This window comes from Actinosynnema sp. NPDC059797, from assembly GCF_042732085.1.
Lineage (GTDB): Bacteria > Actinomycetota > Actinomycetes > Mycobacteriales > Pseudonocardiaceae > Actinosynnema.
The window spans coordinates 1-55,419 of sequence record NZ_JBHWIE010000024.1 but is presented as its reverse complement, the minus strand read 5'-3'; the positions used below and the strand labels follow the sequence as shown (position 1 = coordinate 55,419).

Genomic DNA, 55,419 nt, shown 5'->3' with positions numbered 1-55,419 from the left:
GGCCTGCAGCTGGTAGGGGCCCAGGACGGAACCTGCCAGGGACGCCTTGGCCAGGTCGGTGCCCTCCTCGACCAGCGCGCGGTCCCACCGGGAGCGGTCCTGCTCGACCAGCGGCACGAGGTCGCCGGTCGCGGTCGTGCGCGCCGCCCGCCGGGCGTGGGTCAGCAGCATCAGCGCGAGCAGCCCCGTGACCTCGCTGTCCCCGGGCAGCTGTGCGTGCACCGACCTGGTCAAGCGGATGGCCTCGCGCGCGAGGTCGACGCGGTGCAGCTCGGTGCCCGAGGAGGCGGTGTAACCCTCGTTGAAGATCAGGTACAGCACGTGCAGGACGACCCGCAGCCGTTCCTCGCGCTCGGATCCCCCCGGCAGGTCGAACGTGCTGCCGGCGGCTTTGACGCGCTGCTTGGCCCGGCTGATCCGGGCCGCCATCGTGGCCTCCGGCACCAGGAACGCGCGGGCGATCTCGGCGGTGGTCAGGCCGCCCACGGCGCGCAGCGTCAGCGCGGTCTGGGAGGCCGCGGTCAGCGCGGGGTGGCAGCACAGGAACAGCAGCAGGAGCGTGTCGTCGGTGTCCGGCACGTGCTCGGGGACCGGCTCGGCGGCCAACGCGGCTGCTGTCGCGGACTCCCGCTCGCGACGCGCGTGGTCGCTGCGCAGCCGGTCGACCAACCGCCGCGATGCGACGGTCACCAGCCAGCCACGCGGGTTGTCCGGCACCCCCTCGACCGGCCACTGCACGGTGGCGGCGAGGACGGCCTCCTGCACCGCGTCCTCGCAGCCCTCGAACCGGCCGTGCCGGCGCACGAGCGTGCCGAGGACCTGCGGCGCGAGCCGGCGCAGCAAGTCCTCGGCGGTCGGCGCGCTCACGCCTCCGGCAGCCCGTCGGCGAACATCACCTGCCGCACCTCGACCCCCAGGCCCTCGAAGCGGGTGTCGGGGATCCGCGCCGCCAGCTCGACCGCCCGCGCCTTGTCCTCGCAGTCGACCAGGTAGAAGCCGCCCAGGTACTCCTTGGCCTCCAGGAACGGCCCGTCGGTCACCACCGGCTGACCGTCGCGCACCGACACCACGGCGGCCTGCGACGGGTCGACCAGCGCCTGCGTGGTGATCAGCTCACCGGAGGACTTCAGGGACTCGATGAACCGGGCGTGGCCCTCGCCGATCGCCGCCTTCTCCTCGTCGGTCAACGCGTCCAGCACGGCCGGGTTGATGTGCAGGCTGATCAGGAACTGCATCCCGTTCTCCTCGTGGTAGGCGGGCCCTCCACCGGGCCTCTCGACCTGTTGGTCGGAGCCGCCGCCGCCGTCTTGACATCGCCCCGCCCGAAATCTTCCCACCGGCCGCCGCCGCGACCGCGAGCCGGCCGTGTCAAGGATCACCCGGCCGCTCCGACCACCCGGCGGGACGTCAAGAGGACGTCGGGAGGACGAGGAGTGCGGACCATGCGGTTCAACCGGGTGTGGCTGGGGCTGGGGCTGCTGATGCTGCCCACGCTGCTCGTGGCGATGGACGCGACGGCGTTGCTCCTCGCGCTGCCGGACCTGAGCGCCGACCTGGGCGCCACCGGCGTCGAGCAGCTGTGGATCAGCGACAGCTACGGTTTCGCGGTCGCCGGCCTGGTGATCACGATGGGCACGCTCGGCGACCGGATCGGCCGCCGACGGCTGCTCCTGGTGGGCGCCGCCGCGTTCGCGGCGCTCTCGGTCGTGGCAGCCTTCGCGACCGACCCGCTGACGCTGATCGTCGCGCGGGCGCTGCTGGGCGTCGCCGGTGCCACCCTGGCGCCCTCCACGCTGGCACTCATCACGACCATGTTCCGCGACGGGCGGGAACGCGGACTGGCCATCGCGACCTGGGCGGCCTGCCAGTTCACCGGCGGCGCCCTCGGGCCCGTGCTCGCCGGGCTGCTGCTCCAGCACTTCTGGTGGGGGTCGGTGTTCCTGGTCGCGGTGCCGGCGATGGCGTTGTTGCTGCTCGCCGGACCGGTCCTGCTGCCGGAGTTCCGCAGCGACCGAGCCGGGCGGGTGGACCCGGTCGGTGTCGGGCTCTCGCTCGCGGCGGTGCTCCTGGTGGTCTACGGCGTCAAGCAGCAGGCCGTCGACGGCACGTCCCTCGTGCCCGCGACGGCCCTCGTGGTGGGCACGGCCGCCGGTGCGATGTTCGCACGTCGCCAGCTGCGGCTGGAGGCGCCGCTGCTGGACCTGCGGCTGTTGCGCGACCGCCGGGTCACGGCCGTGCTCGTCGCGCTCGTCTTCGCCGGCGTCGGCATGGCCGGCACGGGACTGCTCGTGACGCAGTACCTCCAGGGAGTGCTGGGCTTCCCACCGGTCGTCGCGGCGGTGCTGTTCGCCCCGATGGGCCTGGGCGTCGCGGTCGGCACGGCGGTCGCGCCGGCGCTGGCCCGCCGGGTCGGGCAGACGAGCGCCATCGCGGGCGGGATGGCGGTCTCGGCGCTGGGCTGCCTGCTGCTGGTGACCGTCGGCGGTCCCGGCGCCCTGCCGTCGGTGATGACCGGCATCACCGTCCTGGCCCTGGGCACGGGCCCCCTGTTCGCCCTGGGCACCGGTCTGGTCGTCGACTCCGTGCCGCCGCACCGCGCCGGCTCGGCGGCGTCGATGTCGGAGACCGGCAACTACCTGGGCGGTTCGCTCGGCTTCGCGCTGCTCGGCGTGGTCGCCGCGGCCGTCTACCGCGATGGGGTCGACGGCACGTCCGACTCGCTGGCCGGCGCGATCACCGCCGCCCGGCACCTCCCCGCCGACCGGGCCGAGGACCTGCTGCACACCGCGAAGCAGGCGTTCACCTCCAGCCTGCACGTCACCGGCGCCCTCACCGCGGTCGTCTTCGCCGGGCTGACCGCGCTGGTCCTGGCCGCGCGCGGCAGCGACGCCCTCGCGGAGCCCGGCCGCTGATAGCTTGCCGGGGGAGGTGCGCCGGTGGACGAGGTCAGGTTCGAGCAGGGGCTGGTGCGCGCGCTGCTGCGGGAACAGCACCCGGACCTGGCCGACCTGGAACTCCGGGACGTCGACGGCGGTTGGGACAACCAGATGTGGCGCCTGGGCGGGGAACTGGCCGTGCGCCTGCCGCGCACCGGGCGCGCCCCGGACCTGTTGCGCACCGAGCAGGAGTGGCTGCCCGCGCTGGCCGGGCGGCTGCCGCTGCCGACGCCGGTCCCGGTGCGCGTCGGTGAGCCCTCGGCGCTGTTCGGGCACACGTGGACGGTCGTGCGCTGGGTGGAGGGCGTCCCGGCGGACCGCGCGCCGATCACCCGCGCCGACGCGGCCGAGACCCTGGCGGGTTTCCTCCGCGCCCTGCACCGACGGGCGCCCGCCGACGCCCCGGTCAACCCGACGCGGCGCATCCCGCGGGCGGGGGAGGGGGACGGGTTCGCCGAGTGGTCGCGGGTCATCGAGGGCGAGGCGGGCGCGGGCACCGCCCGGGAGATCTGGGCGGAGGCCGTCGCGGCGCCGGCGTGGCGGGGGTCGCCGAGGTGGCTGCACGGCGACCTGCACCCCGCGAACGCGGTCGTGCGGGACGGGGCGCTCGCCGGGGTGGTCGACTTCGGCGAGCTGTGCGCGGGCGATCCGGCGATCGACCTGTCGGCCGCCTGGGTCCTGCTGCCGGCGGGCGCGGCGGACCGGTTCTTCGACGCCTACGGGGACGCCGACGAGGCCACCGTCACGCGGGCGCGCGGTTGGGCCGTGCTGCGCGCGCTGACCCTGATCGCCATCGGGCGCAACGGCAGGCTCGGCCTCGCCGGGGGCAAACCGACGTGGGAACCGGCGGGTCGGGCCGCGCTCGAACGGGCCTCGGCCGCGACCTGAACGCCGATAGGCTCCTCCCGGTGAGCGAGCACCTGCCCGAAGGCGGCATCGAACTGTCACCCGCCGAGGTCGGAGCCCTGGACGCGAGGTGGGCGTCCTGCTGGACCCCGGACGTCGTCGCGCGGCGGCTGGCCGGGGTCGCCACGCCCTGGTGCGTCGCCGCCGGCTGGGCGCTGGACCTGTTCCACGGCGCCCCGACGCGCGCGCACGGGGACATCGAGATCGCGGTGCCGGCCGCCGGTTTCCCCGAGGTCCGCGCCCGCTTCCCCGGGTACGCCTTCGACGCCGTGAGCAGCGGCCGGATCTGGGCGGATGCCACACCGGAGGTGCTGGCCGCCACGCACCAGACCTGGCTGCGCGACCCGGCCACCGGCGACTACCTGCTCGACGTGTTCCGCGAACCGCACGACGGCGACACCTGGGTCTGCCGGCACGACGGGACGATCCGGCTGCCCTACCGCGACGTCATCCGCCACACCGACGACGGCGTCCCGTACCTGGCGCCCGAACTGGTCCTGCTGTTCAAGGCCGAGCACGCCCGCCCGAAGGACCAGGCGGACTTCGACCGGGCCGTCCCGCGCCTGACCCCCGCCCAGCGCGGGACCCTCGCCGAACTCGTCGCCCACGCCTACCCGGGGCACCGCTGGCTCGCGGACCTGTAGCGCCGCGCGCGAACAGCCCGGCGCGGCCCACCCGTTCGGCCGGCGCCGGGGCAGCCCTCTCCACCGGCCGCCGAGACCGGACCGGACGGGCGGACGGGCGGCGTGCGGTCGCGCACCCGGTTGCCGCACCGGGCATCCTGGGGGTCGCGCGGAGCGGCCCGGAGGGGGAGCTGATGGCGGAGGCAGGCGGTCCGGCGCGGCTGCGCGCGGTGCTCGCCGACCGGGAGTTCCAGGCGCTGTTCGCGGCGCAGCTGCTGAGCATGGTGGGCGACCAGCTCGCCCGGGTCGCCCTGTCCGTCCTGGTCTACGAGCGCACCTCCTCGGCGGGCTGGACCGCCGCGACCTACGGCCTGACCTACCTGCCGGACCTGGTCAGCGGACCGCTGCTGTCCGGCCTGGCGGACCGGTACCCGCGCCGCGCCGTCATGGTGGTGACCGACCTCGCCCGCGCGGCGCTCGTCGCCCTCATGGCGGCGCCCGGCCTGCCGCTGTGGGTCGCCGCCGCGCTGCTGGTGCTCGTGCAGGCGCTCGGCGCACCCCACGGCGCCGCGCGCGGCGCGACCCTGGCGGCCGCGCTGACGGGCGACCGCTACGTGGTGGGCGTCGCCGTCCAGGACGTCATGGTGCAGTCGAGCCAGGTGGTCGGCTTCGCCACCGGCGGCCTGGTCGTGGCGGGGCTCGGCGTCGGCGAGGGCCTGCTGCTGGACGCCGGGACGTTCCTGGTGTCCGCGGTCCTCGTGCGCCTGGGCGTGCGCGCCCGGCCCGCGGCGCACGCGGCGGCCGCGACCTCGACGGGCGCGGCGGCCTGGTCCTGGTGGACCTCGCTGCGCACGGGGCTGGGCCTGGTGCTGGGCGACCGGCGGCTCCGCGCGCTGCTCGGGCTGGCCTGCGTCGCGGGCTGCTACGTCGTGGTCGAGGGCCTGGCGGTCCCGTACGCCGACGAGATCGGCGAGGGGACGGCGGCCGTGGGCCTGCTGCTCGCGGCCAACCCGGCGGGCACGGTGGTCGGCACCGTGCTGGTGGCCAGGCTCGACGAGCGGCTGCGCGTGCGGCTGATGGGCCCGCTGGCGGTCGCCGCCTGCGCGGTGCTGGTGCTGTGCGCCGCGCGCCCGGGGCTCGCCCTCACGGTGGTGCTGTGGGCGCTGTCCGGCGCCGCCTCCGGGTACCACGTGGTCGCGCGCACGCTGTTCGTGCGGCTGGTGCCGGACGAGCACCGCGGGCAGTGCCTCGGCCTGGCCGGCACCGCGCTGCGCACCGCCCAGGGCGGCGGCATCGTGCTGGCCGGCCTCGCGGCGACCGCGACGTCCGCGGCGTCGGTCATCGCGGTCGCCGGTGGGCTCGGCGTGCTCGGCGCGCTGCTGGCGACCGGGGCCTGGCAGCGCGCGAGCGCCGGCTAGCCGCGTCCCGGCCGGGATCCCGCCGAGGGAGTCCACTCGTTGCCCCGAAGGGTCCACTCGTTGCCGTGGCGGAACGTCCACTCGTTGCCGCGGGCGGCGCTCGGGGTCCACTCGTTACCAGCGGTGATGCGCATGGGGTGCTCCTCGTTACCGGTCGTGCTGGGCCAGGGACAAGACCGCACCCGTACGGGCTCGTGACTTGGGGTGGTCCCGTGGTTACCGTGCTGGGAACGTGCAGGTGCGGCTGGTTGGAACCGTATGGGGTCGTGACATGAGTGTGAGCGCGGAGTCTCCGCAGCGCCGAGCCGCCGGTCAACGCCTGCGCCTGGTTCAGCCGTCCCGCTGGCGGCTCTGGGAGCTACCCCGGCCGGTGCTCGCCTACGTGCTGCTCGTCGACGTCGCGGCGGTCGCGGTGGTCGTGCTGACCTCGGTGTCCGCCACCATCTCCTCGACCGACCTGGTGCGCTTCGGCGTGCTGCTGGCGGGCGCCGTGGTGCACCTGGAGGCGGCCCGCGGCATCGAGCGCCTGCGCGAGGTGACGACCCAGGGTTCGCCCTACGTGAACCTCAAGAGCCTGTGGGTCTTCACCGGCGTCCTGCTGCTGCCGCTGCCGCTGGTCGTGGCGCTCACCGCGGTGACCTTCATGCACGCCTGGACCCGCGTGGACGGGCGCTCGGTGGCGTGCCGGAAGGTCTTCTCGGCGGGCACCTTCGTCCTGGCGTCCGGGGCCGCCGCCGCGGTGCTCGCCCTCAGCGGGCAGACCGGCGCGCCGACCATCCCCGACGGCCCGCTGGGCGCCGCCGTGCTGCTGGCGGCGGCGGTGACCTGGTGGTTCGTCAACTTCGCCCTCGTCGTCCTGGTCATCGCGCTCAACAACCCGGGCGCGCCGCTGCGCCAGGCCTTCGGCGACCCGGCCGAGCAGCGCATCGTGGCCGCCGCGCTGGCGCTGGGCATCGGCATGGCCGTGGTGGTGGTCCACGCGCCGTGGCTGGTGGTCATCCAGATGTTCAGCGTGCCGGTGCTGCACCGCACGTTCCTCGTGCCGCAGTTCCAGCGCCGCCTCCAGTCCGACCCCAAGACCGGGCTGATGGAGGCGACGTACTTCGCGCACGTGGCCGGCGCGCACCTCGACCGGCTGTGCGAGCAGGGCCGGTCGTGCGCCCTGCTGATGATCGACCTCGACCGCTTCAAGGAGGTCAACGACCGGCTGGGCCACCGGGCCGGGGACGAGCTGCTGGTCGTGGTGGCGAGAGCCCTGCAGGCGGAGCTGCGCGAGGGCGACTTCGTCGCCCGGTTCGGCGGCGACGAGTTCGTGGTGCTGCTGCCGGGCGCCGGGCCCGACGACGTCGAGGACATCTGCGCCCGGCTCCTGCGCGCCCTGCGCGGGCTGGAGCTGACGCTCACCACACCGGCGGGGCCGGTCCCGGTGGGCGGGTTGACCGCCTCGCTCGGCGCCGCGCTGTCCACCGCGCACGGCGACAGCGTCGACCGGCTCCTCCTCACGGCCGACGCGGCGCAGCGGGTCGCCAAGGACGCGGGCGGCGACCGCTTCGTCCTCGCGCCGCTGCCACCCGCCGCCGACCTCCCGGTCCCGCGTTAGCGCAGGTGGTCGCCTGCCTGGGCGCCCAGGACGTCCAGGAGGGCCAGCGCCTCGGCGTCCGACGACCCCGGTGGCGCGCTGTAGACGACGAGGTGCTGGTCGCGGTCGGTGAGCGCGAGGGTGTCGCAGTCGACGGTGACCCGTCCGACGACCGGGTGGTGGAAGGTCTTGGTGAGCACCGGCGCGGCCCGCACGTCGTGCCGCTCCCAGAGCCGGGCGAAGTCGGGGCTGCCGTCGCGCAGCTCGTCGACGAGCTCGGTCACCCCGGGGTCCGCCGGGTAGCGGGCGAGGGCGGCGCGCAGCTCCAGGACCACGTGGTGGCGGAACTCGGCGGCGTCGGAGATCCCGTACAGGGCCGCGTCGGCGGGCTGCGGCCCGAGGAACGCCTTGCGCGCGAGGTTGCGCTCCCCTGCGTCGAGCCCGCCGAAGTCCTCCATGAGCGCGGCCGCGAGGTCGTTCCACGCGAGCACCTCGAATGCGGCGGACACGACGAAGGCCGCCGTCCGCGGCAGCCGGTCCAGGAGCGCGAGGATGCTCGGGCGGACGTCGCGCCGGTGCAGCCGGGTCCGGGTCGGCGCGGTGCCCGCGAGGAGGTGGAGGTGGTCGGACTCGGCGTCGGTGAGCCGCAGCGCGCCGGCGAGGGCGGCGAGGACCTCGCCCGACGGCCTGGGCGCCCTGCCCTGTTCGAGCCGGGTGTAGTACTCGGTGGAGATGTGCGCGAGGACCGCGACCTCCTCGCGGCGGAGGCCCGGCGTCCGGCGCCGCGACCCGGGTGGGAGGCCGACGTCCTGCGGCCGGAGCCGTTCACGACGGCTGCGGAGGAACGCCCCCAGTTCGTGCTTGTCCACGCCGCCCAGTCTGCACGCCGCGCGGTCGCGCCATCCTGGTACAGCTTGTGCCTGCCTGAGGTCCGGGACCGGCCGGAGGCTGGTCGCCATGACGAACAACAGCGACATCGCGCCCATCGGCCTGCTCACCGGCAAGGTCGTCCTCATCACCGGCGCCAGCCGCGGCATCGGGGCGGCCGCGGCCCGGCTCTTCGCCTCCGAGGGCGCCGCCGTCGTGCTCGCCGCGCGGAGCGCCGACGCCCTCGACCGCGTCGTCGCCGACGTCCGCGCGGACGGCGGCGTCGCCGACGCCGTCACCCTGGACCTCGCCGACCCCGCGAGCATCCGCGCCGCGGTCGGCCGCGTCGACGAGCTGCACGGGCGGCTGGACGGCGCCTTCAACAACGGCGCCGCCATCCAGCGGCAGGTCGGCCCGGTCGACACCACCACCGACGAGGACATCGACGAGCAGTTCACGGTGAACTTCCGCGCGCACTGGACCGCCATGACCGCCGAGGCCGCGCTCATGCGGCAGGGCGGCGGTGGCGCGATCGTCAACACGTCCAGCATCGGCAGCCGCCGCGCGAACCCCGTCCTCCCCGCGTACGGGGCCATGAAACGCGCGCTCAACAGCCTCACCGAGAGCGCCGCCGTGAACTGGGCCGGTGACGGCATCCGGGTCAACGGCATCACCCCCGGCGGCACCGCCACGCAGATGATCGACGCCTGGGAGGCGGCGACGCCCGGCATCATCGCGCAGGTGACTGCCACCCCCCCGCTCGCCTGCTTGCCCCAGCCCCGGCAGGTCGCCGAGGCGGCCGCGTGGCTGCTCAGCGACCGGGCCTCGTACGTGACCGGCGCGATCCTGCCGGTCGACGGCGGCGCCGGCGCGTGAGGGGGGCGGTCCGGTCCGACCGGGGCGGTCGGAGTTAGCCCGTTGGGGTGTTTCCGGGGCGGTTCGCCCCAGCCCGCCCCGACCGGTCGCTTGACTGGTGGTCCGGGTTCGGGAGCGCCGCGGGGGGGGATTGTTGACGTCGGAACTGGAGCAGGTCGGGCACCGCCGCGTGGCCGACGTCGTGCGCGACGTCGTCGCCCGGGTGGCGCCGGAGGAGGTCCCGGTCGTCGACGCGCTCGCCGCCCTCGACCCCGGTGACGCCTCCCGCCGGGTCGGGGGGACCGGTGTCCGGCGGGAGCCGCTGGGGTTCGGGCTGGGCGACGTGGCGGTGATCGTCACGCCGGTCGTGTGGGTGGCCGTCGAGCACGTCGTGACCAGGCTGACCGACTCGGCCGCCGACAGCCTCGTGGACCGCGTGCGGCGGCTGGTCCGGCGGCGGAAGGCCGTCGAGCCGGTGGTGGCGCTGCCGCTGACCGCCGAGCAGCTGGCCGAGGTGCGGCGCAAGGCGCTGGAGACCGCCGTGCGACGGGGGCTCGCGCCGGAGGAGGCCGAGTCGATCGCCGACGCCATCGTCGCGCGCCTGGTCCTGGGCGACGAGCCCGAGCCGGAGTAGGCGGTGGCGTCCCGGGTCGACGAACGGGTCCTGGGCCCCGGCACGACCGTCCGGTTCACGCTGCTGCTGGTGCTGCTGGCGGTCGCGTCGGTGGCGGCGGCCTCGGACTTCGCCTCGTTGCCGGTGGACCCCGACCCGTGGTCGTGTTGGCTGGCCGCCGGCTGGGACCCGGACCGGGGGGACCTGGCCGTGCTCGGCGGCCGGCTCAGCCAGGCCGGCCCCCTCGAAGCGTGCCTCGCCCACCACGCGCCACCGCCGCCGTGGTGGCTGCCGCTGCTCGGGCCGGTCGTGCTGGGCCTGGTCGCGACCGCCCTGTTCTTCGCCACCGCCGCCCGCAAGGCGCGCCGGCTGGTGCCGGTGGCGCGCGTCGACCGCGACGGCGACCTGACCGCCGCCCTCGACGACCTGGTGGCCACCGCCGGGCTGCCGAGGTCACCCGCGTTCGTGGTGGACCCGACCGCCGCGTCCACCGGCGCCGTCGTGTTCGGCCGGGACCGCGAACCCGTCGTGAGCCTGCACGCCGGGCTGCTCGTGCGCCGCGCCGCCGACCCCGCGGGGTTCCGCGCGGTCGTGCTGCACGAGCTGGCGCACGTCCACAACCGCGACGTCACCCTCACCGGCGCGACCGTCGCCCTGTGGCGGGCGTTCCTGGCGCTGGTGCTGCTGCCGGAGGCGGTGTGGCTGGCCGCGCGGTTCGCGGACGGCCCGTCCTCGCCGCTGTGGTCGTCCACCCTGCCCGTCCTCGCGCGCGGCGCCGTGCTCGCGGTCGTGCTGGTGCTGCTGGTGCACCTCGCGCGGGCGGACGTGCTGCGCACCCGCGAGGTCCACGCCGACCTGACGGCGCTGCGGTGGGGCGCGGACCGGCGCGGCTGGGACGTCGCGGACACCCGGCCGTTCGGCGGCGCGTTCGCCGAGCTGTGGCGCACGCACCCGCGCGGGGACCTGCGGCGCGCGTCCCTGGACGACCCGGCGCCGCTGTTCGGCGTGCGGGCGCTGCCGATGTTCCTCACCGGCGTGGGCGCCGCGCTGATCAACAACTCCGCCTGGCAGTACCTCAAGGACCACCGGTTCGCCGGGTGGTGGGTGGACCAGTTCGTCGCGCTCCTCGCGGCCGGGCTCGTCACCGGCGTCCTGGGCATCGCCCTGTGGCGCGCCGTCGTGCACGCGAGGTTGACCGGCCTCGCCGCGCCGACCGGCGTGCGCGCCGGGCTGTGGCTCGGGGCGGGGGTGCTCGCGGGGGAGCTGGTGACCGGGCAGAACGTCGTCCACGACTGGGTGCCCGCCCGCTGGTGGCTCCTGCCGGTGGTCGTGGTGGCCGGTGTGGCGTTCGCCTGGTGGATCGCCCGGTGCGCCCGCCTGTGGGCCGGGACGTGGTCGGGGCGCACGCTGCGCGCGCCGATGCTGCTGGTCCTCGCGGCCGGGTGCGTGGTGCTGTCGACGTGGTTCGCGTGGTGGCTCGGCGGCGGTGCGGTGCTGGTGGTCGGCTGGCCGGTCGAGTTGGACGCGATGGTCGCCGAGTTCCAGCGCAGGATCCCCGGTGTCGGGCCGCCGTGGCTGGTGGAGGTCGTCGTGGCGGCCGTGCCGCTGACGGCGAGCGTGACGAAGGTGCCCCTGGTGCTGGTGGCGGTGGCCCTGGCCTGGGTGGTGCCGCTGCTGGCGTGGGCGGTCCGGCGGGGACCGCTGCGCTGGGTCCGCGAAGCGGACCCCGACCTGCCCGGACCGCCCCCGACCCCGCTGCCCCGGCTGCGCCGCGTCGTGGCGCCCGGCCTGCTCGCGGGCGTGGTGGCCGGCGCGGCGCTGGTCGTGTGCCGCGACCTGCCGGAACTGGAGTTCATCGCCGCGACGTTCACCGCCGTCACGGCCGCCGCGCTCCTCGCCGCCGCCACCGCACCGGGCCGCCACCACCTGCCGGTCCTGCTGTCGGCCGGCCAGGTCGCCGCGCTGACCACCCTGGCGGCCGCCGTCGGTCTGCGTTCCTGGTCGGTCCTGGAGCCGGTCATCACCCTGGCCCTGGTTGCGGCCGCCGTGGTGGCGGTGGCCGTCGCCGGGGTCCGCGCGGCGATCCGCAGGCTGGTCCGGACCCGCGCCGTCCCGGCTGCCACCGACCCTGCCGCGGATCCTGCTGCCGACCTGCCCGCCACCGACTCCGCTGCCACCACCAACTCCGCTGCCACCACCGTCTCCGCTGCCGCCACCGTCTCTGCTGCCACCACCGACCCGGCGCCGGCCACGCCTGGTGCCCCGCCAACCCGCCAGGTCTCCCAGCCCGGTCAGGATCACGAGCCCGCTCAGGTTTCCGAGCCCCGCCACGACCTTGAGCCCCACCGAAGCCTTGAGCCCCGGCGCCGCGCAGTCGTGGCCGTGCTCGCCACCGCCGCGTTCCTCGTCAGCGGGGTCGAAGTGGCGAGAGGGGTCGCGACCCCGTCCGGCGAACTGCCGTTCCGCCCCGGCCCCGGCCAGTCCTCTCCCGCATCCGCCCACACGACGCGGTTGCAGGCCGCGGCCTGGGCCCGGGTCGGCGGTCGCGCGATCCTCAACCGCGTCACCACCGCCGAGACCTGCGCCGACACCACCACCGCCGCGCGGGCCGCCGAAACGTTCCTCCGCGTGCCCGACCCTCGCCTGCGCCCCCTGTGGGACGCCGTCGTCACGCGTTCCGCCCGCGCCCGCGCGAGCTGCGCCACCGACCCCGGCACGCACCGGGCCTGGACCCGTCGGGCCGCCGACGCCGCGACCGCGCTGAGCGCCGGCCTGGACGCCGTCGCACGCGGTGACGAACCGACCGCCACCGTGCCCGACCTCGGCGAAGCCCTGGACCCCGCGCAGTGGGCGGACCGGGGCGCCCGTGACCTGATGACCCGTTTCGACACCGCCGCCACCGACCTGTTCGCTTACTTGAACAAAGTTCAAGGCCAGGTGGAGACCACCGCGCTCGCGCCCCACTGCGCCGAGGTGACCGAGGTGGCGAAGGACGCGCACGGCTTCTTCCCCGTGAGCGACCCGTGGGTGCAGGAGCGGTGGGACGGTTTCGTGCGGTCGGCCGCCGAGGCGGGGCTCGGGTGCGCCCAAGCGCTCGTGGACCTCGACGTGGACGGCCTGCGCACGGTGCTGGTGGAGATCGAGCGGCTGCAAGAGGTCGTGGCGTGTCTGGACAACCGGGTGCGCGGCGTGACCGACGACGCCTGCTGATGACCCCGCGCCTGCTGACGACCCCGCGCCTGCTGACGACCACGTCCGGACACCAGCGGCGAGGAGCGACCCCGGCGGCGACTACCCGCTGTCCGCCCACCGCCTGCCCGAGCCGGTAGGCAGCAGCCTCGGCGACGAGGCGTGCCGCGCACAGCGGGTCATCCGGATCCGGCCGGACCCGGGCCGCCGATCAACCGCACGGCTGCGCGTGCCGGCTCCGACGCACGGGTGCGCGCGCCTGCTCCGAGGCGCCGTCACGCGTTCCGGTGGCCGGGGCCGCCGATCGGGCCGCCGCCGGCGGTCAACGGCTCGTGACCACCGCGCGGTCGGTGGTCCAGGCGCGGGTCTGGTCGCTGAGGGTGACGCCCAGGCCGGGGCGGTCCGAGAGGTGCATGCGGCCGTCCCTCGTTTCGAGGCGTTCGTTGAACAGGGGGTGCAGCCAGTCGAAGTGCTCGACCCACGGTTCCCTCGGGTACGCGGCGGCCAGGTGGACGTGGATCTCCATGGCGAAGTGCGGCGCGAGCTGGAGGTGGTGGTGGTCGGCGAGGGTGGCGAGCTTGAGGAACTCGGTGATGCCGCCGACCCGGGGCGCGTCGGGTTGCAGGACGTCGACCGCGCCCGCCCGGATCAGCTCGTAGTGCTCGGCGACGCTGGTCAGCATCTCGCCGGAGGCGATGGCGGTGGTCAGCGCCCGGGAGAGTTCGGCGTGGCCGGAGGTGTCGTGGGCGTCCAGCGGCTCCTCGATCCAGACCAGGTCGAACTCCTCCAGCGCCCGGCAGGCCCGCATGGCGGTGGGCCGGTCCCACTGCTGGTTGGCGTCGACCATCAGCGGCACGGCGTCGCCCAGGTGCTCGCGGACGGCGGCCACGCGGCGCAGGTCCTCCGCCGTGTCGGGCAGGCCGACCTTGATCTTGATGCCGCCGACGCCGGACCCCAGCGTGCGGGTGGCGTTGTCCTTGATCCGCTCGACCGGCTCGTGCAGGAAACCGCCGGAGGTGTCGTAGCAGCGCACCGAGTCGCGGTGCGCGCCGAGCAGCTTGGCCAGCGGCAGCCCGGCGCGCTTGGCCTTGAGGTCCCATAGGGCCACGTCGAACGCGGCCAGCGCCTGGGTGGCGGCGCCGCTGCGGCCGACCGAGGCGCCCGCCCACACCAGCTTGGTCCACAGCCGGCCGATGTCGTTGGGGTCCTCGCCGATCAGGTCGGGCGCGACCTCGCGGGCGTGGGCGAACTGCGCGGGCCCGCCGGCGCGCTTGGAGTAGCTGAAACCGACGCCCTCCAGCCCGGCCTCGGTGCGGATCTCGGCGAACAGCAGCGCGACCTCGGTCATGGGGCGCTGCCTGCCGGTGAACACCTTGGCGTCGCTGATCCCGGTCGGCAGGGGCAGGGTCACCGAGGACAGCGTGACGGACTCGATCCGGTCGTGGGCGTGAGCGGGGACGGGGGCGGTGGGCATCGGGCTCCTCGGGAAGCGCTTTCCGTGCCCGAATTCAAACTCTTCCGCCGCGGTGGCGCAAGGACCCCCGCACCCGGCCCTCCGGGCGGTCGCCGCACACTCGGACACCCGCGCGGAAACCCTGCCGCACCGCCTCCGGGACGACGTCGCGCGGCAGGTCGGGCCGCCGCGCGCCCCGACCTGCCAACCGACGTCCTGGTCGGCTTCGTGCCCGACCCGGACCCGGTCGGGCACGCGGCCGCCGGCCCGTCGCTCCCCGTCGAGGTCGTGGAGCGCGGCTGGCCGCCCCGTTCGCCGACAGGGGTCAGAGGTCGTTGATGCGCAGGTAGAGCTTGTGGTGGCCGCCGCCTCCGCCGTTGAAGTGCCAGTAGTCCTCGTTGTTCGGCCTGGCGGCCAGGGCGAGCAAACCGGAGCGGGTGAAGCCGATGCTGCGTTCGCACACCAGGTCGTCGTCGTTGGTCAGCCAGCCCAGGATGGCGTTGAGCAGGCTGGCGCCCAGCGACATGAAGGCGGCCCAGGCGGCGGCCCTCGCGGTCTCGTTGTCGCCGGCGGTGGTCAGCTGGGAGGAGGCCCGCGCGGCGTAGTCGGCGAAGTCCGACAGGGCCGAGCGCAGGTCGTTGTAGAAGCCGCCGCTGCTGTCGTCGGCCTCCCAGCACTGGATGTCGGTGGTCACGTGCTGGTCGGCGGTGCCGCTGAACAGGTAGGTCTGCTCCTGGTAGACGTAGTCGAAGTCCTCGCTGTCCCCGGTGGACACCGCACCGTACTCGCGGGTCTTGAACGACTTGCGCGCGGTGGTGTCGCTGCCCGCGGCCACCGCCCAGTAGATCTCGTCCCGGCCCACCTCGCCGGACTCCTTCACGCAGTGGAAGCGGTGCATCCGCAGCCGCACGGTCAGCGCGCCGAGGGTGCCGGTGTCCGGCACGGGCGGGCCGGTGAGGATGGTGATGCCGCGGGCATGGGTGGCCAGCGCGGAGGTGAACGCCTCGTCGTCGATCGGCTCGTCGGGCGCCAGGGCGCCCACGTCCACCACGCGCGCGTTGGGCTGCGCCAGCACCTGCTGCCCGATGACGGGCAGGTCATCGGTCAGCTCCGCCAGGCTGTAGCCCGTCTCCACGGGCCTGCGCGTCACCGCCTCGGGCAGGGCGGGGACGGGGCCCGCCGCGCGGGCCTCGGCGTAGGCGCGCCCGAAGGCGCGCAACTCGGGCACCGGGACGTACTTCGACGCCAGGTCGACCAGGCGCTGCTCCAGGTCGGTCAGCGGCAGCCCGGCCTCCAGGCGGGCGCCGGCGTGCAGCAGCGTCCCGAGCATGACGTTGCCCGGTCGGTTGGTGAGGATCCGGCGCGCACCCCGGCTGTCGCTGCGGGCGCCGGACAGGATCGCGCGGGTGCGGTCCATCCGCTGCTGCTCGGTGCGCACGCCGCGCGCCGTCGAGGTCGCCTGGGTGGTGAGGGGTGCCTCGGTGGTGTCCGTCACGGTCAACACGTCCTTTGTGGTCGATGGATCCGGCCACGTCCCACCCTGGTGCGCTCCAATCGGCGGGGGAAGCGCTCGGCGGCAAGACCACCGCGTCGGGCGGCCAAGTGGACCCGACCAGATCACCGGCGACACCTGCGGTGCTCCTCGCACCCCCGCCACAACCCTGTCGGGCGACCACGAATCGACACGGTCGAGGCGGTGCGGCGCCGGGCACGCGCCGATCAGCCAGGGGTGAGCGCGATCCGGCCGAACACCTCGCCCGCCCGCGTCTTCCGGTGCGCCGCCACGGCCTGGTCCAGCGGCAGCACCTCGTGCACGACGGCGGCCGGCTCACCGCGCGTCGCGGCGGTGAACAACTCAGCGATCGCGGCGCGCCGGTCGGACAAGGGCACGGTGTCCGCGCTGGAGGCCGCGAACGACATCGACTTCCGGAACGCCGCGAACAGCCGCACGCCGAAGTCCGCCGGCGGGTCGACGCCCGCGCCGACCGCCGTCACGGCGCCCGCCACCTCGCCGCCGAGGACGTGCCCTTCCTCGAACCCGTGCGCGGCCAAGCGCCGCTGCGGATCAGGGCGTCGACACCGCCGACGCCGATCGCCTCGGTGGTGATCAGCACCTGCCCGGTGGCGGGTTCCGGGTCCGGGAGGTCGATGACCGCGAGCCCTTCGGGACCGCCGAACGCCCGCACCGCGACTGCTCTCACGGCGGCCGACGGTAGTGGACGCCCCCGTCCGGTTGGCTGAAGTGAGAACGTGGCCGACCGCCTGCCCCACGTGCTGCGCTCCGACGCCCGGGACAACCGCGAGCGCGTCCTCGACGCGGCCCGCGCGGTGTTCGCGACCGAGGGCCTGGACGCGCCGGTGCGGGAGGTCGCCCGGCGGCCCGCGTCGCGGCCTCCCGGCGCTTCGACGCGCTCGCGCTCCGGGGGTTCCGGGCCTGAGCGGGGGCGCGCTACCTCGGGCGGCGGACCTTGACCAGGTCCATGTCCGTGGCGGAGGCGCGCAGGTCGCGGAAGTCCACGCCGAACTCCTCGACCGCGCGGGCCGCCAGCGCCAGCGCGCGGTCGCACACGGCCCGGTCGGTCGCCTCCACCTCGGCGCGCAGCTGCACGCGGAAGCTGAAGAAGTCCAGCGACCTGTCGTAGGACAGCGCCCCCTGCTCGGAGAAGCCGTTGGTGAGCAGCCCGTGCCGCTCGACCTCGGCCAGCAGCCGGGCGCGACCGGCGTCGTCGAGATCGGTGAACCTGCCGCGCACCATCACCCGGTAGGTGTGCTCCACCACGTGCCGCTCCTCGCTCGCCCCGGTCGTCGGTGCCATCGTCGGACAACGGCCGGGCGGACCGCAATCGACTTACCGCTCCGCGTGGTCGGACCGGCGCGGTCCCGCACCCGCACCTGGTTCCGAGCCGGTCCTGAGCGGGTGGCACGCTGTACTGCCCGTCCGGTGGGGGACGACCGGGCGGAGTGGACGCGGAGGAGCGCGGATGAGCGTGATGGGGGTTTGGGTGGTCGGTGCCGTGGCTGACGGGGTCGTCGAGGAGGCGCGTCGCCGGTTCCCCGACGCGGCGGGCGCCCACGGCACGTGGCCGGACTCGTTCGCCGACACGAGCCGGTGGCGTGAACGGTCCCGGCCCGCCGGTTCCTCCGCCGGGACGACCGGGCAGCCGTCGCGCGCGGACGAGCTCGCGCGCTTCGCCGACTGGGTCGATCGAGCCCGGAACGGCGAGGCCGAGGTGGACGAGTTCCAGGACCACCTGCTCCACGCGGTCCCGCGGCAAGAGGGCGAAGGCGTGTTCTGCGCCGTCGTGCCCAGGGGTGACGGCGTGGCGGCGCTCATGTGGGCGCTGGGCCTCGACAGGGCGCGCCGGCTCCCGGGCTGCGGTGGGCAGTTCCTGCTCGACGCCGCCGGGGTGCGGGCCGCGCTCCCGGCGGCCGAGCAGGCGCTGGTCCTCCACCCGCCGGACCGGGACCGGGTGATCGCCGACCTGCGGCTGTGGCTGGACGAGACGGCGGACGCCCCGAACCACGACGTCGACGAGTTGGTCGACGGCCCGCTCCGCGTGCTGCGTCACGCGGCGCGCACGGGTGTCGGCGCGGTCGGGCTCACCCTCTGGTACTGACGGGAACTCGTGGGGGCGGGCCAGGACGCCCGCTGCGTCGAAGCGGGGTGGAGCGGGCGGCGACCTCGGCCGTGGCAGCGACCCGCACCGCCCGGTCGTGTGGGTGTCTCACCCGTGCGGTCGATTCCTCCCGCTGTCGGCGGCGGGCGCGGAGTTGGCTGCCTACCGCCGGGCGGTGGTCCTGCGACTGTCCGATCAGGACAGTTCGCCGTAGTACCGGGGTCGCACCGAGGACGACGTCGAGCAGGTGTGCGCCTACGTCCACGAGCGCCACGACGACTCCGACGACCACCTCGCCGACGGCTGCCTGCCCTACCGCGGCCACCACGAGCCCTACGTGATCGAGGGCGCGGACGGCCACGTGACCGTCAACGTCTACGGCATCGGCTGACCTGACCCGCGTCACCCGGGCGGGGTGCCGGGACACCTGTCGGCTCGACGGGCACCCACTCGCGCCGAGGAGACCTCACCGTGCGGTTCGACCGGGCGCCGCGACCTCTTCCGGGCTGCGACCCTGCCGTGCCACGGCGAGGATGACGGCCGCGAGCGCGACGGCGGCGGCTCGGGCGGTCCAGAGCATCGTCGGCGAGGTGACCGCGTAGCCGCCCTCGATCCCGAGCACGGCCTCGAAGACCGCCCATGCCGCGCCCCGGCCCGACGGCAGGTCGTCGAGCGCCAGCACCGGGAGGACGCAGAACAGGCTGAACAGCACGCCCGCCGAGCCCCACAGGACCAGCGGGCCGCCGTCGGGTTTGCCGGTGACGACCCGCAGCAGGCCGCGACCCAGCAGTTCCAGCGGCCACACCACCAGCAGCGCGACCAGCAACGCCACGGCCAGGCACAGGTAGGCGAGCAGCAGGAACAGGAACAGCGAGAGGAAGACGCCCATCTCGGGGTCCAGGCCGCCCGCCATGATCACCGGCAGCATGGTGATCGTCACGGCCGCGGGCAGGAACCAGATGAACAGCGGTTTCGGGCGTGGGTCCTCGCCGAGCGTTGTCAGGCCCCTGGCACGCGCGAAGATCGCCGTCACGATGATCAGGACGCCGAAGGTCCCGACCATCTCGCCCGCGTGCTCGTACTCCTCGAACTGCCCGAAGGTGGCAGCGGTGTAGGTCGAGGACGCCAGTGCCATCCCGCACAGCCACAGTTCCAGGCCGCGGCCCGCGACGACCGCCCGTACCTTCTCCACGCGGCCGAGGGTAATCGAGGGCACGCGTCGTCCGGTGGTGGAACCGCTCAGCCCCGCACCACCCGCCCCGCCGGGAGGGTCACCGCTCGTCGTCGGCGGGGGAGGACTGGGCGTCCGGGACCCGGAGATCGGCGAACAGGGGCAGCAGCACCAGGGAGGCCAGCAGGGCCGCGCCGCCGACGAAGAAGGGGACCCTGGTGCCGAACGCCGTGCCGAGCACCCCGCTCAGCGCGGCGCCGATCGGGATCCCGCTCCACCCGATCATCCGGTACACGCCGCTCACGCGGCCCATGAGCGGGCGGGGGACGAGGCGCTGGCGCAGGGAGGCGGACTGGACGTTCCACACGACCAGCCCGAAGCCGCCCAGGGCGTAGGCTGCGGCCAGCCACCACACCCCGCGACTGGCGCCGCAGGCGAGCAGTGACACGCCGAGGGCGCTGATGGACAGCGCCATCGTCGCGGTGACGCCGATCCTCGCGCGGATGCGCGCCGCGATCACGCCGGCGAGGAACCCGCCGACCGCGCCGGCGGCGAGGACGAGCCCGTAGGTCGAGGCCGGCGCGCCCAGGGTCGAGGTGACCAGCAGGACGAGCATGGTGTTGCCCAGTTGCACGGCGGCGGTGGCGATGCCGAGTTCCAGCGCGAGGACGCGCAGGCCCCGGTGCGCCCAGAGCCAGCGCACCCCTTCGCGGACCTCCTCGCCCAGCTTGCGCCGGTCCCGACCGGACGCCGGTTCCGGTGGTGCGGTTCGGCGGACCAGTGGCCGGACGAGGAAGGCGGCGACGAGGAACGTCACGGCGTCGACCGCGAACGGCGCCGAGGTGGAGAACGCGAAGACCGTCGCCCCGGCCAGCGGCCCCAGGAGTTGCAGGACGATGACCTGCGAGCCCTGCATGCGCCCGTTCGCGCTTTCCAGGCCCGCGCTCGGCACGATCTCCGGCACCAGCGCGTTGGACGCGGTGACGTGGACGACCTGCGCGCACCCCAGCACCAGCGCGAACGCGGCCACCGCCACCAGGGACGGCGGGCGGAGCAGGGTGTACGCGGCGAACGCCCCGACGACCGACGCCTGGCACAGGCCGGTGAGCCACATCAGCCGGGCCCGGTGGGCGCGGTCGACCAGCGCGCCGCCCAGGAGCGAGAACAGCAACCACGGCAGGTTGCCGGCGACGGTCACCGCGCTCACCGCGGCGGCCGAGTCCGACACCGCGGCGGCGAGCAGGGGGAGCGCCGCGATGCGCATGCCGTCGCCGAGCATCGAGACGGTGGAGGCCGACCACAGCAGCGTGAAGCTGTGGTCGTTCGTGCGGGGGCGGCCCGGACGGGTCTTCACGCGGTCCTCTTCGGGTTCGGGATGGACGGGGCGGGCGAGGCGCCGGAGTCGGTGTCCGCCCGCCCGACGACCCTCATGCGCGCTTGCAGGCCTCGATGCGCCCCTGGAGGAAGCCGAGCCGGGGGTTGTCGAAGTAGCTGCGCCACGGCTCGGCGTCGGCGTGGGGGCCCAGGACCCGGAACTGGTCGATCGCCTCGCCGAACCTCTTGTGGATCATGAGTGCGGCGATGGCCAGGCCGCGGTCGGAGCGCAGCGACCGGGTGGCCGCGCCTTCGCCGGCCAGCCGCGGCAGCAGGGCCTCCAGGGCGTCGTGCACCATCGGCGAACGCCACACCTCCCGGTCGTCCTCGACGCCTTCGAGCGCGGCCTGCAACGGCAGCGCGGCCAGGGAGGGGGAGGAGGCGGCCGCGCGGGTGGCGAAGTCGCACATCAGCTCGTGCGAGCCGCGCCACTTGCGGCACCAGTACTGGAGGGCCTGCGCGTGCCCGGACCGGTGGTGCGGGTCGCGGGCGACCAGTTCGTCCCACACCCGGTTGAAGTCGTCGTGGTCGAAGGACAGGCCGCGGGCCAGCATCGCCGTGACCATCCACGGCGTGGGGTCCTCCGGCAGCTCCTCGGCCGCCCGGCGGGCCACGGCCGCGGCCCGGGCCAGCATGCGGTGGAAACCCTCGAACTGGGCCTGGGTGGTCTGCGCGGCCCGAGCCGTGCCGCGCACCTGCCACCCCCGGTACACCAGCGTCAGCGAGTGCACCACGAGCAGGTCGCCGTCGGTGGGGTCGGCCTCGTGCCAGCGCCGCAGGAAGGTGTCGTGCCGGATGCCCAGGTCGGCCAGCGCGCGCACGACGTCGTCCCGGCGCTCCCAGTGGCCCCGCGTGGCGGACATCAACTGCGCGGCGGGTTCCCAGCGGCCCTCGGCGGCGGCCTCGCAGGCGGCGTCCAACTCGACGTCGACCGGCCCCCGCGCCACCACCTCGGCGTCGGGGACCAGGCCCCAGCGGGTCACGTCGACGCGGCCGGTCAGGCGCGCGGCCACCACCTCGTCGGGCAGGTCCTCGAACTCGACGCCGCGCCGCTTGGCCTCCCGCATGAGCGAGATGACCGCGATGGTCTTGAGGGGATCTCTCAGCAGGGACAGGACCACGGTTCCTCTTCCTCGGGGATGGCGCTCGGCCGGTCGTCGGGCGCCGATGAGCAGCCCCACCAGGCCGCCCCCGCGACCGCCAGCAGAGTGTGCACGGACGCCACCGCGGCACCGCGTGCGGTGATCACTTCGTTATCGCGCCGTCCCTCGGGGTGTGGCGGGTTGACCCGTCCAGGTCAGTCAGCAATCATTGACTCAATGAACGCTGACTGGCCTCCGGAGCTGGCCGCCCGCGCGCGGCTGCACGCCGCGCTCGGCGAGCCCGCCCGGCTGGCCATCGTGGACCGGCTGCTGCTCGGTGACGCCGCGCCCGGTGAGATCGGCGGAGAGCTGGGCCTGCCGAGCAACCTGCTGGCGCACCACGTCAAGCTCCTGCGGGACGCGGGCCTGGTGGAGCGGTCCCGGTCGGAGGGCGACGCCCGGCGGACCTACCTGCGGTTGCGGACGGCGGCGCTGTCGGGGCTGGTGCCCTCCGGGGTGCGGCGGGCCCGGCGGGTGGTGTTCGTGTGCAGCCACAACTCCGCCCGGTCGCAACTGGCCGCGGCGCTGTGGGCCGAGCGCAGCCCGATACCGACCACGTCGGCGGGGACGCGGCCCGCGCGGCAGGTGCACCCGCTCGCGGTGGCCACCGCCGAGGCCCACGGGCTGTCGCTGGCGCGGGCCCGGCCCCGGCACGTCGACCGGGTCGTGCGGGCGGACGACCTGGTGGTCGCGGTGTGCGACAACGCCCACGAGGAACTCCCGCCCGCCGACCGGTTGCACTGGTCGGTGCCCGACCCCGCGGCCGTCGGCACGGGGGGTGCGTTCGACACCGCCTACCGGGACCTGGCCGATCGCGTTGAGCGCCTGGCGCCCGCGGTCCGCACGCCTTGAGCCCCGCAAAGCCTCCCGGAAAGCCCCCGCAGAGCCCCCGCAGGGCACTGCGGGAGGCCCACGCAGAAGTGGAGTCGCGATGACGCGCCCTGTCGCCCGCCCGCTGGTCGCCGAGTTCCTCGGCAGCCTCCTGCTGGCCGCGCTGGTGATCGGCTCCGGCATCGCCGCCCAGCGGCTCTCGCCGGACGACGCGGGTTTGCGGTTGTTGGAGAACGCCGCGGCGACCGCCGTCGGGCTCTACGCGCTCATCCTGGTCTTCGGGCCGGTCAGCGGCGCGCACTTCAACCCGGTCGTGTCCCTGGTCGACGCGGTCCTCGGCGGCCTGCCCTGGCGTCGGTTCGGGCTTTACGCCTCGGCGCAAACGATTGGCTGCGTGGTGGGCGCGGTCCTGGCCAACGTCCTGTTCGGCTCCGCCCCGGTCAGCTTCTCCACCACCGAGCGGGCCAGTTGGCCGCACGGGATCTCGGAGGTGGTGGCGACCACGGGTCTGCTGCTGGTGGTCTTCTCGCTGTCCCGGTCGGGTCGGGCCGAACGGGCGCCGGCGGCGGTGGGCGCCTACATCGGCGCGGCCTACTGGTTCACCAGCTCGACCAGTTTCGCCAACCCGGCCATCACGGTCGGCCGGGCCTTCAGCGACAGCTTCGCCGGGATCGCCCCGACCTCCGTGCCCGCCTACGTGGTGGCGCAACTGGTCGCCGTGGGCGTCGCGGTGCCGCTGTTGCACCTGCTGTACCCGAACCCGTCCGCGCACGCCGAGGACGCGGTGCTGCCCACCGGAGGAACGCGATGACCGAGATCTCAGGCAACCTGCCCGCCGCGCGAGGCGGGCAGACCCCGATGGGCAGGCCGTCGGTGTTGTTCGTGTGCGTGCACAACGCCGGCCGGTCCCAGATGGCCGCCGCCTGGCTGCGCCACCTCGCCGGCGACCGGGTCGAGGTCCGGTCCGCCGGCTCCGCGCCGGCCGACCGGGTCAACCCGGCCGTGGTGGAGGCCATGCGCGAGGTCGGCGTCGACATCGCCGACCGGACGCCGGTGATCCTGACCGCCGAGGCGGTGCGGGAGTCGGACGTGTGCGTGACCATGGGCTGCGGCGACGCCTGCCCGGTGTTCCCCGGCAAGCGCTACCTGGACTGGCGGCTCGACGACCCCGCCGGGCAGGGCGTCGAGGCCGTGCGCCCGATCCGCGACCGGATCAGGGACCTGGTCGAGGGGTTGATCGCCGAGATCGCCCCCGCGCGGGGCACGGCCGCCGGGCCGAACGCGTGAACGCCGGGAGCGCCGGGAGCGCGGCGTGCGAGACTGCGGGATCGACTGGGTGACGACGAGGAGCGCCGTGCCGGTTCCCGTTCACTTGCACGAAGTCCTGGACGACCTCGCGCTGAACCCGGCGCTGCCGGCCGACCTGGTCCGCCGGATGTCGCGGTACCCAGGGGGCCGCGGCGACGTCGCCCAGCGGCCGGACCTGACGGACGACGTGATCGCCGAGATCATCGAGGCCGACCGGTTCCGGCTCGTCCACTCTCTGGCCCTCAACCGCGGTCTGCCGGACGCCTTCCGGGTGCGCCTGGCCCGGCACCCCGACCCCGGCGTACGGGCCGCCGTCGTGATCGGCAGCGGGGACGGGACGTCGCGGGAGGTGTTCGAGCTGCTGGCCGACGACCCTGACCCGGAGGTCCGGAAGCACCTCGCCGAGAACGACCACGTCCCCGGGGACCTGCGGGCCGCGCGGGCCACCGACCCGGACCCCGAGGTCCGCGCGACGGTGGCGCGGTGGTGGACCGGGGCGCCGGAACGGGTCCGCAGGGCGTTGCTGACCGACCCCGACCCCGAGGTCCGCGCCGCGGCCTGCTCGACCTACTACGCCCGGCTCCCGCACCCGGTGCCGCCGGCCGACCTGGTCCCGGCCCTGCTCGCCGACCCGGTCACCCGGGCCGGCGCGGTCCGGCACGCGGCACTGGACGACGACACCGCCGCCCTGCTGGCCCGGGACCCGGACTTCGAGGTGCGGCGACAGGTGGCGGCGCACCCCGGGCTGCCGCCGAGGCTGCGCGACGTGCTCGCCGACGACCCGAGCGCGTTGGTCAGGGTCGTCGTCTTCGGTCGCGCCGACACCCCGGAGCCGCTGCGGGCGGCCATCCACGCCGGGATCCAGGACGGTCCCGGCCTGCCGGACGCGCTCCCGGTCGCCGACGACCAGGAGCTGGACCGAGGACTCGACAACCACCTGGCTCGCATCGAGCTCGATCAGATGCGCCCGGACTGGGTGACGGCCGACCCGCTGCCGCACGTGGACTCGCCCTACCCGTGCTTCCGCGCCGCCGCCGCCGCGAGCGCCGCGCTGCCGCCCGAGGTCGTGGCGCGACTGCTGGACGACGAGGAGAACGCCGTCCGCACCACCGCCGCCCGGCACTCGCCCCACCTGGTGGACCTGGCCACCGCCGAACGCGTCGACCGGCGGTTCCGGCCCCGCAAACGCGCACCCCGGCGCCCGGCGGACGATTTCGCCTTCCCCCCGGAGACCCTGCGCCGCTTCGCCGCGGACCCCGACCCCCGGATGCGGTGCCTCGCGCCCCGCGACCCCGGCCTGCCCGCCGCGCTCGCGGAGGAGTTGGCCGCCGACCCCGACGACTCGGTGCGGCGGGCGGTCGCGGGCCACCCCAACCTGCCGACCCCCGCGCTGGTCGGCCTGCTGTGCGACGAGAGCGAGCAGGTGGCGCGCGCGGCGGGCGGGTCGCCCCACCTCCCGGTGGAGCGGATGGAGTGGCTGCTCGCGCTCGCCGACCTCTGAGGCCGCGCCCGAGCCCGACCACCCGGCGCGACCGCGCTCAGGGGTGCATCGACGCACCCTTGAGGACCTTGTCCACCGCGTTGCGGGGACCGGTCAGCGCGATCCCGACGAGGTCGAGCCGGTCGCGCGGGACCGCCCGCACCGCCGCGCGGTTGTCCCGGTCGTTGCCGGTGGAGAACAGGTCGGAGGTGAACACCGACAGGGGCAACCCCCGGCCGACCGCCCGGGAGTGCGCCGCGGTCAGCGTCTCCTTCGCCCCCTCGAACACCAGCACGGGCTGGCGGAACATCGGCAGGTACGGGGTGTCGTCGGCGTCGGCGTACGGCTCGCCCACCAGCTCCGGCTCGGTCGCGGCCAGGCCGCTGACCAGGAACGCGGTCGCGTTCAGGCGCTGCCAGGCCGGCAGGTCGTCGCGCAGCAGGACCGCGATCTTGGTGTCGAACCGGACGGGGCGGTCTTCGATGGCTTCCACGGGCGGCATCGTGCTCCGCCGCGCGTCGCGCGGTCTTGTACGTTATTGACGCGCGCCTCCCGGGATCCTGGCCGTCTCGTCCACGTGGAGGGTGAACAGGTCCGGTCGGGCGTAGTGGCCGACGGCGTCGAAGTCGAAGCGCGACCTCGCCAGGTCGCGCAGGTCCAGGTCCGCGGTCAGCACGCCCTCGGCCTCGCGCAGCGGACCGGCCAGGACCTCGCCCAGCGGCGAGACGATCACGCTGCCGCCCCCGACCAGGACGGTGCCGGGGTCGTCGCCCTGCACGGGGCGCACGTCGGGCGGCAGGTCGGCGCGCAGGAGGTACTGGCACGCGCTGAGGACGAAGCAGCGGCCCTCCAGCGCGACGTGCCGCACGGTGGCCTGCCAGTTGTCGCGGTCGTCCACCGTGGGCGCGCACCACAGGTCGACGCCCTTGGCGTACATCGCGGTGCGGAACAGCGGCATGTAGTTCTCCCAGCAGATCGCCGCGCCGAGCCGCGCCGCGCCGGCGGTGACGACCGGCATGGTCGAGCCGTCGCCCTGGCCCCAGACGAGGCGTTCGGCGGCGGTCGGCATCACCTTGCGGTGCAGGCCCAGGTAGCCGTCCGGGCCGAAGAACAGCGCGGCGCAGTACAGCGTGGACCCGTGCCGCTCGACCGCGCCGGTCACGACGTGGCAGCCGAGTTCGCGGGTGAGCCGGGCCAGCGCCCGCGTCTCCGGCCCCGGGACGGTGATCGCGGAGTCGTGGTAGCGGCGGAACACCTCGCGCCCCTCCGGGGTCCGGCTGCCGACGGTCACCCCGAAGTCCAGGCCCTTGGGGTAGCCGCCGAGGAACGCCTCCGGCAGCACGACCACCTCCGCGCCCCGCCCGGCGGCCTCCCGGACGAGGGCCACGGCCTTCTCCAGGTTGGCCGGGGTGTCGAACAGGCGCGCGCCCGCCTGCACGACCGCGGCCCGCACCAGGTGCTCGTCGTCGCCCATGGCGTGCACGCTACCGAGCGCGGGGGCGCGCCACGACCGTGCGCGGCGCGCCCCCGCGGGATCAGCCCGCCACGGGCGAGAACCCGGGCAGCCGCAGGTCGCCGCACACGGCTTCGACGGTCGCGGCGACCGCCAGCGCGGCGAAGGTGTCGCGCGGGCCGAACACCGACACGCCGAACGGCAGCGCGCCGATGAACCCGGCCGGCACGGTCGCGTTCGGCAGGCCCGCCAGGGCGGGGATCGTGGTGGTGTTGCGCACCACCGGGTCGCCGCCGTGGTCGAGGAGCCACGCCGGTTCGGTGGTCGGGGCGACGATCGCGGTCAGGTCGTGCTCCGCGAGCACGCCCGCCACCGCGTCCTGGGCCCACCACCGCGCGCGGGCCCGCTTGGCGGCCGCCTCGCCCAGCTGCTCGTCGGTCAGGGCGGCGGCCCGCTCCAGGACGTCCTGCCCGAACAGGCTCAGCTCCACCGGGTCGCGGAGGTTGGCCTCGACCAGCCCGGCCAGGGTGGTGACGGGCGCGCGGCGCGCGGTCAGGTAGCCCTCCAGGCCCACGCGGAACTCGGCGAACAGCGCGTCCAGGCCGTCGACCAGCCGGGGCACGTCCCAGGGCAGCTCGACCGGCACCACGACCGCGCCCGCGTGCCGCAGCTCCTCGGTGACGCGGTCCAGCTCGGCGTGCACCGCCGGGTTCATCCGCCTGCCGCGCCACAGGCCCAGCCTCAACCCGGTCGTCGGCGGCGCGGGCGGCGGCGTCAACCCGGTCAGCGCGCCCAGGCAGGCCGCCGCGTCGGCGGTGCTGCCCGCGAGCACGCCCACGGTGTCCTGCGCCCGCGACACCGGCACCACGCCCCGGCCGGGCAGCAGGCCCAGCGCGGGTTTCACGCCCACCACGCCGGTCAGCGCGGCCGGCACCACCACCGAGCCGTCGGTCTCGGTGCCCAGGGCCAGCGGCGCCATGCCGGCCGCGACCGCGGCGGCCGAGCCGGACGACGAGCCGCCCGGACTGCGGTCGAGCGCGTGCGGGTTGCGGGTCTGCCCGCCCACCGCGGACCAGCCCTCGACCGCGCCGGTGGAGCGGAAGTTGCCCCACTCGGACAGGTTGGTCTTGCCGAGCACCACCGCGCCCGCCCGGCGCAGCCGGACCACCACGTCGGCGTCCCGGCGCGGCGGTTCGCCGGCCAGCACGCGGGAGCCCGCGGTGGTCGCCAGGCCGGCGGTGTCGATGTTGTCCTTCACCAGCACCGGCACGCCCTCCAGCGGGCGGGCCGCGCCGGCGGCGATCCGGCGGTCGCTCTCCCGCGCCCGGGCCGCGGCGGTCGGGTCGAGCGCGAGGACGGCCCGCACCAGCGGGTCCACCGCGGCGATCCGGTCGACGCAGGAGGACACCAGGTCCCCGGCGGTCACCTCGCCCCGGTCCAGGCGCGCCCTCAGGTCGGTCAGCGACGGCCATCCGGCCGCGGTCGTCTCAATCAAGGCGGGCTCCCCTCAGGGCAGGTGAGGACGCGTACGCGCACACCGCCGCGACGGCCGGCAGGCCGTGCAGCACCATCGTGGTGGTCAGGCCGAACAGGTCCACGGCCACGCCGATGCCGACGTTGCCCAGCAGCGGCGCGCCGAACACCACCAGCGACATGATCGACATGACCCGGCCGCGCACCCCGGCGGGCGTGCGGCGCTGGATCAACGAGGTCAGCACCACGCCGGTCTGCGCGGTGACGAACCCCAGCAGGCCATAGCCGACCAGCGCACCGGTCAGCGAGCCCACCAGGCCGAGGCAGGCCAGCACCCCGGCCTGCGCGCCGACGCCGACCACGAGCACCGCGCCCGCCCGGCGGCCCACCGGCCACGCCAGGGAGACGAGGAACGCCAGGGTCGCGCCCGCGGTGAACGCGGTCAGCAGCAGGCCCGCGCCCGGTGTGCCCGCGCCGATCGCGTCGGCCAGCAGCACCAGACCCAGGTTCACCGGACCCGCCGCGGCCAGCTCGACCAGGCCCACCACCAGCACCAGCCGCCGCAGGTCCGGGTCGCCGGCCACGTGCCGCAACCCCTCCGCGACGCGCCGGCCCAGGCCGACGCCGTCACGACCGGCCGGCGCCGGCGCGCCGACCGGCCGGGCCCGCGCCACGGCGGCGGCCGACACCAGGAAGCTCGCGGCGTTGGCCACGGCCACCGCCACCACCCCGCCGAGGGCCAGCAGCCCCGCGCCCGCCGGTCCGCCCGCCGCCTGCCCGGCCCGCAGCCCCACCAGGTAGAGCGCGTTGCCGCGGACCAGGTGCTCCTGGGGCAGCAGCAGCGGTCGCAGCGCGCCCGACGCGGGCACGAAGAACGCGCCCAGCACCGTCAGGGCCGCCGCCGCGACCGCCAGCACCGGCACCGACGGCCCGACCGCCAGCACCACGACCGCGGCCACCGCCATCACCGCGCCGCGCAGCAGGTCGGCCCACACCATCACGCGCACCGGGCCGTACCGGTCGGCGACGACGCCGCCGCCGAGCAGCGCGACGACGCGCGGCACGCCCGCCAGCGCGAGCACCGCACCGGCCGCGGTGGCGCTGGTCGCGCCGACCAGCGTGGTGGTCAGGGCCAGCACCCACGCCGCGTCGCCCAGCGACGACAGGCCGGTGGCGGCGACGAACGACAGGTAGGCGGGCGCCAGCGGGCCGCGCCGGACCTCGGCGGGGGCGGTCACCGCAGGGCCCCGAGCGGCGCGGGCACCGCCCACCCCGTCGGCGACCAGAGGTCGTCGGCGGACAGCGCGGACACGTGGTACTTGCCCAGCGCGCTGACGAGCATCCGCAGCTCCAGCGCCAGGCACTCCACCAGCCGCACCAGCCCGGCGCGCGGGTCCTCGTCCACCGCGATCAGCGCGGCGCGGCCCAGCCCGGTGGCGCGGGCGCCGGCGGCGAGGCACTTCACCGCCCGCAGGCCCTCCCACACCCGGCCGGACACCAGCAGGCAGCCCTCGGGCGGCCCGATCCGGCGCAGGCACTCGGCCAGCGGCAGGCCGACGCCCGCCAGGAACGACGTCGGCGCCCAGCCGCTGCCGCCCTCCGCGCCGTCCACGGTCACCGCGTCCGCGCCCGCCGCCCACGCGACCGCCGCCGCGGCGGCCACGTCCCGGCCCGGCGGCAGCTTCACCCACACGCGGGCGCGCGGGAAGTTGTTGCGCATCAGGCGGATCTGCTGGCGCAGGATCTCCTCGGTGAACGTGCCGGGGCTCGCGCAGCGCAGCACCCGGCCGGTCGCCGGGTCGAACACCGGCTCCAGCGCGAACTGCTCGGACAGCCGACCCGAGTCCGCCGCGTCCACCACGGTCATGCCGCCCAGGCCCGGTTTCGCGCCCTGGCCGACCTTCAGCTCGAACCCCAGCCGCCCGCTGTCCAGCAGCGGCCGGGCCGACGGGTCGCTGTAGACGAGGTTCCACACCTCGGCGTCGGCGTCCTCGGTGCTCTGCTGCACCACCACGCCGCCCAGGCCGTCGGGCGCGGCGTCGGCGTAGGCGCGGATCCGGCCCAGCAGCGACTTGCCCTCACCGCCCGTGAGCCTGCCGTAGCCGTTGACCGGAACCACGTTCTCGCCCACCACCATCGGCACGCCCAGCGCGCCCGCCTGCCCGCTCGCGGCCTGGCCGAGGTCGGCGCTGGCGACCTGGGTCGAGCCGAACGCCGACAGGTACAGCGGCAGCGCCGAGGCGAACCCGCCGACGGACGCGGTCAGGTCCACGTCGCGGTGCAGCGGCTCGCGGGCCAGGTCGATCAGCTTCTCCAGCCGCTCCGGCACGAACACCGGCGGCACCAGCCGCGCGGCGTCCAGCTCGTCGGCGGCCGGCCCGCCCGGCGCGGCGCCGAACAGCGCGTGCCCGTAGTCGGCCAGGTCCGGGAACGCCGCCGCGGTGCCCGTGCGCGCCCGCTCCCGCACCGCCGCCTCGGGGAACGTCGCCGCGCGCAGCCCGCTCACGGCGACACCACCCCCGGCACCTTCGGGTAGGCGCTGGCCTGCCACACGTGCTCCAGGCCCGTCACGTAGCGGGTCAGCCGCTCCAGGCCGATGCCGAAGCCCGCGCTGCCCGGGATGCCCTCGCGGACCATCTTCAGGTACCAGCCGTACTTGGCCGGGTTCTCGCCGGTCTCGCGCATCCGCGCGATGATCGCGCCGTACTCGTGCTCCCGCTCGCTGCCGCTGCACAGCTCGCCGTAGCCCTCCGGGGCCAGCAGGTCGAAGTTGCGCAGGTGACCGGGGTGCTCGCGGCTCTCCTTGTCGTAGAACCCGCGCGCGCCCGGGTCGGTGACCGGCCCGATGATCGGCGGCAGCATCTCGGTGAAGCCCCGGTCGCGCAGGTGCTCCCGCGCCGCGTCCAGCATCGTGTGCTGCACGCGCAGCACCGCGCGGGTGGTCGGCGACGACAGGTGCTCACGGGGGTTCGCCGGCAGCGGGGTCGCCGCGTCGGCGGTGGGGGTGTCCATCTCGCTCCTTAAGGGGGAGTAGGGGGTCAGCCGATCCCGGTCGGGTCCAGGGCGGCGTCGTCGAAGGTGCGCTCCACGTGGGACAGCGAGCGCAGCAGCTCGGCCGCGGTGGTCTCGGCCCGCCCGGTGGTCTCCACCAGGCCCGCCAGCGGCAGCGCCCCGATCCGGGACCACCGGAGCCTGCCGGTGGGGTCCACCACCGCCCTGGTGCGCCCGGCGTTGTCCGGGTGCAGGCAGTACGGCACGTCGAGGTAGCCGCGCTCGACCGCGCGGACCAGGGCCGTGCCCACGTCGGGCGACAGGTCCAGCACGGCCTCGACGATGGCCCGCGCCTCGGCCAGCACGCCGGTGTCGGCGACGGGCCCGCCGGGCCGGGTGCGGGCGGCGGCGCGGCTCGCGATCCGCAGCGCCGAGACGTTCTCCTCGACCGTGGGGATGCGGTGCGCCTCCGCCACGGTCTTGACGATCAGCCGCGCCGCCCCGGTGCGCACGGCCAGCTCCGCCGCGCGCTCCAGCAGCGCGGTCGCGCCGTGCGGGGTGCGGGGGAACACGCCCATGTAGGTGTAGAGCACCACGTGCCAGTCCACGTCGGACAGGTGCTCGGCGGCCAGCGCGCGCAACGCGTGCACCGCCTCGGCGTCCTGCTCCGGGTGGGTCTGCTGGGCGTAGCTCAGCGACACGCTGCCCAGGCCGTGCTGGCGGAAGAACAGCCCCTCCAGCACGCTGATCGCCACCAGCAGCCCCGGCGGGCACAGCTGGCCCATCATGCAGCCGCCGAACGACTCCAGGTGCGGCCGGCCGCCGCGCTCGCGCAGGCCGGCCAGCAGCAGGCACGACTCGGCCCACGCGCGCACCGCCTCCGCCACCGGCACCCGGCTGTAGGGCAGGCAGTAGGACAGCGGGCCGCCCTCGGTGGCGTGCAGGCCGGCCGCGAGCAGCGCGACCACGATGTCCTGCGGCTCGGCCGAGCCGTGCCGCACCTGCACCGGGAAGTCCGGGCCGTGCAGGCCCGCCAGCACCGACCGCGTGGTCCCCGGCGGGTAGGCCACGATCGGGTAGCCGTTGAGGTCGTCGCCCGCCGCGAGCGCGGCGCGCACCGCGGCGTGGTCGCCGACCCGGGTGAAGCTGTCCAGGGTGAGGGTGCCGACCGCGGGCACCCCGGCGCGCCGCACGGCCAGCAGCCCGGCGCGCATCGCCGCCGGGTCGCCGATCCCCATGCGTGGCTGCACGACCAGTTCACCGCGGGCCGCGGCGGCGGCCACGAACCCGCCGAACGACCCGTCGCTCATGACCGCACGCCCACCGGCAGCCGGTCCAGGAAGGACCGGAACTCGGCGATGCTGCCCGCCGCGTCCTCGAACACGCCGTCGAAACCCGCCTCGGTGAGCGCGGCGGCTCGGCGCCGACCGCCGGGGCCGTCGATGCCCAGCTTGCCGCCCACCACCACCGGGGTGGCGGCCAGCTCCGGCCGGCCGCGCAGCCGCGCGATCACCCGCTTGGCCTCGTGGAAGCCGTGCCCGTTGACGCTGCTGACCACCACCAGGTCCGGCCGGCGCCGGGCGCACTCGGTGACGATCAGGTCGTCGGGCGCGCACGCGCCCAGGTTGACCACGCGGTGGCCCAGCTCCTCCAGGACGAGCTGGAGGTACACCAGGTTCCAGGTGTGCGCGTCCGAGGCGAGGCTCGTCACCACGATGTCGAGCCCCGGGTGGGCGCTGGTCGGTTCCGCCAAGTCCATGGCAACCCCTCGCGTCGCAGGTTGGTCGTGATGTCCGAAAACTAGGAGTCGCGGACCCCGGCGAGCGGCAGCCCGACCGGCAGCAGAGCGGCAGTTGCGGCGCGCGCCAGGTCCAGCACGCGGAAGCGGTCGCCGCCGACGGGCCGCACCAGGCCCAGCAGCCGCAGCCGCCGCACCAGGTGCGCGCACGCCACCGGTGGCACGCCGGCCAGCCGCGCGGCGTCGCGCGCGGTCCAGTCGCCGCCCGCCGCGGCCAGCGCGTCCAGCGCCGCCCGGTCGCCGTCCGCCGCCCGACCGTCCACGGCGGACAGGGCGCGGGCCAGCGCGCCGCGCAGGTCGGGCAGCCGGTCGGCGGTGACCGCCAGCGGGTCGGCGCGCACCAGGTCGAGCACCTCCTCGGGGCGGTGCACCAGCAGCCAGGACGCCGCCGCCTCCAGCGCGCCCGGCAGGCCGTCGAGCCGGTCGGCCAGCTCCGCGAGCGCGGGCGCCGAGCGGGCCGCCGTGCCGGGGGAGACCTGCCCGGCCAGCCGGGTCAGCAGCCGCACCGCGTCCGGCCGGTCCAGGGGCGGCAGCGCGACCACCCGCTCGCCCGGGATGGCCGGCGGTTCACGGGTGGTGCGCAGCAGGCGCAGCCGGCGGCAGCGGTGCAGCAGGGCCAGCCCCCGGTCGGGGTCCGGCCAGCCCGGCTCGTGCCCGTCGAGCACCAGCAGCAGTTCCCGGTCGCCGACCAGCTCGGCCAGCGGGTCCAGGCCCTCGCCGTCGCCGGCGCGGGCCAGCGCGGAGTGCACCAGCAGCCGCAGCCGCCCGGCGGCGCCGTCGGGGCGCGCGGACGCGGCGTCCCACAGCACGCGCGCCGAACCGGACTCGTGCAGCCGCCCGGCGACCTCGACGACCAGGCGCGTCTTGCCCACGCCGGGCAGACCGGTCACCGCGACCAGCCGCGAACCGCCCGCACCCAGCAGGTCCAGCAGCGCGGCCACCTCGGCGTCCCGCCCCACCAGGGCGTCCAGCCCCGACGGCGGCGGCACCGCGTCGAGGTCGGGCACCAGGTCGATCTCGACCCCGCCGCGCGCCCGCAGCGCCGCCGCCTCGAACGAGGACAGCTCGCGACCGCGCAGCCGCAGCCCGGCCGCGATCAGCCGCACCGTGTCACGCCGCGGCCTGCTCGCCCGGCCCGCCTCCAGGTCGCGGATGGCCCGCACGCTGATGGTGGACAAGTCCGCCAGTTGCCGTTGCGTGGCGCCGCGCTTCACCCGGTGCTCGCGCAGGAGTTCACCGAATTGCCGCCGCGCTGGATTCCCGTCCATGCCACCTCCAGTCGCGATGAAGTCCCGCTGCTCGACATGCGGTCCGGCGCACCCTCGGCGACCTGCTCGAACGCCCCGGTGACCCGACCCGTCAACCAGCATCTCCACGCGCTTATCGCGGCGTTATCGCGGTGCCCGCCGCACGGCGATAACGCCTCCGATAACGGATGCATTCGCCGGCGATAATCCCGCGATGCTGAGCATTCCTAACTTCGGTTGCAGCAGCCCGGGACGGCCCGGGGCGCCACAGCCGGAAGAGGACACGACATGCGCGTCAACCAGGTCATCGCCGCCACCGCCGCCTTCGCCGCGATCGTGCTCGCCCCGGTGCTCGGCGCGACCGCCGCCCACGCCGCGACACCCGCGCCGGCCGCCGTCGTGGCCGCCGACGACACGCCCTGGGGCCCGACCGGTGACGACACGCCCTGGGGCCCGACGTCGGACGACACCCCGTGGGGCCCGACCGCCGAGGGCGACGACACCCCGTGGGGTCCGACCGGCGACGACACCCCCTGGGGCCCGACGCGGGCGTGACGGGGGACCGGGCGGCTGTCAGCCCGTCCGGATCAGGTCCAGCGCCCGCTGCGCCCGCAGCCGCGCCGCGCTCATGTTCCGCTCCGCGAACGTCGTGATCGCCCGGCCCAACAGGCCGACCGCCTGGGCCCGCTCGCCCCGCTGGGCCAGCACCACCGCCAGCTCCGCCCGCGTCTCCGCCGCGCCGCCGTGGTCCATCGCCCGCTCCCGGACCTCCAGCGCCGCCCGCAGCAGCGCCTCCGCGGTCTCCTGGTCGCCCAGGGCGAGCTTCACCACCGCCAGCCTGTGCAGCACCCGCGCCTCGCCGACCACGTCGCCACCGGCGCGCACCACCCCCAGCAGCTCGGTCAGCGAACCCTCGGCCTCCGCGTGCCGCCCCTGGCGCGCCATCAGGTCGCTCAACCGGTACCGGACCTGCACCTCCACCCGCTGGTTGCCGAACTCCCGGCAGATGTCCAGCGCCTCGTACAGCCGCCCGGCGGCCAGCTCGTGGTCGCCGTTCTCCAGGTCGATCTGCGCGACCTGCGTCAGCACGTACGCCTGCCCCACGGGGTCCCCGGCCAGCCGGAAGTCCTCCAGCGCCGCCAGGTAGGCGGGCGCGGCCTGCTCGTTCTCGCCGAGGCGGTGGTGGGCCAGCGCCAGGTTGCGCCGGGCCAGGGCCAGGCCGCGCACGTCGTTCAGCTCCTCGAACGTGCGCAGCGCCGGGCCGACGAGCTGGTGCGCCACCCGCGCCCGCGACCAGCTCAGCTGGAGCGACGCCAGCGAGCACAGCAGCGCCGCCTCGCCCCGCGCGTTGCCCGCCAGGCGCACCGCGGCCAGCGCCTGCTGGTGCGTGCGCTCCCAGTCGTCGAAGTAGCACCGCGCCTCGAACAGCGTCACCAGGGTGACCGCGAGGTCCCAGCACGCCTCGGCCATGCCCTCCGCGGCGGTCAGCTCGACCGTCGAGCACAGGTTGGGCCGCTCGGACTCCAACCACACCAGCGGATCGGCCAGCAACCGGTCCACCGAGGACCGCGGCGCGTGCCAGCGCGGCGCGTCGCCGTGCAGAGAGGTGAAGTCGCCGCCGTAGACCCGCGCGTGCGCCTCGCCGGCCAGCGCGAGCCAGCCGCCCGCGACCCGCTGCAGCGCGCCCCGGCGCTCGGCCTCCTCCTCGTGCTGCTCCAACTGCTCCCGGGCGAACAGCCGGATCAGGTCGTGGAACTTGTAGCGCGGCGCGCCGGTCACGTCGAGCGCGACCATCTCCAGCATCTGCGCGTCGACCAGCCGCTCCAGCAGGTCGGTGGCGCGCATCGGCTCCACGTCCAGCAGCGCCGCCGCCACCCACGTGGGGAAGCCCAGCCCCTCGAGCGCGCCCAGCAGCCGCAGCAGCCGGCGCGACTCGACGTCCAGCCCGTCGTAGGTCAGGGCGAGGCTCGCGCGCACCATCATCTCGCCGTGCGCCAGCTCGTCGAGCCGCCGCCGCTCGTCCGACAGCCGCTCCAGCATCCACGCCAGCGACCAGCTCGGCCGGGCCGCCAGGCGCGCGGCCACGATGCGCAGCGCCAGCGGCAGGCAGCCCACCAGCCGGATCAGCGCGGTGGCGGCGGCCGGTTCGGCGTCGACCCGCTCGGGGCCGATGACCGTGGCGAGCATGGCGGTGGCCTCGTCGTGGTCGAGCACCTCGACCTCCAGCACCCGCGCGCCGGGCAGCCCGGTCAGCCGGGCGCGGCTGGTCACGATCACCGAGCACGTGCTGCTGCCCGGCAGCAGCGCCTGCACCTGCCGCTCGGCCGCCGCGTCGTCGAGCACCACGAGCATCCGCTTGCGCGCCACCAGTTGCCGGTACATCTCGGCGCGCTCGTCCTCGGCGTCCGGGATGGACGTGCCGGGGATGCCCATGGCGCGCAGGAACCTGCCGAGCACGTCGGCCGCGGTCGCCGGGTGCGACCTGGTGCCGCCGAGGTCGCAGTAGAGCTGCCCGTCCGGGAAGTGGTTGTCCACCAGCAGGTGCGCGAGGTGGACGGCCAGGGCGCTCTTGCCGATGCCGGGTTTGCCGACCAGCGCCACGACGCGGGTCGCGCGCCCGCCCGGCACGAGCAGCTCCAGGGACCGCGCGACCAGCTCCGCGCGCCCGGTGAAGTCGCCGACGTCGGCGGGGAGCTGGAGCGGCACCACCGGTTCCGGCGCGGGCGCGGCGGGCCGGGGCGCCTCGGCCAACGGCCCGCCGAGCGGCGCCGGCCCGCCCGGCGGGGGACCCCCGAGCGGCTGCGCCTCCGACCGCACGGCCAGCGCCGGGTCGCCCGCCAGGATCGCCGACTCCAGCCGGCGCAGCTCGTCACCGGGCTCCAGGCCCAGCTCCTCGATCAGCACGTCGCGGCCCGCGCGGTAGACCTCCAGCGCCTCGGCCTGCCTGCCCGACCGGTACAGCGCCAGCATCAGCTGCCCGCGCAGCCGCTCCCGCAGCGGGTGCTGGGCGACCAGCGAGCTGATCTCGCCCACGAGCTGCCGGTGCCTGCCCGCGCCCAGTTCCAGTTCCAGCGAGGTCTCCAGCACCGCCAGCCGGTCCTCGTCCAGCCTGGCGGCCCTGGCGCGCAGCACCCCGGCCGTGGCGCCGCCCAGCGCCGGTCCGCGCCACAGGCCCAGCGCCTGGCGCAGCAGCTCCGCGGCGGCCCGCGGGTCGCCCGCGCGGGCCAGCGACTCGGCCTCGCCGGTCAGCCGCGCGAACACCTGCGCGTCCAGCTCGCCGTCCGCCACGCGCAGCAGGTAGCCGGGCGGGCGGGTGGTGATGGCGTCGCCGCGGTCGACGGCGGCCAGGTTGCTGCGCAGCGCCGAGACGCAGATCTGCACCTGCGTGCGCGCGGTCGCCGGTGGCGAGTCGTCCCAGACGGCGTCGATCAGGTGATCGATGCTGACGACCCGGTTGGCCTCCAGCAGCAACGCGCCCAGCACCACCTGCTGCCGCCCCGGCGGGATCTTGCCCACGCGGTCGGACCCGTTCGAGACGTGCAACGGCCCCAGTACCCGATACACCGGAGGGACCTGCGACAACCGTGCCCCGACTTCCAACGCTCGACTCCCAGCGCTCAGCCCCCGCCCCGACGGTAACCGGCAGTCATGGGATGTCGCACTAGGGTGCAAAGTCGCCAATTCCAAATGGTCCGTTCGTCCCCGGGCGGTGGGGCGTCGGGAGCAGCGCGCTTGCCCCGTTCAGGCGGGCGCGACGAAGAAGAACGTGCGTTGGGAGCGCAGCAACCCGTGCTCGCCTATGGCGAAGATGTCGGCGAAACCGGTCTCGCCACCCGCTCCCACCAGCCTGCCGACGACGGCCACGCGCCCTTCGCCGGCGATCACCTCGTCCACGACGTGGGTGGCCGGCCGGTGCTCCCGGCGGGCCTGGTACGCCTCGATCTCGGCGCGCCCCCGCACCTCCCGCTCACCGGGCCGCTGGAGCACGGCGTCGGCGTCGAACAGCGACGCGTAACCGTCGAGGTCGCGCCGGTCGAGGTACTCGTAGCTCAGTCGGACGTGCTCCGCCCCCACCGCGGTGACCGCGGCGCCGGGCTGGTGACGGCCCTGCCACCGGTCCGCTGCCATGCCCCTGTTCCCCCTCCGTCGGCGTCCTTGCGCCGTTCACCCTCCCCGGCTGCGCTAACCGCCGGTTATCGCTGCGCTATCGCGCCCAGCCCGACCTGCGGTGGACCGAACCGCTCGCGCTCCGGTGTATCAGCGCGCGGCCGGGGCGGTCCGTCCTCCTGGAAGCCCGAGGCGGCCGACGACCGGCCGCCCGTCCGCAAGGGGGAACACCACGATGCCCGCGATCCGCACCCTGACCGCCTGCGCCCTCGCCGCCGCGGCGGTCGTCCTGCCCGCCGCGCCGGCCGGCGCCACGTCGGCGACCTTGTACGCCGAGCTGGCGGAGCTGGCCGACAACCTCAACTCCCTGGCCTGGCCGGGACAGGACGACTACAACTTCTACCCCGGCGCGAAGGGGCACGCCGACGTCGCGACCAGCGTCGTGTGGGGCACGCCCGGCAGCCCGACCACCTACGAGAACAAGGCCAAGTGCGCCCCGCTGCTGACGCGGGCGCTCAAGCACACCTTCGCCTGGGCCACCGACGCCTACCTGCTCGACGAGTTCCAGAGCACCAGCCCCACCGCCGCGAAGTACCACGACGGCCTCCTGGCGGGCGCGGACCACTTCACCACCAAGACCGCGGTGTCCTCGCTGGCCCCGGGCGACGTCGTGGCGATCAAGTACACCGACTCGGCGGGCGGCACGGGCGACGCGACCGGTCACGTGGCCGTCGTGGCGGGCACGCCCCACCTGCACGACCGCGACGGCGACGCCGCCACCCGCGAGTGGGCCGTGCCGGTCATCGACAGCACCAGCAACCCGCACGGCGTGGCGAGCACCAACCCGGCCTCGCCCTACCAGTCCTTCCGCGACACCCGCGCCGTCGGCGCCACCGAGTACAGCGGCGTCGGGCGGGGCTGGCTGTTCATCAGCACCACGGCGGCCGACGTGCCGACCGGTCACTGGTGGGGCGCGAACGAGAACGTGGTGGACCAGTACAAGCCCGTCTCGACCCGGCCGGTGGTGTTCGCCGCCGTGTCGTGAGCGGGCCCGTGTCGTGAGCGGGCACGTGACGTGAGCGGGCTCAGGCGGGGTTGCGGGGCGCCTGCTTGAGCGCCTCCTCGACCGAGTTGGTCACGGTGAGGATGCGGCTCAGCGCGGTCAGCCAGAGCAGGCGGGACAGCCGGTGCTCCTCGGGGAGCGCCACGACCAGGTCCAGGCCCTTGTCCTTGGCGGCGTTGTGCACCCGGATCAGCGACGACAGGCCCGTCGAGGCGACGAAGCCCACCTCCCGGAGGTCCACCACCAGCAGCAACGCCTCGGCCTCGATCGCCTTGGCCAGGCCCTCGTCGAGGCCCTCGTCCAACACCTCGGCGGTGTTGTGGTCGATGTCACCACCGACCCGCACCGCCACCGCCTGGGTGTCGGCGAGGGGCTCGACCCGCGTCCAGGGGCGCGCCGCCGGTTCCGGCTCGCCCGGTTCCGGGGCGCTCGCCTCCGAGGGGTTGGCCTCCGGGGTGCTCTTCTCCTGGGCGCTCTTCTCCTGGGCGCTCTTCTCCGGGGCGCTCTTCTCCTGAGTGCTCTTCTCCTGAGTGCTCTTCTCCGGGGCGCTCGCGCCTGGCGCGCTCGCCTCCGGGGCGCTCGCTCCAGGCGAGGTCGCCCCGGCCGTCGTGGCCTCGGGAGCGGTCGCCTCCGGCGTCGTCGGCTCCGGCGTCGGCGTCTCCGGGGCGGTCGGCTCCGGCGTGGTCGCCTCGGGTGCGGGCGTCTCCGGTGTAGTCGGCTCCGGGGTAGTCACGGCTCCACTCAACCACGCTGGTCGGCAGCCTGCCGCTCGACCGCCGCCATCACCGGCGACGATCACGCCGGGTGGCCCGGTCCCGGGACCGCTTCGCCGTCGTCCTCGCATCGACCACACGGAGGTGTGACACTCGTCCACATGGCGGCGGGGTGGCCGCGTAACGCCCGGTCACGGGTGTGGCAGGGTGCTGGGGGCCCGGCGCCTCGGGTTAGGCTCCGGTGGATGAACGGCGTGGAGGAGAAGAGGGTGGACGAAGCGCTGTCGCTGTCGGTGGACGTCCTGCACCGCGCCGAGGACACCGTAGTGGCGGTGACCGGCGAACTCGACTTCGGCACGACCCCGAGGCTGCTGGAGGTCGCGGAACCGCTGGCCGCCGCGGGCGGCCCCCTCGTGCTCGACCTGTCCGACCTGACGTTCTGCGACTCCAGCGCCCTCAGCGCGCTGGTCCGGCTGCACAAGGCGACCAGGGCCGCGGGCGGCGCGCTGTGCCTGGCCGCGCTGCGGCCCCAGGTCAAGGCGGCCATCACGATGACGTCGCTGGACCAGCTGTTCACCATCGTCGACGAGGTGCCGGCGGGTGGGGACGAGCGCCGCCGCTCATGACCCCAGCTGGAGACGCCCGGTCCGGCCACCGCTTCGCCGCCTTCGGCCTGTCCGACATGGTGGAGGTCGCCGCGGCCCTGCGCGGCGCGGCCGAGCGGGCGCCCGACTTCACCGCGGCGGCCGAGGCCGTGGTCCGCCGGCTGCGCGCGGACTTCGTCGACGAGCGCGGCGAACCGGTCCTCCAACTGGTCCGGCTGTTCTCCACGCGCCGCTTCGCCGACCTGGCCGAGGACGCGCGGCGGGTCGTGCGCGCCGGGGCGACCGCACCGCCGGACCCGGACCTGCGCTGCCTGGCGCTGGAGGCCACCGCCGGCGTCGAACCGGCCTGGAACGACCCGGCCCGCTCGCGGGGCCACCGCGTCATCCCCCTGCCCGACGCCGCCGCCGTCAGCGGCGTGCCGATGATCTCCACCCTGGTCGACGAGCTGGGCGTGCGGCCCGAGGACGTGGCCGCCGGGTCGTTCGACGACGGCCGGGGCCGGTTCGGCGTCTTCCACGTGCCCGTGGCCCTGGGCAGCGACCGGGTGCCCGACCAGGACTTCGTCGCCGCCTACGACATCGCCTCGGTCCTCGGGTTCGGCGGCGTGCTGCCCGGCGGCGACGTGTTCTGCGTGGTGCTGTTCTCCCGCGCGCCGATCCCGCCCGACGCCGCCGAGCTGTTCCGGGCCGTCGCGGTCAGCGTCCGCGCGGGCCTGCTCGCCCACCCCTGGAGCGGCGCGGGCCTGGCCGCCCAGCGCGACGCGCTGCGCGAGCACCTGGAGGTGCTGGAGGACGTCGCCCGGGGCCAGGCGGCCGCGCTGGAGACCGCGCTGGGCGACATCCGCGCCGAAGCCGAGCTGGTCGACGTGCTCCAGGGCGTCGGGCAGCGGCTGACCGCCCAGCTCGACCTCGACGTGCTGGCCCAGGAGGCCACGGACGCGGCCACCAAGGCCACCGGCGCGGCGTTCGGCGCGTTCTTCTACAACCTGGTCGACCAGTACGGCGAGTCCTACTCCCTCTACACCCTCTCCGGCGTGCCGCGCGAGGCGTTCGAGGGCTTCCCGATGCCGCGCAACACCGCCGTGTTCGCCGCGACGTTCGACGGCCTGGGCACGGTCCGCTCCGACGACATCACCCGGGACCCCCGGTACGGGCTCAGCGAGCCCTATCGCGGGATGCCGCCGGGCCACCTGCCGGTGCGCAGCTACCTCGCCGTGTCGGTGGTCTCGCCGTCCTCGCAGGAGGTGGTGGGCGGCTTCTTCTTCGGCCACCGGGAACCGGGTCGGTTCACCGCGCGCCACCAGCAGCTCGCCGAGGGCATCGCCGGGTACGCGGCGATCGCGCTGGACAACGCCCGCCTGTTCGGCCGCCAGCGCACCATGGCCACCGAGCTGGCCCGCAGCATGCTGCCGACCGTGCCGCACGTGCCCGACCTGGAGATCACCTCCCGCTACCTGCCCGCCGCCACCGGCTCGGAGGTCGGCGGCGACTGGTTCGACGTGATCGAGCTGCCCGCCGGGCGCACCGCGTTCGTCATCGGCGACGTGGTCGGGCGCGGCGTGACCGCGGCGGCGGTCATGGGGCAGATCCGCACCGCCGTGCGGTCCTACGCGCTGCTGGACCTGCCGCCCGCCGACGTGCTCGGCCGCGTGTCGAACCTGGCCGACAGCACGCCCGGCGCCACCTTCATCACCTGCCTGTACGCGGTGCACGACCCGGTCGACCAGACGCTGACCTACGCCAACGCCGGGCACCTGCCCGCGATCCTGCTGCCGCCCGGCGGCGAACCGCGGCTGCTCGGCCAGGGCCTGGGGATGCCGCTGGGCGTGGGGGAGTCCTTCGCCCAGGAGCACACCGCGTTCCCGCCCGGCGCGTGCCTGGCGCTCTACACCGACGGCCTCGTCGAGAGCCGCCACCGCGACCTGGACGAGGGCATCGAGGCGCTGGTCGACGGCCTGCGGCTGCTGCCCGACGACCTCGACCCGCAGGTGGCCTGCGACAAGCTGATCGACCGGCTCACCGAGGGCCGCCACGACGACGACGTCGCCCTGCTGCACGTCCGGCACACCGCCGGGCACCGCCGGGTCGCCGCCCTGCCGCTGGAGGCCGACACCGCCGCGGCGGCGCGGGCGCGGGCCTTCGTCGCCGACCGATTGGGAGAATGGGAGTTGACCGACGTGCTGGACGTCGCCCTGACGGTGACCAGTGAGCTGGTGACCAACGCCGTCAAGCACACCGAGGACCCGGGCACGCTGCGCCTGCACCACGACGGCGCGCGGCTGACCGTGGACGTCGCGGACCGCGGCGCCACCATGCCCCGGATGTTCGAAGCCGAGCCCGAGGACGACCGGCGGCGCGGGCTGCACCTGGTCAACGCGTTCGCGACGCGCTGGGGCACCCGCACCACCCTGGACGGCAAGGTCGTCTGGGCCGAGATCCCCGCGCGGGCCGGCGACCGGGCGGACCTCCGATGAGCGCCGTGCGCTACGCGGCCCTGGGCGACAGCTTCACCGAGGGCGTGGGGGACGAGCTGCCCGACGGCTCGCCGCGCGGCTGGGCCGACCTGGTCGCGGCGGGCCTGGCCGACGCCCTCGGCGAGACCGTGCACTACGCCAACCTCGCCGTGCGCGGCAGGCTGCTCGAACCCATCGCGACCACCCAGCTCGACGCCGCCCTGGCGCTCACCCCGCCGCCCACGCTGGTCACGTTCAACGGCGGCGGCAACGACATGATGCGGCCCGGCATCGACACGGCCCGCCTGGTGGCGCTCACCGAGCGGGCGGTCCGGCGCTGCCTCGACGCCGGGGTGCGGCTGGTCCTGCTCAGCGGGGCCGACCCGTCGGCCAGGCTGCCGTTCGGGCGGGTGGTCCGCCGCCGGGGCGCGGAGCTGACCGCGGCGATCACCGAGCTGGCGCGGCGCCACGACCTGCTGTTCGTGGACATGTTCAACGACGCCGAGATCCGGCGGCCCGCCTACTGGTCGCCGGACCGGCTGCACCTCAACGCCGCCGGGCACCGCCGGGTCGCGTCGGCCGTGCTCACCGCCCTGGGCCACCCCGTGCCGCCGCACGCCGTCGAACCCGGTCCCGAGGCGACCCGCGGCCTGCTCTCCGAGGCCCGGTACTACCGCGAGCACGTGCTGCCGTGGGTGAACCGCCGGCTGCGCGGCATCTCCTCCGGCGACCACGAGCCCGGCAAGCACCGCGACTGGACGCCGGTGGAGGCCAGGCGGCACGTCTGACCAGCCGTGGTTGACCTTCACCGAGGGGCAGGCCGCACGGTGGGAACCGGCCGGGCAGCCCGCCCGGCCGGGGAAGGGGGCCGGACGTGGTGGGCTCGGGTTCCAGTGGTCGTGGGGGAGGGCCGGGTCGGGGCGCGGAGCCGCTGACCATCGGGGCGTTCGCGCGCCTGTCGCGCCTGACGCCGAAGGCGCTGCGGCTCTACGACGAACTCGGCCTGCTCACGCCCGCCCGGGTGGACCCGCGGTCGGGCTACCGGTTCTACGCGCCGGACCAGCTCGACCGGGCCCGCCTGGTGGCGTGGCTGCGCCGGCTCGGGATGCCGCTCGACCGCATCCGGCAGGTGTGCGCGCTGGACCCGGCGGACGTCGCCGACGCGGTGCGCGCCTACTGGGTCCGGGTCGAGTCCGACCACGCGGCCCGCCGCGACCTGGCCGCCTTCCTCGTGGCACAGCTGTCCGGGAAGGACGACACCATGAGCCTCGCGCTCCGCTACTCCCTGCGCACCGACCGCGGCCTCGTCCGCGACGCCAACCAGGACTCCGGCTACGCGGGCGAGCGGCTGCTCGCCGTGGCCGACGGCTTCGGGGCCCGCGGCGCACCCCTCAGCGCCGCCGCCGTCGACGCGCTCGCCGCGCTGGACGAGCCGGTGCCGGCGGGCGAACTGCTCAACGCGCTGGCCGACGCGGTGCACCGCGCCGGCGCGGTCGTCGCCGACGACCTGGCCGCCAACCCCGTCGACGGGTGCAGCGGCACCACGCTGACCGCGCTGGTGCTGTCCGGGTCGCGGCTGGGCCTGGTCCACGTCGGCGACTCGCGCGTGTACCTGCTGCGGGGCGGCGAGCTGTTCCGGATCACGCACGACCACACCGTGGTGGAGTCGATGATCGCCGAGGGCAGGCTGACCGAGGAGGAGGCGCGCAGCCACCCGCAGCGGGCCCTGCTCGTCCGCGCCCTGACCGGCGCGCGGGTGGACCCCGACCTCGCGCTGCACGACGCCCTGCTCGGCGACCGCTACCTGCTGAGCACGGACGGCCTGCACGCGGTGGTCCCGGAGGCCGACCTCCGGGACGCGCTGGCCTCCGCGCCCGACCCGGACCGCGCGACCGAGCGGTTGGTCGACCTGGCCAACACCAACGGCGGCCCGGACAACGTGGTCTGCGTGGTCGCCGACGTGGTCGCCGGCTGAGCCGGCCGCCGGTCCCGGTGGGGGCACCGGGACCGGCGGTCCCCGCCGCGCGCCGACGCCACCGGGCGCGGCTACTCGATCGTCGGTTCGACCCACACCGCGCCCGCCTGGTACTCGTCGAAGCACGTGCCGCCGAGGAACCGGGCCTCCAAGCGCACCCGCAGCGCGTTGGTCACGTCCACGTCCAGGTTCCGCACCTGCCCCAGTCCGACCTGGGCGGTGGCGGAGTCGATCCGCGTCTCGTCCACGAAGACGCTGAACTCGACGCTCCGGCCGCTCTTCGAGCCGTCGCCGAGCCCGACCCCGGTGCGGAGCCGCTCGTACCGGCGGTCGAGGTGGTAGGTGCGCGAGGCCAGGGCGCCCGATCCGCCGCACGTGCCGAGCCACGCGGTGATGGCCCGCTGGTAGTCCTCGGTGTCGACCCGCTGCGGGTCGGTGACGATGGTGCCGGAGGCCTCCACCGGGTTCAGCTCCAGCAGCGACTTCGAGCCGGGCCGCGAGTTCCGCCCCGCCGGGTCGGCGGCCGACTCGGTCACCGTCTCCGTGTGGACGACGGTCACGGTGGACGCCGTCGCGCCGCCTTCCTCGCGCCCCGCGAAGTACGCGCTGACACCGGTGGCCGTGCCGGTGATCAGCGCGGCGACCACCGCCGCCACCACCGCGCCGCGGCGGTTGATCCGGGCGGCCTGGATCGCCGGGTCGAGGGTTTCCCGATCGGTCACGGACCGACTGTGCCGGCCGGCCGTCGCGCCGGGAGCGGGATCCGGGCCGATCGACCCGTTCGGCCGTACCGGTCGCGGCGCGCCGGTTCTCGCCGGTCCCGCTGAGCCGCGCCCGCCCTGACGGCCGGCCCGGCACAATCGCCCGGGTCGACGGTGGAGGAGGGGTCCATGGCGGAGGTGCCCGTGCTGCGCGCGGCGGTCCGGTCCGACGTGCCGGCGATCGGCGAGCTGATGCGGCGCTCGGTGCTGGAGCTGTTCCCGCACTTCTACGACGAGCGCGAGACGGCGTCGGCCGCCGAGCACCTCACCGTGCCCGACGTGGTGCTCGTCGACGACGGCACCTACTTCGTGCACGAGCACGCCGGCGAGGTCGTCGCCTGCGGCGGGTGGAGCAAGCGGGACAAGCTCTACACCGGCTCCGGCGCGCGGCCGGGCGAGGACCGGTTGCTGGACCCGGCCACCGAGCCCGCGCGGGTGCGGGCCATGTTCGTGCGCGGCGACTGGGCGCGCCGGGGCCTGGGCCGCGCCCTGCTGGGCGCGTGCGAGCGGTCGGCCGGGGAGGCGGGGTTCCGGTCGCTGGTGCTGATGGCCACGCTGCCCGGGGTGCCGCTCTACCGGTCGTTCGGCTTCCGCGAGGTGGAGCGCGCCCGCGTGCCGCTGCCGGACGGCACGGTGCTGGCCGGCGTCTCGATGGAGTACCCGCTGACGTGAGCCGGTGGTGGCGCCGCGCCTGCCGACCGGCTATCCCTGTGGGTGGGGGAGGAACGCGTTCAGGGGGGCTCCGACGTGGTGGTGCGGCTGGATCTGCTGGGTGAGGTGACCGCGCGCGCCGACGGCCGCGTGCTCGACCTGGGCCCGGCGCGGCAGAGGTGCGTGCTGGCGGCGCTCGCGGTGGACGCGGGCCGGGTGGTGCCCGCCGAGCGGCTGGTGGAGCGGGTCTGGGGCGCGGACGCGCCGCTCCGGGAGCGCGCGACGCTCCAGAGCTACGTCTCGCGGTTGCGGCGCGCCCTGGTGGCCGCCGGCGGGGGGATCGCCCTGCGCGCGGGCGGTTACGCGCTGGTGCTGGGCGAGGCCGGCGAGGCGGTGGACCTGCACCGGTTCCGCGCCCTGCGCCTCCGCGCCAGGGGTGCGGGCGCCGCCGACCGGGTGGCGCTGTTGACCGACGCCCTGGACCTGTGGCGGGGCGAGCCGCTGACCGGCCTCACCGGGGAGTGGGCGGCGGCCGAGCGGGAGCGGTTGCGGTGGGAGCGCCTGGACGCCGAGCACGACCTGGTCGACGCCCGGCTGAGCGCGGGTGGGGGTGAGGAGCTGGTGGCGGAGCTGTCCGCCAGGGTCGGGGAGCACCCGCTGGACGAGCGGGTGGCGGCCCAGCACCTGCTGGCCCTGTACCGGGCGGGGCGGGCCGCGGACGCCTTGGAGCACTACCGGCTGCTGCGGGACCGGCTGGTGGAGGAGGTGGGCGCCGATCCCGGCGAGGCGCTCCAGGACCTGCACCGGCGCATCCTGGCCGCCGACCCCGGCCTGATCGCGGGGGTGGGGGCGGGGTCGGCGGTGCGGGCGGGTGTGGGGGCCGGGCCGGTGGTGCCGCGCCAGTTGCCCGCCGCGCCCGCGTCGTTCATCGGCCGCCGGCACGAGTTCGACCGCTTGGACGCGACCCTGGGCGGCGCGCCGGGCACGGTGGTGATCTCGGCCATCGCCGGTGCGGGCGGCATGGGCAAGACGTGGCTGGCGCTGCACTGGGCGCACCGGCACCTCGACCGGTTCCCCGACGGGCAGCTGTTCGTGGACCTGCGGGGTTCCAGCCCCGAGGGCGAGCCGATGGACCCGGCGGTGGCGGTGCGCGGGTTCCTCGACGCGCTGGGTGTCGAGCCGGGCCGCGTCCCGGCCGAGCCGCACGCCCAGGCGGCCCTGTTCCGCAGCCTGGTCGCGGGCAGGCGGGTGCTGCTGGTGCTGGACAACGCCGCGGACACCGCCCAGGTCACCCCGCTGCTGCCCGGCGGCGACTCGTGCGCGGTCGTGGTGACCAGCCGCAACCGGCTGTCCGGCCTGATCACCGGGCACGGCGCCCACCACCTGCCCCTGGCCGTGCTGGCCGAGGAGGAGGCCCGCGCCCTGCTGGTCGACCGGCTCGGCGCCGACCGGGTCGACGCCGAACCCGGCGCCGTGGCCGAGCTGGTCGCGCTGTGCGGCGGGTTCCCGCTGGCGCTGAGCATCGTCGCGGGCCACGCCCACGTCCACCCGGACCTCCCACTGGCCCTGCTGGCGAACGAGCTGCGCGACCCGGGGCTGAGCGCGCTGGACGACGACGACCCGGCGGCCAGCCTGCCCGCCGTGCTGTCCTGGTCGCACCGGGCGCTGACCCCGGAGCAGGCGCGCGTGTTCGCGCTGCTCGGCATCGCGCCCGGACCCGACATCGGCCTCCCCGCCGCCGCGAGCCTCACGGGTCTGCCCGACGCGCACGCCAGGAGGGTGCTGGGTCAGTTGGAGCAGGCGTCCTGGCTCACCCGGGACGCCGCCGGCCGCTACCGGATGCACGACCTGGTGCGCGGCTACGCCGCCGCCACCGCCCGGACCGAACCGGAGGCGGTGCGGGGCCCGGCGCTGGCGCGGCTGGTGGACTTCTACCTGCACACCGCGCGCCGCCGACCAGCTCCTGGCGCCGGACCGCGTCGTGCTGCGGCTCGACCCGCCCGCGCCCGGCACCCGGCCCCAGCCGCTGCCCGACCTCGCCGCGGCGATGACCTGGTACGAGACCGAGCACCCCGACCTGCTCGCCGTCCAGCACACCGCCGCCGCCCTGGGCCTGCACCGGGTCGTGTGGCAGCTCGCCCGGACCCTGACCACGTTCCACGTGCGGCGGGGGCACCGCCGCGACCGGGTCGCGGTGTGGCGGGCCGCGCTGGAGGCCGCCGCCCACCTGCCCGACCCCGCCTCCCTGATCACCGCGCACCGGTGCCTCGGCACCGCCTGCACCGACCTGGGGCGGCACGAGGAGGCGACCCGGCACCTGCACCGGGCGCTCGCCCTGGCCGAGCACCACCGGGACACCCCTCAACTCGCCTACACCCACCTGGCGCTCGGGTGGGCCTGGAGCTACTGGGGCGACGACCGGAAGGGCGTGGCGCACGCCACCCGCGCCCTGGACCTCTTCCGCGCCCTCGACCAGCCGCTGTGGGAGGCGGACGCGCTCACCCAGGTGAGCGGGTACGCCCTGGTCCTGGGCGATTACGAGGCCGCCCGCACCCACGGCCGGGCGGCCCTGGCCCTGCTCCGCCGCCACCGCGACCCGGTCGGCGAGTCGGCCGTGCTGGTGCAGCTGGGCCGGGCCGACCACCTCACCGGCCGCCACCGCGAGGCCGTGGAGCGCTACGAGCAGGTCCTCGCCCTGCTCCGCCCCCTCGGCTACACCTACGAGGTCGCCAACACCCTGTGCCACCTCGGCGACGCCCACACCGCGCTCGGCGAGCACGCGCGGGCCCGCGCGGCGCGGCAGGAGGCGATCGGGCTGTACCGGGCGCAGGGCCGGGACGAGGACGTCCGGCGGGTCCGGCGGCTGCTCGACGAGAGCACTGCCGGCTGACGCGGCTGCCCCGGGGCCGGCGGTCGGCTCGGACCCGTCAGCCCTGGCCTCCGTCAGCCGCGGGTCCGGCCGGCTGCGCACCCTTCACCTGCGGGCCCGGCCGGCCGCGCACCCGTCAGCCGCGGAACTCGGTCCACGCCGCGGCGGTGACCTCGGGGCGCCCGAGCACGTCGACCGCGGTGTGGGCCAGGGCGCCGGCGGCGGCCAGCATCACGGCCAGGCCGCGCTCGCTGCCCGCGGCGGCGGCGAACGCCGGGGTGTGGTCCGAGGTGTCCTCGTCCACGATCGCCACGAACGGGTGGATCGCGGGCGCGACCGCGCTCACGTTGCCGATGTCCGACGAGCCCAGGAACACGCCGGGCGTCGGCTCGGTCAGGTGAATGCCCGCGTCCGCGAGGTGCCGCGCGAACAGCCCCGACAGCACGGCGTTGTCCCGGAAGTGCGCGTAAGGCGCGCGGGTCCGCTCGACCTCCACCGACGTGCCGGTGGCCAGCCCCGTGCCCCGCACCACGTCGGTGACCTGCTCCACCAGCCGCTCCAGCCCGTCGGTGGTCAGGGCGCGCAGCCCGAAGCGGCCCTCCGCCAGGTCCGGCACGATGTTCGTGGCCTCGCCGCCGCGCGTGACGATGCCCTGGACGTGCGAGCCGGTCGGCAGCCGGGGCCGCAGCGCGCCCAGCGAGTTGAACACCTGGATCAGCGCGGCGAGCGCGTCCACGCCCTCGGTGGGGTTGCCGGTGGGGTGCGCGGCCCGGCCGCGCACGGTCACCCGCAGCTCGACCTGCGCGGTCAGCGGCGCCCGCGTCCAGCCGTACTGGCCGGGGTGGAACATCAGCGCCGCGTCCACCCCGTCGAACACGCCGGCCTCGACCTGGACGACCTTGCCGCCACCGCCCTCCTCGGCGGGCGTGCCCACGGCCAGCACCGTGCCGGGCAGCTCGCCCAGCACCGGCCGCACGGCCAGCGCCGCGCCCAGGCCCGCGGCGGCGATCAGGTTGTGCCCGCAGGCGTGACCCAGGCCGGGCAGCGCGTCGTACTCCAGCAGCAGCGCCACGCGCGGCCCGCCGTCACCCGCCCGGCCGACGAACGCGGTGCCCAGCCCGGCGACCCCGCGCTCCACCGCGAACCCGCCCGCGGCCAGCTCCGCGCACAGCCGGTCGGCCGCCCGGTGCTCGGCGAAGGCCGGTTCGGGGTCACCGTGCAGCGCCGAGGCCACCTCCCGCAACCGGTCGCCCAGCACCGCCAGCTCCGCGTCCACCGCCGCGTGACACCGCTCCACGTCCACGACCCGGTGGTACCCGGGGCGGCGACCGCCAAGCGTTTCGGCGGCCGCTGCCCGGGAACTCGGCGACCACACGCCCGCTTTCGAGGAGGACGCATGAGCACGGTCGCCGACGCCCTGGTCCAGCGCCTGCGGACGTGGGACGTGCAGCGGGTCTTCGGTTACGCGGGCGACGGCATCGACCCGATCCTCGCCGCCCTGAACCGGGCCGGCGGCGACCCCGAGTTCGTGCCGGTGCGGCACGAGGAGATGGCCGCGTTCATGGCCACCGGCCACGCCAAGTACACCGGCGGGGTCGGGGTGTGCCTGGCCACCCAGGGACCCGGCGCGATCCACCTGCTCAACGGCCTGTACGACGCCAAGCTGGACCGCCGCCCGGTGGTCGCGATCGTCGGCCAGGTCGTGTCCACCGCGCTGGGCACCGGCTACCTCCAGGAGGTGGACCTGCACGCGCTGTTCAAGGACGTCTGCGGCCGGTACCTCCAGACCGTGTCCGCGCCCGAGCAGCTGCCCGTGCTGCTGGACAACGCGATGCGCACCGCCATCTCCGAGCGCGTGCCGACCTGCCTGATCGTGCCGCACGACGTGCAGCGCGCCGACGCGGTGGACGACCTGCCGCACACCCACGGCGTGGTGCCCTCCTCGGCGGTCGTCGCCCGGCCCCGCGTGCTGCCGCGCGAGGACGACCTGCGCCGGGCCGCCGAGGTGCTCAACGCCGGTCGGAAGGTCGCGCTGCTGATCGGTCGCGGCGCGACCGGCGCCGGACCCGAGATCGCGAAGGTCGTCGACCTGCTGGGCGCGGGCGCGACCGCGTCCCTGGTCGGCAAGACCGTGATGACCGAGGACGCGCCCTGGCACACCGGCGTCATGGGCCACCTGGGCACGACCGCGAGCGCCGAGCTGCTGGCGGGCTGCGACACGCTGCTGATCGTCGGCAGCAACGACCCGTGGACCGAGTTCTACCCCGAGCCCGGTCAGGCGCGGGCCGTGCAGATCGACATCGAGGCCCGCGTGGTCGGCGGCAAGTACCCGGTCGAGGTACCTCTCGTGGGTGACTCGACGGAGACGTTGCGGGCGCTGCTGCCGCTGCTGACGCCCAACCCCGACCGCTCGTGGGAGCAGGAGGTGTTCGAGAGCGTCGCCCGGTGGCGTGAGCTGGCGGGCCTGCGCACCCGGCTGCCCGCCGACCCGCTCAACCCGGAACTCGTGGTGCACGAGCTGTCCGCCGCGCTGCCGACGGACGTCCAGGTCGCCGTGGACGTCGGCTCGGCCTGCTACTGGTACGCCCGCCACCTCGCGCTGCCGGTCGGCGCGCCCGCGCACACCTCCAGCTACCTGGCGTCGATGGGCTGCGCCCTGCCCTACGGCCTGGCCGCGAAGCTGCACGCGCCCGACCGGCCGGTGGTGGCGCTGGTCGGCGACGGCGCGATGCAGATGAACGGCCTGCTGGAGCTGATCACGGTCGCCGACCGGTGGCGCACCTGGGCCGACCCGAGGTTCGTGGTGCTGGTGCTGCACAACCGCGACCTGAGCGAGGTCAGCTGGGAGCAGCGCGAGATGGAGGGCGACCCGCGCTTCGAGACCTCGCAGCGCGTGCCGGACTTCCCCTACGCCGCCTACGCCGAGCTGCTGGGCCTGCGCGGCATCCGGGTCGACGCGCCGGACCAGGTGGGACGGGCCTGGCAGGACGCCTTCCACGCCGACCGGCCGGTGGTGGTGGAGGCCGTGGTGGACCCGGACGTGCCGCTGCTCGCGCCGCACCTGCCGGAGGAGAAGGCGGACACCATGCGGCGGGCGCTGGAGCAGGAGTCGAACGAGGCGGCGCTGGAGCAGTTGCGGCGCCAGCGCGCCGACGAGCGGCGGTAGTGCCGGCGGGCGGCGTTAGCGCCGGTGGGCTGCGGTGGCCGGTAGGCGGCGTTAGCGCTGGTGGCCGGCGGCGTCGAGCGGCGTCAGCGCTGGTGGCCGGCGACGTCGGGCGTGACCTGCCGGTAGCCGCTCTGCCCGCCCGCCGCTACCCGCCGCCCGCCGTTACCCCCGGCCGGCAGGTTGCCGGTGGTGGCCAGCTCCTCGGCCAGGTCGCGCAGCTTCCGGTTGCTCTGCTGGCTCACCCGCACCAGCACCGAGAACGCCTGGTCCGCGTTGATCTTGTACCGCTCCATCAGGATGCCCTTGGCCTGCCCGATCAGGTCCCGGGTGTGGGCCGCCTGGACCAGCCGGTCCCGCTGCTGCGCCTCGGCCAGGGCGACCGCCGCGTGGCTCGCGAACAGCAGCCCCACGTGCAGGGACTCCTCGTCGAACGAGTGCGGCTCGGGGGCGTACAGGTTGAGCGCCCCGAGGTCGTCACCCTCCACGAACAGCTGGAACGACAGCATGCTCCCCACGTCCAGCGACCGGGCCCGCGCGGTGAACCGGGGCCACCGGGTGTCCGCGGCCAGGTCGGGCACGCTGACCGTCCGGTCCTGGTAGAGCGCGGTCAGGCACGGCCCCTGACCGGTCTCGAACTGGACCTGGTCCACCTTGTGGGGCAGGTCGTCGGTCGCGGAGATGGTGTCGACCTCCCGCTTGCCGACGACGGACATCACCCCCGCGTGCCGCGCGCCGGGGATGGTCCGCACCGCCGCGTGCACGATCCCGTCCAGCGTCTCCTGCGCGGTGCCGCGCCGCTGGAGGGCGCGGGCGACCTCGCTCAACCGGACCGCCAGGTCGTTGTCGCTCATGGGCACCTCTCGTCCGCGTCCGTGTGATCCCCCCGTTGGACCATCCTGCTCCAGCGCCGTGACGGCCGCGCGACAGCACCGGGACGGGTGGGTTGGACCTGCCGCCACCGGGGTAGGCCGGGACCACGACCCGCCGCAGGCGAGAGAGGTGGAACGCCGATGTCCGCACCCACCGTACGGGAACACGTCGAGCACGCCCTGGAGGAGGTGGCGTTCCCGGCGACCAAGGACGACCTGCTCGACGCGGCCATCCGCAAGGGCGAGGCGACCGCGATCCAGGCGCTGCGGGAGCTGCCCGAGAGCGACTACGCCGACCGGCACGAGGTGCTGAAAGCGGTCGGGGACCGCTGAGCCGCGGTGTGCCCGCCCCGACCGTCCGGGGCGTCGGGATTGGGCCGTTCGGCGGAACCGGATCCGGCTGTTCGGCTCAGGCTCCGCCGGTCAGGACCGCCCACACGGTCTTGTGCGAGGCGCGGTGCGCCACGCCCCAGTCCTTGCACAGGTTCTCCACCATGAGCAGGCCGTGCCCGCGGTAGCGCCCGGCGGAGGAGCGGCCCAGCACCGGCACGTGCGGCGACTCGTCGTCCACCTCGACGCGGATCAGCTGCCTGGTGGCGCCCACGCGCAGCTCCAGCGGGTTTTCGCCGTGGTCGTAGGCGTTGCTGACCAGCTCGGTGACGACCAGCAGCACGTCGTCCACCTTGTCGTCGGGCAGCGCGGGCAGGTGCGCGACGGTGCGCCGCCGCACGTCCGCCAGCGCGGGCGGGTGCGGCCCCGTCAAGTCGACGACCAACGGCACGGGTGGTGCGTGATCACCCTCATCGGCCATGGCGAACCCGTCCTGTCTGCTCAAGACGCCTGTGCTGCGAATCCCCGAAATGTGACTGCTGCGCAGAAGCTACCCTGTCCGGCGGTCCCCGTGTCGCCCCCGACGTGCGGTGCGTCGTTCATTCCACCCCGCCCGGCCCGAGGGCTTGTCCTCTGTGGACAAGCACCTGCCGGCGCGCCCCGGCCGGCGCGCTACTGTCACCGGTATGTACGTGAAGCTGTGCGGCCTGCGCACCGAGGCCGACGTGGCGGTGGCGGTCGAGGCCGGCGCGGACGCGGTGGGTTTCGTGTTCACCGAGAGCGCGCGGCGAGTGGACCTCGACACGGCCCGGCGGCTGGTGCGCGAGGTGCCGCCGCACGTGCTCGCGGTCGGCGTGTTCCGCGGCGTCGGTGCGGACGAGGTGCGCCGCCTGGCCGAGGCGTCCGGCATCGGGGCGGCCCAGCTGCACGGCGACTACCCGAGGGAGGCGTTCGACGAGGTCGCGGCCTCGGGCGTGCGCCTGGTGCGGGCGGTCGCGCTCAAGCCGGGCACGGACGTGCGCGTGGGCGCCTGCGGCGAGGACCTGCTGCTGCTCGACTCGCCCGTGGCGGGCTCGGGGGAGCGCTGGGACCTGTCCGCCCTGGAGCGGGCGCGCCCCGAGGGGCGGTGGCTGCTGGCGGGCGGGCTGGGCGTGGACAACGTGGCCGAGGCCGTCGCCCTGGCCCGGCCGTGGGGCGTCGACGTGTCCAGCGGCATCGAGTCGGGCCGCGGGGTGAAGGACCACGGGCTGATGCGCGAGTTCGTCGCCGCCGCCAGGTCGGCGGGGGACTGACCCGGACCGGTCGTGCGGCCACCCGGCACGCGAGGGAGCAGCGGTGGAACGAGGCGGTCGCCCCGAGGTCTCCAACCACGTCGACGGCGGTGTCCTGGGCCACAGCGTCCAGGCCGGTCTCATCCAGGGCGGCGTGCACTTCCACGCCACCCCCGCGCCCGCCGCGGCGGCGGACCCGGCGACCGTGGGCCCTTGGGACGCGCCACATCAGCCGGAGGTCCGGGCGGTGGTGCGGGGCCCG

Annotated in this window: 54 protein-coding genes and 2 pseudogenes (1 of these 56 only partly in view); 28 read left to right on the top strand and 28 right to left on the bottom strand. The window is 75.6% G+C overall.

Annotated features, from left to right (window positions below):
- A protein-coding gene (locus ACFV4N_RS10185) for an RNA polymerase sigma factor (protein WP_499672159.1) crosses the window boundary here: on the bottom strand, positions 1-867 show its 5' portion. It extends 357 nt beyond the left edge of the window; 867 of the gene's 1,224 nt are visible here — the first part of the coding sequence; the start codon lies at positions 865-867; the stop codon falls past the left edge of the window.
- Positions 864-1,235 (bottom strand): YciI family protein, encoded by a 372-nt coding sequence (locus tag ACFV4N_RS10180; protein WP_499672158.1) that lies wholly within the window; start codon positions 1,233-1,235, stop codon positions 864-866. The genes ACFV4N_RS10185 and ACFV4N_RS10180 overlap by 4 nt, the downstream gene beginning before the upstream one ends.
- 207 nt (positions 1,236-1,442) lie before the next feature.
- Between ACFV4N_RS10180 and ACFV4N_RS10175 the strand changes: the two genes are divergently transcribed.
- The 5 genes from ACFV4N_RS10175 to ACFV4N_RS10155 all read left to right on the top strand — a co-directional run bounded on the left by ACFV4N_RS10175 (position 1,443) and on the right by ACFV4N_RS10155 (position 7,483).
- Positions 1,443-2,912, top strand: a complete 1,470-nt coding sequence (locus ACFV4N_RS10175) for an MFS transporter (protein ID WP_499672157.1) — start codon at positions 1,443-1,445, stop codon at positions 2,910-2,912.
- Between the two features lie 24 nt (positions 2,913-2,936).
- Positions 2,937-3,824 (top strand): aminoglycoside phosphotransferase family protein, encoded by an 888-nt coding sequence (locus ACFV4N_RS10170; RefSeq protein WP_499672156.1) that lies wholly within the window; start codon positions 2,937-2,939, stop codon positions 3,822-3,824.
- 20 nt (positions 3,825-3,844) lie between these two features.
- Positions 3,845-4,486: a nucleotidyltransferase domain-containing protein gene (locus ACFV4N_RS10165; RefSeq protein WP_499672155.1), complete on the top strand. Its 642-nt coding sequence runs from the start codon at positions 3,845-3,847 to the stop codon at positions 4,484-4,486.
- Between the two features lie 173 nt (positions 4,487-4,659).
- A complete protein-coding gene (locus ACFV4N_RS10160; RefSeq protein WP_499672154.1) occupies positions 4,660-5,883 on the top strand; it encodes an MFS transporter in 1,224 nt (407 codons plus the stop codon).
- 271 nt (positions 5,884-6,154) lie between these two features.
- Entirely contained in the window at positions 6,155-7,483 is a 1,329-nt protein-coding gene (locus tag ACFV4N_RS10155) for a GGDEF domain-containing protein (protein WP_499672153.1), read from the top strand.
- On the opposite strand, the gene ACFV4N_RS10150 is transcribed toward ACFV4N_RS10155, so the two are convergent.
- Positions 7,480-8,331 (bottom strand): helix-turn-helix transcriptional regulator, encoded by an 852-nt coding sequence (locus tag ACFV4N_RS10150; protein ID WP_499672152.1) that lies wholly within the window; start codon positions 8,329-8,331, stop codon positions 7,480-7,482. The genes ACFV4N_RS10155 and ACFV4N_RS10150 overlap by 4 nt on opposite strands.
- Positions 8,332-8,419: 88 nt before the next feature.
- Between ACFV4N_RS10150 and ACFV4N_RS10145 the strand changes: the two genes are divergently transcribed.
- The 3 genes from ACFV4N_RS10145 to ACFV4N_RS10135 all read left to right on the top strand — a co-directional run bounded on the left by ACFV4N_RS10145 (position 8,420) and on the right by ACFV4N_RS10135 (position 13,007).
- Positions 8,420-9,205, top strand: coding sequence for an SDR family NAD(P)-dependent oxidoreductase (locus ACFV4N_RS10145; protein ID WP_499672151.1), 786 nt, complete (start codon positions 8,420-8,422; stop codon positions 9,203-9,205).
- Positions 9,206-9,338: 133 nt separating this feature from the next.
- The gene (locus tag ACFV4N_RS10140; RefSeq protein ID WP_499672150.1) at positions 9,339-9,818 is read left to right on the top strand and encodes a hypothetical protein; all 480 of its coding nucleotides are present in this window, start codon (positions 9,339-9,341) and stop codon (positions 9,816-9,818) included.
- Between the two features lie 3 nt (positions 9,819-9,821).
- The gene (locus ACFV4N_RS10135) at positions 9,822-13,007 is read left to right on the top strand and encodes a M48 family metalloprotease (RefSeq protein WP_499672149.1); all 3,186 of its coding nucleotides are present in this window, start codon (positions 9,822-9,824) and stop codon (positions 13,005-13,007) included.
- 301 nt (positions 13,008-13,308) lie between these two features.
- Here ACFV4N_RS10135 and ACFV4N_RS10130 read toward each other — a convergent pair whose 3' ends face one another.
- The 4 genes from ACFV4N_RS10130 to ACFV4N_RS10115 form a co-directional block, all read right to left on the bottom strand.
- Positions 13,309-14,460, bottom strand: a complete 1,152-nt coding sequence (locus tag ACFV4N_RS10130) for an L-talarate/galactarate dehydratase (RefSeq protein ID WP_499672148.1) — start codon at positions 14,458-14,460, stop codon at positions 13,309-13,311.
- A gap of 304 nt (positions 14,461-14,764) precedes the next feature.
- Complete coding sequence (locus tag ACFV4N_RS10125) at positions 14,765-15,934, bottom strand: hypothetical protein (protein WP_499672147.1); 1,170 nt, start codon at positions 15,932-15,934, stop codon at positions 14,765-14,767.
- A 224-nt stretch (positions 15,935-16,158) separates the two neighbouring features.
- Positions 16,159-16,434 carry a zinc-binding dehydrogenase gene (locus tag ACFV4N_RS10120; RefSeq protein WP_499672146.1) on the bottom strand — a complete coding sequence of 92 codons (276 nt, stop codon included), beginning with the start codon at positions 16,432-16,434 and terminating at the stop codon, positions 16,159-16,161.
- Positions 16,431-16,640: a hypothetical protein gene (locus tag ACFV4N_RS10115; RefSeq protein ID WP_499672145.1), complete on the bottom strand. Its 210-nt coding sequence runs from the start codon at positions 16,638-16,640 to the stop codon at positions 16,431-16,433. Before ACFV4N_RS10115 ends, ACFV4N_RS10120 begins: the two co-directional genes overlap by 4 nt.
- Positions 16,641-16,689: 49 nt before the next feature.
- On the opposite strand from ACFV4N_RS10115, the pseudogene ACFV4N_RS10110 reads away from it, so the two are divergent.
- Positions 16,690-16,818 (top strand): annotated as a pseudogene (locus tag ACFV4N_RS10110) (TetR/AcrR family transcriptional regulator); the annotation flags it as partial.
- 70 nt (positions 16,819-16,888) lie between these two features.
- Here the strand turns inward: ACFV4N_RS10110 and ACFV4N_RS10105 are convergent.
- A complete protein-coding gene (locus tag ACFV4N_RS10105; RefSeq protein ID WP_499672144.1) occupies positions 16,889-17,254 on the bottom strand; it encodes a DUF6204 family protein in 366 nt (121 codons plus the stop codon).
- 199 nt (positions 17,255-17,453) lie between these two features.
- On the opposite strand from ACFV4N_RS10105, the gene ACFV4N_RS10100 reads away from it, so the two are divergent.
- Positions 17,454-18,056, top strand: coding sequence for a hypothetical protein (locus tag ACFV4N_RS10100; protein WP_499672143.1), 603 nt, complete (start codon positions 17,454-17,456; stop codon positions 18,054-18,056).
- 247 nt (positions 18,057-18,303) lie between these two features.
- Positions 18,304-18,447 carry a hypothetical protein gene (locus tag ACFV4N_RS10095; RefSeq protein ID WP_499672142.1) on the top strand — a complete coding sequence of 48 codons (144 nt, stop codon included), beginning with the start codon at positions 18,304-18,306 and terminating at the stop codon, positions 18,445-18,447.
- 75 nt (positions 18,448-18,522) lie between these two features.
- Here the strand turns inward: ACFV4N_RS10095 and ACFV4N_RS10090 are convergent, their stop codons facing one another.
- From ACFV4N_RS10090 to ACFV4N_RS10080, 3 genes are all read right to left on the bottom strand, one after another.
- Positions 18,523-19,248: a hypothetical protein gene (locus ACFV4N_RS10090; RefSeq protein WP_499672141.1), complete on the bottom strand. Its 726-nt coding sequence runs from the start codon at positions 19,246-19,248 to the stop codon at positions 18,523-18,525.
- Positions 19,249-19,327: 79 nt separating this feature from the next.
- Positions 19,328-20,581 carry an MFS transporter gene (locus ACFV4N_RS10085; RefSeq protein WP_499672140.1) on the bottom strand — a complete coding sequence of 418 codons (1,254 nt, stop codon included), beginning with the start codon at positions 20,579-20,581 and terminating at the stop codon, positions 19,328-19,330.
- A 73-nt stretch (positions 20,582-20,654) separates the two neighbouring features.
- Positions 20,655-21,722, bottom strand: a complete 1,068-nt coding sequence (locus ACFV4N_RS10080; RefSeq protein WP_499672139.1) for a DUF4034 domain-containing protein — start codon at positions 21,720-21,722, stop codon at positions 20,655-20,657.
- A gap of 198 nt (positions 21,723-21,920) precedes the next feature.
- On the opposite strand from ACFV4N_RS10080, the gene ACFV4N_RS10075 reads away from it, so the two are divergent.
- The 4 genes from ACFV4N_RS10075 (at position 21,921) to ACFV4N_RS10060 (ending at position 25,383) form a co-directional block, all read left to right on the top strand.
- On the top strand, positions 21,921-22,595 hold the full coding sequence (locus ACFV4N_RS10075) for an arsenate reductase/protein-tyrosine-phosphatase family protein (RefSeq protein WP_499672138.1): 675 nt from the start codon (positions 21,921-21,923) through the stop codon (positions 22,593-22,595).
- 79 nt (positions 22,596-22,674) lie between these two features.
- The gene (locus tag ACFV4N_RS10070; RefSeq protein ID WP_499672137.1) at positions 22,675-23,385 is read left to right on the top strand and encodes an aquaporin; all 711 of its coding nucleotides are present in this window, start codon (positions 22,675-22,677) and stop codon (positions 23,383-23,385) included.
- Positions 23,382-23,861, top strand: coding sequence for an arsenate reductase ArsC (locus tag ACFV4N_RS10065; RefSeq protein WP_499672136.1), 480 nt, complete (start codon positions 23,382-23,384; stop codon positions 23,859-23,861). Before ACFV4N_RS10070 ends, ACFV4N_RS10065 begins: the two co-directional genes overlap by 4 nt.
- 67 nt (positions 23,862-23,928) lie before the next feature.
- Entirely contained in the window at positions 23,929-25,383 is a 1,455-nt protein-coding gene (locus tag ACFV4N_RS10060) for a hypothetical protein (RefSeq protein WP_499672135.1), read from the top strand.
- Positions 25,384-25,420: 37 nt separating this feature from the next.
- On the opposite strand, the gene ACFV4N_RS10055 is transcribed toward ACFV4N_RS10060, so the two are convergent.
- The 9 genes from ACFV4N_RS10055 to ACFV4N_RS10015 form a co-directional block, all read right to left on the bottom strand.
- Positions 25,421-25,864 carry a DUF2000 family protein gene (locus ACFV4N_RS10055; RefSeq protein ID WP_499672134.1) on the bottom strand — a complete coding sequence of 148 codons (444 nt, stop codon included), beginning with the start codon at positions 25,862-25,864 and terminating at the stop codon, positions 25,421-25,423.
- 33 nt (positions 25,865-25,897) lie between these two features.
- On the bottom strand, positions 25,898-26,836 hold the full coding sequence (locus ACFV4N_RS10050; RefSeq protein WP_499672133.1) for a nitrilase-related carbon-nitrogen hydrolase: 939 nt from the start codon (positions 26,834-26,836) through the stop codon (positions 25,898-25,900).
- Between the two features lie 61 nt (positions 26,837-26,897).
- The gene (locus ACFV4N_RS10045) at positions 26,898-28,310 is read right to left on the bottom strand and encodes an amidase family protein (RefSeq protein ID WP_499672132.1); all 1,413 of its coding nucleotides are present in this window, start codon (positions 28,308-28,310) and stop codon (positions 26,898-26,900) included.
- On the bottom strand, positions 28,303-29,526 hold the full coding sequence (locus ACFV4N_RS10040; protein WP_499672131.1) for an MFS transporter: 1,224 nt from the start codon (positions 29,524-29,526) through the stop codon (positions 28,303-28,305). The genes ACFV4N_RS10045 and ACFV4N_RS10040 overlap by 8 nt, the downstream gene beginning before the upstream one ends.
- Positions 29,523-30,794, bottom strand: coding sequence for a glutamate synthase-related protein (locus ACFV4N_RS10035; protein ID WP_499672130.1), 1,272 nt, complete (start codon positions 30,792-30,794; stop codon positions 29,523-29,525). The genes ACFV4N_RS10040 and ACFV4N_RS10035 overlap by 4 nt, the downstream gene beginning before the upstream one ends.
- On the bottom strand, positions 30,791-31,300 hold the full coding sequence (locus tag ACFV4N_RS10030; RefSeq protein WP_499672129.1) for an amino acid--tRNA ligase-related protein: 510 nt from the start codon (positions 31,298-31,300) through the stop codon (positions 30,791-30,793). The genes ACFV4N_RS10035 and ACFV4N_RS10030 overlap by 4 nt, the downstream gene beginning before the upstream one ends.
- A 26-nt stretch (positions 31,301-31,326) precedes the next feature.
- Complete coding sequence (locus ACFV4N_RS10025; RefSeq protein WP_499672128.1) at positions 31,327-32,589, bottom strand: methylaspartate mutase; 1,263 nt, start codon at positions 32,587-32,589, stop codon at positions 31,327-31,329.
- The gene (locus ACFV4N_RS10020; RefSeq protein ID WP_499672127.1) at positions 32,586-33,038 is read right to left on the bottom strand and encodes a cobalamin B12-binding domain-containing protein; all 453 of its coding nucleotides are present in this window, start codon (positions 33,036-33,038) and stop codon (positions 32,586-32,588) included. Before ACFV4N_RS10020 ends, ACFV4N_RS10025 begins: the two co-directional genes overlap by 4 nt.
- A 41-nt stretch (positions 33,039-33,079) precedes the next feature.
- Entirely contained in the window at positions 33,080-34,345 is a 1,266-nt protein-coding gene (locus ACFV4N_RS10015; protein WP_499672126.1) for a helix-turn-helix domain-containing protein, read from the bottom strand.
- Between the two features lie 267 nt (positions 34,346-34,612).
- Between ACFV4N_RS10015 and ACFV4N_RS10010 the strand changes: the two genes are divergently transcribed.
- Positions 34,613-34,879: a hypothetical protein gene (locus ACFV4N_RS10010; protein ID WP_499672125.1), complete on the top strand. Its 267-nt coding sequence runs from the start codon at positions 34,613-34,615 to the stop codon at positions 34,877-34,879.
- A gap of 18 nt (positions 34,880-34,897) precedes the next feature.
- Here ACFV4N_RS10010 and ACFV4N_RS10005 read toward each other — a convergent pair whose 3' ends face one another.
- Positions 34,898-37,888: an AfsR/SARP family transcriptional regulator gene (locus ACFV4N_RS10005; protein ID WP_499672124.1), complete on the bottom strand. Its 2,991-nt coding sequence runs from the start codon at positions 37,886-37,888 to the stop codon at positions 34,898-34,900.
- A 177-nt stretch (positions 37,889-38,065) separates the two neighbouring features.
- On the bottom strand, positions 38,066-38,452 hold the full coding sequence (locus tag ACFV4N_RS10000) for a nuclear transport factor 2 family protein (RefSeq protein ID WP_499672123.1): 387 nt from the start codon (positions 38,450-38,452) through the stop codon (positions 38,066-38,068).
- Between the two features lie 214 nt (positions 38,453-38,666).
- On the opposite strand from ACFV4N_RS10000, the gene ACFV4N_RS09995 reads away from it, so the two are divergent.
- A complete protein-coding gene (locus ACFV4N_RS09995) occupies positions 38,667-39,476 on the top strand; it encodes a hypothetical protein (protein WP_499672122.1) in 810 nt (269 codons plus the stop codon).
- Positions 39,477-39,516: 40 nt separating this feature from the next.
- Here ACFV4N_RS09995 and ACFV4N_RS09990 read toward each other — a convergent pair whose 3' ends face one another.
- Entirely contained in the window at positions 39,517-40,227 is a 711-nt protein-coding gene (locus ACFV4N_RS09990) for an STAS domain-containing protein (protein ID WP_499672121.1), read from the bottom strand.
- A gap of 225 nt (positions 40,228-40,452) precedes the next feature.
- Between ACFV4N_RS09990 and ACFV4N_RS09985 the strand changes: the two genes are divergently transcribed.
- The 4 genes from ACFV4N_RS09985 to ACFV4N_RS09970 all read left to right on the top strand — a co-directional run bounded on the left by ACFV4N_RS09985 (position 40,453) and on the right by ACFV4N_RS09970 (position 45,240).
- Entirely contained in the window at positions 40,453-40,833 is a 381-nt protein-coding gene (locus tag ACFV4N_RS09985; protein ID WP_499672120.1) for an STAS domain-containing protein, read from the top strand.
- Positions 40,830-43,286, top strand: a complete 2,457-nt coding sequence (locus tag ACFV4N_RS09980) for a SpoIIE family protein phosphatase (RefSeq protein WP_499672119.1) — start codon at positions 40,830-40,832, stop codon at positions 43,284-43,286. The genes ACFV4N_RS09985 and ACFV4N_RS09980 overlap by 4 nt, the downstream gene beginning before the upstream one ends.
- Positions 43,283-44,053: an SGNH/GDSL hydrolase family protein gene (locus tag ACFV4N_RS09975; RefSeq protein ID WP_499672118.1), complete on the top strand. Its 771-nt coding sequence runs from the start codon at positions 43,283-43,285 to the stop codon at positions 44,051-44,053. Before ACFV4N_RS09980 ends, ACFV4N_RS09975 begins: the two co-directional genes overlap by 4 nt.
- An 86-nt stretch (positions 44,054-44,139) precedes the next feature.
- The gene (locus ACFV4N_RS09970; protein WP_499672117.1) at positions 44,140-45,240 is read left to right on the top strand and encodes a MerR family transcriptional regulator; all 1,101 of its coding nucleotides are present in this window, start codon (positions 44,140-44,142) and stop codon (positions 45,238-45,240) included.
- A 71-nt stretch (positions 45,241-45,311) separates the two neighbouring features.
- Here the strand turns inward: ACFV4N_RS09970 and ACFV4N_RS09965 are convergent, their stop codons facing one another.
- Entirely contained in the window at positions 45,312-45,962 is a 651-nt protein-coding gene (locus ACFV4N_RS09965; RefSeq protein ID WP_499672116.1) for an NPCBM/NEW2 domain-containing protein, read from the bottom strand.
- A gap of 168 nt (positions 45,963-46,130) precedes the next feature.
- Here ACFV4N_RS09965 and ACFV4N_RS09960 point away from each other — a divergent pair, with 168 nt between their 5' ends.
- Positions 46,131-46,673 carry a GNAT family N-acetyltransferase gene (locus ACFV4N_RS09960; RefSeq protein WP_499672115.1) on the top strand — a complete coding sequence of 181 codons (543 nt, stop codon included), beginning with the start codon at positions 46,131-46,133 and terminating at the stop codon, positions 46,671-46,673.
- 42 nt (positions 46,674-46,715) lie between these two features.
- Positions 46,716-47,408 (top strand): annotated as a pseudogene (locus tag ACFV4N_RS09955) (AfsR/SARP family transcriptional regulator); the annotation flags it as partial.
- On the opposite strand, the gene ACFV4N_RS09950 reads toward ACFV4N_RS09955, so the two are convergent.
- The gene (locus tag ACFV4N_RS09950) at positions 47,384-48,376 is read right to left on the bottom strand and encodes a hypothetical protein (protein ID WP_499672114.1); all 993 of its coding nucleotides are present in this window, start codon (positions 48,374-48,376) and stop codon (positions 47,384-47,386) included. The pseudogene ACFV4N_RS09955 and the gene ACFV4N_RS09950 overlap by 25 nt on opposite strands.
- 257 nt (positions 48,377-48,633) lie before the next feature.
- Between ACFV4N_RS09950 and ACFV4N_RS09945 the strand changes: the two genes are divergently transcribed.
- Positions 48,634-49,542 (top strand): tetratricopeptide repeat protein, encoded by a 909-nt coding sequence (locus ACFV4N_RS09945; RefSeq protein ID WP_499672113.1) that lies wholly within the window; start codon positions 48,634-48,636, stop codon positions 49,540-49,542.
- A gap of 115 nt (positions 49,543-49,657) precedes the next feature.
- On the opposite strand, the gene ACFV4N_RS09940 is transcribed toward ACFV4N_RS09945, so the two are convergent.
- On the bottom strand, positions 49,658-50,824 hold the full coding sequence (locus ACFV4N_RS09940) for an amidohydrolase (protein ID WP_499672112.1): 1,167 nt from the start codon (positions 50,822-50,824) through the stop codon (positions 49,658-49,660).
- Between the two features lie 93 nt (positions 50,825-50,917).
- On the opposite strand from ACFV4N_RS09940, the gene ACFV4N_RS09935 reads away from it, so the two are divergent.
- The gene (locus ACFV4N_RS09935; RefSeq protein ID WP_499672111.1) at positions 50,918-52,687 is read left to right on the top strand and encodes a thiamine pyrophosphate-requiring protein; all 1,770 of its coding nucleotides are present in this window, start codon (positions 50,918-50,920) and stop codon (positions 52,685-52,687) included.
- 83 nt (positions 52,688-52,770) lie between these two features.
- Here ACFV4N_RS09935 and ACFV4N_RS09930 read toward each other — a convergent pair whose 3' ends face one another.
- Positions 52,771-53,538, bottom strand: coding sequence for a GAF and ANTAR domain-containing protein (locus ACFV4N_RS09930; protein WP_499672110.1), 768 nt, complete (start codon positions 53,536-53,538; stop codon positions 52,771-52,773).
- A gap of 159 nt (positions 53,539-53,697) precedes the next feature.
- Between ACFV4N_RS09930 and ACFV4N_RS09925 the strand changes: the two genes are divergently transcribed.
- A complete protein-coding gene (locus tag ACFV4N_RS09925; protein WP_499672109.1) occupies positions 53,698-53,889 on the top strand; it encodes a DUF2795 domain-containing protein in 192 nt (63 codons plus the stop codon).
- Between the two features lie 76 nt (positions 53,890-53,965).
- Here the strand turns inward: ACFV4N_RS09925 and ACFV4N_RS09920 are convergent, their stop codons facing one another.
- Complete coding sequence (locus ACFV4N_RS09920) at positions 53,966-54,391, bottom strand: ATP-binding protein (protein WP_499672108.1); 426 nt, start codon at positions 54,389-54,391, stop codon at positions 53,966-53,968.
- 181 nt (positions 54,392-54,572) lie between these two features.
- Here ACFV4N_RS09920 and ACFV4N_RS09915 point away from each other — a divergent pair, with 181 nt between their 5' ends.
- Both ACFV4N_RS09915 and ACFV4N_RS09910 read left to right on the top strand, forming a co-directional pair.
- A complete protein-coding gene (locus tag ACFV4N_RS09915; RefSeq protein ID WP_499672107.1) occupies positions 54,573-55,178 on the top strand; it encodes a phosphoribosylanthranilate isomerase in 606 nt (201 codons plus the stop codon).
- A 43-nt stretch (positions 55,179-55,221) separates the two neighbouring features.
- Positions 55,222-55,419 (top strand): hypothetical protein (locus ACFV4N_RS09910; RefSeq protein WP_499672106.1); only part of this gene is annotated, 198 nt, incomplete at its 3' end.

Excerpts from the sequence above, each read along its gene's own strand:
- ACFV4N_RS10180 (WP_499672158.1), bottom strand. The coding sequence starts at position 1,235 with ATGCAGTTCCTGATCAGCCTGCACATCAACCCGGCCGTGCTGGACGCG.
- ACFV4N_RS10175 (WP_499672157.1), top strand. The coding sequence starts at position 1,443 with ATGCGGTTCAACCGGGTGTGGCTGGGGCTGGGGCTGCTGATGCTGCCC.
- ACFV4N_RS10160 (WP_499672154.1), top strand. The coding sequence starts at position 4,660 with ATGGCGGAGGCAGGCGGTCCGGCGCGGCTGCGCGCGGTGCTCGCCGAC.
- ACFV4N_RS10155 (WP_499672153.1), top strand. The coding sequence starts at position 6,155 with ATGAGTGTGAGCGCGGAGTCTCCGCAGCGCCGAGCCGCCGGTCAACGC.
- ACFV4N_RS10145 (WP_499672151.1), top strand. The coding sequence starts at position 8,420 with ATGACGAACAACAGCGACATCGCGCCCATCGGCCTGCTCACCGGCAAG.
- ACFV4N_RS10130 (WP_499672148.1), bottom strand. The coding sequence starts at position 14,460 with ATGCCCACCGCCCCCGTCCCCGCTCACGCCCACGACCGGATCGAGTCC.
- ACFV4N_RS10105 (WP_499672144.1), bottom strand. The coding sequence starts at position 17,254 with ATGGCACCGACGACCGGGGCGAGCGAGGAGCGGCACGTGGTGGAGCAC.
- ACFV4N_RS10075 (WP_499672138.1), top strand. The coding sequence starts at position 21,921 with ATGAACGCTGACTGGCCTCCGGAGCTGGCCGCCCGCGCGCGGCTGCAC.
- ACFV4N_RS10070 (WP_499672137.1), top strand. The coding sequence starts at position 22,675 with ATGACGCGCCCTGTCGCCCGCCCGCTGGTCGCCGAGTTCCTCGGCAGC.
- ACFV4N_RS10065 (WP_499672136.1), top strand. The coding sequence starts at position 23,382 with ATGACCGAGATCTCAGGCAACCTGCCCGCCGCGCGAGGCGGGCAGACC.
- ACFV4N_RS10055 (WP_499672134.1), bottom strand. The coding sequence starts at position 25,864 with ATGCCGCCCGTGGAAGCCATCGAAGACCGCCCCGTCCGGTTCGACACC.
- ACFV4N_RS10050 (WP_499672133.1), bottom strand. The coding sequence starts at position 26,836 with ATGGGCGACGACGAGCACCTGGTGCGGGCCGCGGTCGTGCAGGCGGGC.
- ACFV4N_RS10030 (WP_499672129.1), bottom strand. The coding sequence starts at position 31,300 with ATGGACACCCCCACCGCCGACGCGGCGACCCCGCTGCCGGCGAACCCC.
- ACFV4N_RS10025 (WP_499672128.1), bottom strand. The coding sequence starts at position 32,589 with ATGAGCGACGGGTCGTTCGGCGGGTTCGTGGCCGCCGCCGCGGCCCGC.
- ACFV4N_RS10020 (WP_499672127.1), bottom strand. The coding sequence starts at position 33,038 with ATGGACTTGGCGGAACCGACCAGCGCCCACCCGGGGCTCGACATCGTG.
- ACFV4N_RS10015 (WP_499672126.1), bottom strand. The coding sequence starts at position 34,345 with ATGGACGGGAATCCAGCGCGGCGGCAATTCGGTGAACTCCTGCGCGAG.
- ACFV4N_RS10010 (WP_499672125.1), top strand. The coding sequence starts at position 34,613 with ATGCGCGTCAACCAGGTCATCGCCGCCACCGCCGCCTTCGCCGCGATC.
- ACFV4N_RS10000 (WP_499672123.1), bottom strand. The coding sequence starts at position 38,452 with ATGGCAGCGGACCGGTGGCAGGGCCGTCACCAGCCCGGCGCCGCGGTC.
- ACFV4N_RS09995 (WP_499672122.1), top strand. The coding sequence starts at position 38,667 with ATGCCCGCGATCCGCACCCTGACCGCCTGCGCCCTCGCCGCCGCGGCG.
- ACFV4N_RS09985 (WP_499672120.1), top strand. The coding sequence starts at position 40,453 with ATGAACGGCGTGGAGGAGAAGAGGGTGGACGAAGCGCTGTCGCTGTCG.
- ACFV4N_RS09980 (WP_499672119.1), top strand. The coding sequence starts at position 40,830 with ATGACCCCAGCTGGAGACGCCCGGTCCGGCCACCGCTTCGCCGCCTTC.
- ACFV4N_RS09975 (WP_499672118.1), top strand. The coding sequence starts at position 43,283 with ATGAGCGCCGTGCGCTACGCGGCCCTGGGCGACAGCTTCACCGAGGGC.
- ACFV4N_RS09960 (WP_499672115.1), top strand. The coding sequence starts at position 46,131 with ATGGCGGAGGTGCCCGTGCTGCGCGCGGCGGTCCGGTCCGACGTGCCG.
- ACFV4N_RS09950 (WP_499672114.1), bottom strand. The coding sequence starts at position 48,376 with ATGTCGGGTCCGGGCGCGATGCCGAGCAGCGCGAACACGCGCGCCTGC.
- ACFV4N_RS09935 (WP_499672111.1), top strand. The coding sequence starts at position 50,918 with ATGAGCACGGTCGCCGACGCCCTGGTCCAGCGCCTGCGGACGTGGGAC.
- ACFV4N_RS09930 (WP_499672110.1), bottom strand. The coding sequence starts at position 53,538 with ATGAGCGACAACGACCTGGCGGTCCGGTTGAGCGAGGTCGCCCGCGCC.
- ACFV4N_RS09925 (WP_499672109.1), top strand. The coding sequence starts at position 53,698 with ATGTCCGCACCCACCGTACGGGAACACGTCGAGCACGCCCTGGAGGAG.
- ACFV4N_RS09915 (WP_499672107.1), top strand. The coding sequence starts at position 54,573 with ATGTACGTGAAGCTGTGCGGCCTGCGCACCGAGGCCGACGTGGCGGTG.